Raw genomic sequence first — 52,909 nt, forward strand, 5'->3', positions numbered from 1 at the left:
GAGTGACTGATTTCAATTACCTCGCCACCTTCAAATACGCCTTGATACATAGGCGCTCCAACTATAATACTCATACCATTTGGAGATGACTGAGCAACATAGAATCGACCAAGCTTTGCAAGGTGGAAATCATTTGGTAATTTCATAAATTTCCTTATGTTTTGGTATTCAAGGCTTTTTGCGCAAAGCCAAAGAACACAGCGCAAGCAATCTCTTTATCGCTAGTATTCGATTTTCTTTGACTAGGCAGTTTCTTTCTCTGCTTTTTCATGATCAGACAGCGCCTTCAGCAACAGATTTTTTGTCTTGTTCTGCTTTTAAACGATATAGAGGCTTAATCATTTTTGTCGCTTCATTGATGATTTGGTTGCTCTCAATAATTTTACCTGAGACTACCTGCTCACAGTAGTTAATTACAGCCTCGTAAGTCCCCACAAGCTCAGTATTGGAACGAATACAGGCAGGAACAAGGGTGAATGTTAGATAGTGTTCACCTAAGTCCAAATCCTTTCTTGGCTTACATTGTTCAGCCCAACGATCCATGATTGAGCAAACTAAAAGCTTATCAGATTCAATCTGCTCTTTATGCGCCTGTTGATTGGCGTACTGAGCTTGCTTTTGAGGATTCCCAAACTTCTTTTTGATTTTTTGCTTCTTAGCCATTAGTAAACTCTTTATTAAATTGGATTGGATTCTTTAATTGTTATTACTATACACAAATAAATATTTGGGTCAATATTTCAATACTAAAAAGGCGCTCACCGAGCGCCATTCAATTAATAATCCCAAGATTTCGCGCTATCTAAAAAACGGCGCTCCTGCATAGTTAACTTATCGTTTTTACGGAAACTATGACGACGAGGATTTCCACAGCCAAAGCAGCTACAAACTGCCAAGTGGTCTTTTACCCTACTAGCGGATAGCTTTGCCGCTTTAATCGCTTCCTCTTTACCTTCTGTGCATGAAGGTAGATACCAGGTTCCGTATAACTTTTTAAATGCTTTATCTTTCATGCGATTTGCATGATGGATACGTAAACTTGCTTTCTTGTTTTTATGTAACATAGTGATTTCCTCTAACGCCAACACCACCGTGGTGCTGGCTATCTTCGGTTAATCACCTCACGATAAGATTTAGTCATATTACCTCTCAAATCAGTATGCATTCATTGCTTTGTGTTTTGAGTATCCGCTCTTCTCACGCTTCTTTCGATCAACGAAAACATGAGAAAGGTTGAAAGTTCTAGCGTGTTTTGCAACAGAATTGCAAACCTTGGCGCTATTTTTACTTTTAGCCATTTCTATTCCTCATAAGGATTAAAATTGTTAAGGGTCAGTTTTGATTGATCAAGAAACATGGCAGTGCCAATGTCACCAGTATTCATAGTCATAAAGCTGTGAGCTTTACACTTTGGACAGTCGGAACCGAGCTTGTGCTTGTCCCAAATAATAGTGCATCTGGGGCATAGTCGATTATGTTGAATTGTATTTTCATCATTCATGGATTCTTATTATACATAGTAAAAAAATCAAAGCAACAAAAATAATTTAATTAACGGCACTTTATTTACTTTTGATATGAAGACTGTATTATTAAAAACAAAGGAGAGGTTATGAAAACAGAAATTCTAAAGCAAGACTTCATTATGCTTGAGGGTGAAAATGTGTGTAAAGGTGATCCTGGTTACATTGAGCCAAGTAATGGAACCTTTAGTCTGCAAAGGAACTACCCTATTGAAAGACTGATTCATTTAATGGATAACTTGGAAGACTGGAAGATCTGGTTTAATGATGAGGTAAAGGACTTATCTGATATCAGAGGCGAAGACTACTTCGAAGATATGCTCAAAAACCCAATCAGAGAGCCTGTGTACATTTCTGAGATTGATGGGAAAGCTTATATCTGGGATGGTTGGCATAGAGTGGCAGCGTCAATCAAAGCAGGAAGGTTAACGCTACCAGCAACGGTAATGAAACATTGACAGTTCTCACCTATGGTGAGTTTATTTTGCTTCAGGGGCATAGCACTGTATGTAGCCAGCATTTCCATGAAGTGATTCCGAGTATGCAGACAACGCTTCTTGAAGTGTGCCTTTGGCTACATCAATAGAATGAGTCCATTCATTGCCAATCATGAAATACCTGATCATCGCATATGATTCTTGAGCATCTTTGAATACAACAGATACGGAGTCATCTTCAACAGATGTTTCTAAGATGGAATTAAGTTCGTTTTCCGTTCTTTCTCTAAGTTCTTTCAGGGCATTACTGAACTTCATTTCTATAATCATAAGACTTTCCTTTTTTATTATTTATTGCTCAATTATTGTACCAATAAATAAAAGGAAAGTCTCTTGATATTAAGCTTTAGCCTTATATAAATGATGCTCAAGATCTTTCAGGTACACGGCACGGTATGGAGACCATGTATAGCCTCTTTTCTCTAAATAATTAACTAAATCATGATTGTGAATGCATTCGAATTCAACTCCAGCATATTCAGAAAGGTTGCTTTCTACATAATCCAGGAAGCCAGTCATAATCCCCTTTCCTCTCATATGTTCACTAAGCTCAATGCTTGAAATGCAGAAGCAATGCGGCAGGGTAGGATGTAATAGCTTTCTTACATAAATGGAACCGTTATCGCTTCGCAGATATTTGTTTCTAAGTCCAAGTTGAGATGCTAATGATTCTTTTACGAATGAGTCATATTCTTTGATGAGAGTGTCTAGTTCTCTCTGAGATTCTTTATCCACTTACTTTACCTCAGTTAAGTTTCTTTGCTTCCGCATACATCATTGGCGGTTTCACTTCTGAATTACACGAATTGCAACATGATGCGCCATCTTCATGCACAGTGGCGGTTGTATCTTGCTTACAATATGGACAGCTAAAATCCATGATGACAAAATTGGGATCTTCGAAAAAACGCATGTTAATCTCCTAAGTGTCTTTAGATACTAGCATTTTTCCAATAAAACAAAAGCACCAGAACATGATTCTGATGCCTGTGTAACACAGGGGGTAAACCCCCTGATTATTCAATTGTTATGCTTTCTTGTTCAAGTAGCTCTTCAAGCTCTTCTTGACTTACTTTTCGGTAAGGTATTCCAAGCGTTTTCGCAGAGATTGCTAGGTGAGAAAGCTCATGACCAAATACAGAAATTATACCGCTAAATCGGTCTAGTTGTTTAACCCAATCAGAAGGGATTTCATCACCGATCAGAATTCGTTTCATCTCATCATCTGGGAGGCTTTTGTTCATGCTATTCCAAGGTTTGCCATGTATAGAACCTGAGACAATAATGCTATCTGTATTGTGCTGAGTTAAGGGATTATCCATTCTTCTTGAGTCAATAAGGGCTTCAGGATTAGATCCGTCCAACAATGTTTTAATTGATAAATTTTCAGGGATCATATCTGCGTTAATTGATGTTTTGATATGGAAATTTATTAAGTACGTGTTTAAAACAATTAGAGAATGGATGCCTTCTCGTACACAGTCTTCTTTCTTTGTTCTACAGTCGGTTAGTAGCTTATACCCATCGACCTCAAGCTCTGAGTTAGATGCTGCGGCAATTTCGAAATCACTTAGTGATACTGGTCGCTCTATTGTGTAACGGCAAAGTGATGCCTTGTACAGTGACTTGTAGATGTCAATGCACTCCTTTAACCGCTCAAGACTCCAAGATGGTGATGTTAAGCCAGAATTAAGCTCCTTACTTTCCACAAGTAATTCTTCAATTTTACCTTTCAGATTGTCGTACCCTTTTTCAGTAAAGACCAGTTTTGTAAGCTTTGGCTTTTTCTTAGAGTACAAAAATCCATCGATATATATGAAGTTTCCTTTCGTAGCCAGTTCGATCACTTCACCTGTTAGTGGTGAGCATTTGGCTAAATACGCCTCCCCTAGCTCATAATCATCGATACTTAATGGGAATAACTTGTTAACGCCATCCCTCTTGAGAATCCTAATTTGAAATAGTCGAAGCTCTTTGTCAGATAAACCAAATTCGATGGACACAGGTGCATTAAATGCCTTTTCGACACTAAATATGACATCACGTATCCGCTTCTCAAAGGCTTCTGAGTAATTTGATTTACTTCTGCTTATGATTCCACTAATAACGCCCTTTCGCCCTTCTGTGGCTGATTCAGGCTTTCCTAGCGCATAGTAAATCCCTTTCCCGTTAGACGAAATAGAACTCGAAACACCAGTTAGTTCGAATTCCTCATATTTTTGTATGTAGGCATGAGAACAGCCGTAGTCCGATAGCAACTTCAATTTATCGTAAGCATCATGAATGGAATTGCAAATGTAGGATTCGTAGAAGCCTCCTAGCTCTTGCTCCTTAGACTTTGAAGAGCAACTGCGAACGATCAGAACAGTGTTCTTTGGAAGCTTTCTAGATACCTCTTTCCAGCCTTTTTCTCCAATCGAAGTGTCTATTAGATATCCGTCTTGTTTTTTGTATTGATTCAGAATCTTCCATTTATCAGGGTAAGTAAACTTACTGAGAAGTAGCGCTTTATTTGTATAGCCAAGTCTCTCGGCATTACATGTTTTAATATACATGTAAAAGTACGGCATCTGCGTAGCTAGAGCCGCAATTTCACCCCCTAATAAAAATGAAGTCATAGGTTGTGGTATTCCATCCATATAACCAAATATATATAACCCAATCATTAGTGTGATGATTCCATAAGCAATCATCTTTCTTTTAGGGAATGAGATTAGGGATTGGATTGAAACCAGTGCTAAGAAAATCAGAACATAGACTTTTGAACCTTCTCTCTGTAGTTGACTCATCGTAGAGTGGCTGATTATTCCGTAATAACTGATCAAGTCATCAAGGTAAAAATAAGCCAGGATGATAAAGACTGGGATGGTCAAAGCGGTCAAAAGTACAAATGGGTTCTGCCTAGTCTGAAAATAATATGAGTTGTACACTAGTGATTGTAATGGGAAGCAAAAGAGACGCAAAACAACACCTGCCGCGAAGAAGCAAGAAAACCAACCAAGGCTTTTAATAACACTTGATATTTCACTTGTAACGTCTGCTACTGACCAGTGATTGTCACGATATTCTTGAAGTGAAGTGTTATAGGTATACTCTCTACCAATTTGGTGTCTTATCTCTTCGATTGAAAATCTTTCAAACATGGGAAGTTCGCCAATGTACTGGTGTCCAGAATTGGTTAGTACATACCCTGCTGTAATCGCCAAACCTGCTGTTTCCTGGTTGCTACTTAAAGCCACATAAAGGTAATCTTTTGGTATCGATTTAAGCTCTTCAAAAAATGCTTCCCTTCCAATATCACGGTATGACAGAGTGATCATCATATCTTTGGGTATGTTGTCCATACACAGAGGTTGCGCGAGACATAGAAATCTTACTTTGTCAGTTTCCTTTACTAGCTGAGTTATTTTAAAGGGATCGGCTACCCTCTGGTTATAGTAGTCAGGGGTAAGATTTCCACCTTCTTCAAAGTGTCGCTTCAATCCGCCTTGATAAAAGCTAAAATCACTCACTCCCGCATCTGCAAGAATATTGTTCATTGTTCTATATGTGTTGTCATAGTAATCGACAAATACTGCATTTTTGCCATCAAAAAGCTCTTTGATTTTCCAGTTTGGCAAAAGAAGCAAATCAGTAAGAGTGGTGATTTTTGCGTTGTAGACCGTATGGGTTTGACGAATATTGCCAGCACTTCTAAGGTCATACAAATTCATGTCAAAGATGCTTGAATCGGTGGCATACGGTATTGGTCTTGAAGAACTAAGGTTATTGAAGTGGCTTAGGATATCTGATTCTTTAATGATGCTAACTTTAAAGCCCGTTCTTTCGTAAACTTCTCTAGCGGCTCGTACACGGTCACTGAAGAAACCACCAGCGAAGATAGCGTTACCATTGATTGAGCTAACATAGGCAGCTAAATCGGAATATGCTTCCCTTTCGAATGAGGTAACAATGTGAGGTTGAAATGATACTGAACTTTCTTTGAAATCAATGTAAACAATCTCAGGAGAGTTTTCTTTTGGTAATTTCTTGTAATCAGTTATAGATATGACAGTATCACTAATGTTTTGAGATTCATAAAACTCAACATCTTCACGCAAAACTGGAGATTTAATGGACGATTCACGCTTCATCACATCCTTGTTTAGCTGGCTATCTGGTCTGGACTGCCTGACAATATCAAGCTCACTTTTCCTTAATGAAGTTTGATGATCAATAAAGTAAAAGGAACCAAGTAGCGAAACTGTAAGAAGGATGATTGCTGAGATCAGAGAGGTTGACGTTTTAGATTTTCTTAAGGAAGGAAAAATCCCTGCAATAACAGAACCTGTTACCCCGATAAGTGTAGAGAGCGCACTAACACCATCAACAAGTGGAAAGGCTAATGCTGGCATTGAAAAGGTTATTATGAAAAACGCAAATAATATCCGCCGTATCTTATTTATTTTCATTGTTAAATTTTCATTGGCTAAAATAGATAGTCAGAACAATGTTCTGACTATATGCTTACAGAGAATCACCACGGGTAGTTAATCGGGGCTTCGACATTAGATCTTTCATTGCCTGTGTCGGTGCTGGTGGATTCTCAAGGATGTTCGTTAACTTATCGAATGACTTATCACTAAGAACAGTGACATTTTCTTTAGAATTCATTGACGAAGTTGAATCATCCGTTTTTGGTTTAGGTTTTCCAAACGGGAAGCTCATAAAATTTACCCTTTAATTAATTCAATAAAAAACATTCTATGTAAAAAATAATCACTGTCAATATGCATAGCAATATCAATATAAAAGCCAGCTATTAGCTGGCTTTATGAGTGCTAGTTGGTTAGTTTGAAGTTTCAGACTCAAACTTATGCTTGATGACAGAGTAATCATACATATTGTCTTTTACAGCGCCAATTTTGTATGCGATTTCGCCAGCTAAGCGATTAAGCATACCTTTAAACTCTTTCTCTTTGCCTGTGATGTAGTCAATCAAAGCAGCTTTGTTGTAGTTGTTCATGTTTGCAAGACCGAATGTGTCTTCAACCCACTTGGCAGCTTTTTCATTTGAACCAATCGTATCTTCGATACGCTCATTTTTTTCTTGAGCAATCTTTTTGCGCTTCTCTTGGTTCTCAGCGTCTTTCAGTTCTTTTTTGGTTAGTTGCTTTGGAACGCAATCAGAAACCATTTCAGACAAATCACCATCACGCAGACGGAAGTTTGAGGAAGTAATAAGCAAGCCCGAACCTTGACGCTTAACGCTTAAGCTCGGTTCTTCTTTCTCAATCAGTGCTTGAATTTCATTGAGTTCCGAGTCAGTTAGCTTTTTACCAACAGTAGGTAGTAGCTTTAAAGAGTTCAGTGCTGATTGTCGCAAGTAATAAGAAAATTCTTTCATGGTGCTTTCCTTCTTAATTTGTTGTTATTAATTATACATAAGTTGAATAACAAGTCAATAGATTGAGAGTGAAAAAGCATTCCTATGACATTATCCAAACGGCTTTATATGTGAGGAAAGTGCTTGGATAAGTCATTGAGAAATAGATTTATAGATTAATGGATAGCTCTACAGGGCAGAAATCATCATCAAGATCACATTGCTCTCTTAGGTTAGTTAAAGCATCTTCAATGCTTTTTCCACTAGCGTAAGCTCCGCCCATTGAGTGGTCTTCCATTTCCCAAATATCACCATCGAAAGTAGCAGATACAGAATCCCAATAGTTCCCTTGCTTTGTGTCAAAACAGACATTTAAAGGAGCGCAGGGATTGTATTCAGAGCTTTCCACAAAACTAATTGCTTCTTCTTTGGTTGCAAAAAGACCGTCACCATCAGGTGCCAGTCGGTAGTTTGTATTGAAAATAAACTCAATAAGCTGTTTTGCTGCCGATACGCTTAATTGTTTTTCCATGATAATTAATTTCTGCCTTGTCACTCGTTAATTAAGATAAATCAAAGAGAGCCATTAAAGTACTAATTGATGGTTTCCCTTCTCTTTTGCACTCGTCATCCAGCTTTTCAAAGATATCGGCTTTGTTTTCGATTTTCTTTTCTGGAAAGAGTCTGTAAATATCCATTCTTATGATAATGTTTCCGATATCATTACCAAATTTGTCAAAAACCCAACTTGGAGAGCAATAGTTTAATAAATAATTTTGCACTTCCGCTGGTGTGCGAATGCGCATGATGAAGTCGATATCAATCGTCAGTGTTTGAGCTTTCTCATTCCAGGTTCGGTCTACAACTTTCATCAGGAAGTTGTCAAAAGGATACTGGTCAAATAGCCCTTCGGTTTCAATTTTATCGCCAATCATATAGCGATCATGATCTCGTTTTGCTTGAGAATTTAGCTCAAGACTTCGGATGTACACGCAAGTTTTTGACATGCTTTTTCCTTAAATAGACAAATGTCGCTCAATGAATGTTTTGCAGATCTTGCTGTTATCTGAAATTACCCATTCAAGATAAAAATCAAAATTGAGCTTAAGGAATTTGATTAAGTTCTCACGCTCTTTAATCGCTTGATTGTGCGGAAGAAGATATTCTAGTTGAGTTCTAGCTTTTTCAACGATCTCATCATCAAAAGAAAATGTAAGATCGGCACCTTCAAAATCTTCTGGTGTATTAAGAGAATCCACCTGACCAAAGAAAACATCCAGCTCTTCTTTTGACATAAGTAAGGGCTTCGTAAAGCTTCTAACTTGAGTATGCAAAAAGAATACTGCTCGTAGCAACTCAGGGTATTGCGTTAAATACCATACAAACTGAGGATAAGTTGCTTGCTTTAGCTGCTCATTGAGCTTTCCAAGCATTCTGTGTGCAATGGTTAGTGTCTCTTCATGAATCGTAACACCATTCTCAGGACATGAGTTCAGCCAAAGAGCCTCATTTACCCTTGCTTGATACATATCAGGGGTAATTTCATATTTTTGATAAACGCCTGTCATTTTGTAGGCTAATTTTTCATTAAATAAATCTCTAGCGTAAGTGTCTGAGATAGAATCAGTCTTACTCGAAAGATTTCCCTGCTTATATTCAAAATATAGGGAAGGAATTTCAACCAGCATTTCTTCAAGATCGGCGCGAAGTGTAGGATAAAATTTGTATAATGGATGGCTTTGTAAAGCCATGCTAACAAAATCATCTAGCATCTGATCAGTAATCAAGAACTCTACATCGTCAAATACTTCAGAACCCAAATCTTGAGGGATAAAATTGTCTTCAAGCAATTCCATCACTGTCTCGGTTGCAGCTAACAAATCATCCTTTTTATTCCGAAGGATGTAAAACTGAGCTGACATAAGCTCTTTTGCAAAGTAGTAATTGCTTTTGGTGATAAAAACAATGTTCTCTAATGTCAGGTCTTGAATGCTCTTATCAATACGAACTTTGTTGTAAATCTTGAAAAAAAACTCAACTGTTTCTTTTTTAATCACAATACTTTTAGTTTTTGCGCTCATGATATGCCTATCTGTAAGTTAAATTCGACAAATGATTTCGTTGATTTCTTCATCAATCAATGAAATGGTGTTGTCAGGGTATGTCTCAGTGTAAGACGATACATATTCTAGTTCTGAATTCTTCTTGAGTGGTGTAAACACCATCAAACACAAACGGTTCATGAAAGTGTTGTCGTTAGAAGCTAGGCAAAAGAATGTCTGCGGGTATTTTTCTGAGATTTTAATAATCTCTTCAGAGTATTCTTTAACTTTCTGATTAAACTGAGCTTCTGGTAGATAAAGGCAACCATCCTCTTCAACTTGCTCTTCTTTATCGAATGGAACATACATTGTTTCAGCTTCTGTCAGTACGCCCAACTCTCCTTTTCTAACAGCAAGGAAAATTGACTCATTGTTACTACCAGTGAAAGCATTTCTTGGGTCGCCAGGCTCCTTATATGGGTGCGATTCGGTGCCAGTGAATTCTCCAAACTTTTCAACAAGACCTGAAAGTAAAGCTTCGTTCTGTGCTAAGTAACTAATAGATGTACATGGGGCATAGAGCCATTCTAGCCATCTAGAAGTTACAATGAGAGGCATATCTTTGTCAGTATCATTAAGAATAAGTGGTACGGTGGTTGTCATATGGTGTCTCCTTTTATTGTTCTCAATTATACATAAATAACTATGGAAGTAAAGTTTGTTGTTTGATACAATGGAATTATCTAAAATTACTAAACGTTTAATATGAGTGAATCAAATTGTGCAAAATGCGGAATAACCTTTGTTGGCAAGGATATTTTCCAAACCTTCTTGGAACGGTACGGTTCTGTATGGAAAGCAGCAAGAACCGCGAGATGCTATGGATGGACAAGAAAAGAGCCTAAGAGTTTCGTAATAAATAGAGTGCTTGTTAAAAGCAAATCTGGCGATGTTCATAGATGCAATAATTGTGGAAATGTGGAGCCTGCGCATTATTGACGAACCATGTGTTATGAATTATGGTTAGTTTGTATGGATAATGGAGTAATATCATGAAAAAACAGGTTTTATTTGCGATTATTTTTGCTATTTCCTCGACTGGTGTTTTAGCTAATGATAATGGATCTGAGAGCAAAGTTGATGTCATTTCCATTCAAGAACCTAAGAGCGTAAGTAAGGTTACACCCGAGCTAATAAAAAGCCTGAACATTCAGGGGGCTAATGTCACTAAAAATATTGCTATGCAACTTAGTAAAAAGTTTGGTGGTAGAGCTAACGCGATAGAGTATGCTGAAGTTGTAGACTCACTTGTTGCAGATAAATACCCTAAGTAAAATTCCAGCGTTGATAGTTCTAAGGGCTGGTTTGCCAGCCTTTATCCATACAAAGAAAAAATTTATACATTAAAAGCAATTAATAAAAGACTCTATTTTTATGAATTCCACCGCATCGAAATTTAGCAAATTCCAAGCTTTTAAAGCTTCGGTAATGAAAGTAACTGATAGCACGAACAAAGAACTTAAAGTAACTTTTTTTTACTCTATTGTTACAGCATCATTGTTCATCATACCTTTGACTTTGTTTACCTTGTGGATTGCAGAGCTTGATTCTAGGGCTGAATTAATAATTGGTCTTATGAGCTTTTGTTTTTGGGTTTTATCAACCGTTAAAATTCATTCAAAAGTGGCGTCTAAAATCATGGAAAGAAATGAAATGCAGTTGAGGGAGATTATTAGTGGTTTCTCAAAGACTGAGCTAGCCTTTTTCTATAATCAAGATATCAATGAAAACTCCATAAATATCTCAGTTTTAGATATGATTCGAGCCTATGTGAGTAACAAACAATTCAGTTAGTAAAAAAGGCTTGATAAGATCAAGCCTTTTTGTTGTGGTTATCTTTTAGAATTATTTAAATAAAACATGGTAGTGACTATCATCAAGAACCCCTGCGCCACAAGCTGCCTCCACTACATCTTGGACATAGAAATAAGCCGTTTTGTCTGTGCTGATACTACAAATTTTTGAGAGTAATTGGCCTTTGTTAATATGGCTATCAACATCAACATTGCTGAAAAATCCAGACTCTCCTGTGTAATCATGTGGTTTGTCTGGCATCAAATAGATCTCTTTATCTTTTAGGTTATTAGATAAAAATTCGCACAGCCATTCTTGTAGTGAGCGACCATCAATACACTTTGGTTGCGAGATCTCAATATTGGTTAGACTCATGATGAATTCCTTAGCGAGATTGAATCTTTTGGCAATGCAAGGAAAGTAACTTGAAAAGATTCTTAAGATACTTACTCTCATCCGTGTATCCGACTAGACTTTCATCATCAATAATTGCCATCATCAAGTAGGCTAGATCAAGAAGGTCGTTTTCAGAGTCTTTAGCAAGCATGTATAGCGCTCGACGGTCTTTTGATAGATTACTTCCTTTATCATGGCTAAGATCCATCAAAATGCTGTGCTTTTTGCTTACCAGTGACTTATGCATTTCTTTCGCAAGCTTAACATTAGCTTTGGAAGTGTCTAGCTTAAAAATATCTCGCAAAGCAAAATCGAGCTTCTTACCTGTTAAAAGCATTGCGATGTGGTACAAAACCTTCTGTTTGTACTTTTCTTTTCTCTTTGTATTGAGTTTATCGAATTCGTGGTTTGATTTTACTTTATTAAGTAAGTCCTCTAGTTTTTTAAACTCTTCGCTACCAAAAGAATCAAAAAATTCATTGAGCATTACTGTTAGCTTTGCGCTTTCATTCTTTAGCTTATCAGTCAGGTGTGTTAGCGAAGTGTTATTGTAATGATCGCTAAGAGCCTTGTAGCCTGAAACGACTTCAACTGTTGAATCTCCAATGCGTAAGTCCATTTGTGAGTCAGTGTACGCATTGTCAAACTTTTTAGAAAGTTGATGTACTTGGTTTTTATGTTCACTGATTGCAAACCGCACACCAGAAACAATTCCGCTTTGCAAAATGATATTGAGCTTTTGGTTAGTTAATTCGATTTCACAACTCATGTTTTCACCTTAACTTAAATACTTTACTTTTAATCTTATGCATATATAATACTTGAAAAGCAATAGCATGTAAAGGTAAGAATATGCTGTTAAATTTAACAGATTTTGGAGTTATCAGTGAATAAATTAGCCCTATTTGGTCACTTGTTGCCAGATATTGACGAGTTGTATCTAGCACTACCAGAAAGCTCACCGTTGAAAGAGAAAATGAAGAAGTACATTGAGCTTCCGACAACTGTGTTGTCGGTTACGGTTTGCTCTGATGGTGATTTCAAGCTTGTAATTCCAGAGCATTTATCAAATGTTTCAGGTGTTATTTTGGTTAATGAATCAGATGAGGAAGATTACAAGTTCGGAATCCCCGTCTACAACTCTTATGATGCACCAGAAGTATTTTTGGACTTCATGAAGCAGGTTGAGATCATTTCCAGTCGCGAGTCTCGTGTTCATCAAGTTCAATTAATGATTCATGGTGCGTATGAAGCGATGAAAGAATCGCTTGAGGTAGAATATTGCTGCGGTAATTTTTCGCTTTATGTAGATTTGTTGAAAGATAAGGAAGTTAAATGAAAACCCAAAAGGTAAAACCAGTACATTTGTTTGCAAGCCAAATCCTTGATTACATTATTGGGGCAACAAACTACGGTATTCATCGAATCGAGGATTCTCAACTGGTTATCGAGGAAGGGACACTAGAGCATTATAATAACTGCGGTCTGTTTTCAGGGTATTCTTTCGATAAAACAGAGCTTTGCGTGTCAATCTATGACCACAACCCTAACCTAACAAAAGAAATCCTGGCTCTTTGCATGAAGCATGATGGTATTGAGGGTCAGCCTGAAACTACATGGATTGAGCAATTTTATGATGAAAACTTCGGTTTTTCATTCTGGATGCTTGATAATGATAAGAGCATTGAAGAGCTTGAAGATGAATCTATTCGCAAGGCTCGAACGATTCAATGTATGTTGTTCTATGTATTCTTTATTCTTAAAGATTGCATTATGAATACAGACTTCGAGTTTACAGAGTCATTCAAGAAAAACGGTTGGACATTTGTTGATGGTAAATCAACCTACTATAAAATGCAGCGATATGTACTAACGCCTGATTACGTAGCTGATTATGTGATTGAAAAGACTCAACAGTGGTTGTCAAACTCTTACGGTTCAGCAGGAGCTTTTAGTAGTGTTACCTCTACAGCTAAAGCCGCATATTCTGAGGCTGTGGCAAATACGTATGGATTCTCACGTTACGAAGTAACATCTGTTAAGCTAGACCTATCTGAATACACTCTGGAGGATTTTGTATGAGCAATAAAGAGGTGAATAGTGGTCAGTCCTACTGCCCGACTCTTAAGCTGGATGTTCAGGAGTACCTAGATGATCCCCTATTTCTCGCAACAGGTAGTTCCTGGCGACGAATTCTTCATCAAAGCGGTAAGGGCGCTGTAGTTCCTTGTAATCATCATATGGATAATCATGTCGATCTAGATGCCGATCACAAGCTTCTACAGCTTATGTCAGCCTCACCAGAGCTTTTCGAGTCAACAGCTATGCTTTTAAAAGTTGTTGAGAGGTTAATCCAGAATAAGCCCGTTAAGTGTCTGGATGAGACGATCTCATTTGCTCAAAAAGCAATTGAAAAGGCACAAGAAAGAACTTAGGTAGAATGATATGGATGGAGCGGCTTGATATTAAAGCCGCTTTTTTATTTATCTTATTAAATGCCAATTAACTGCTAAAAATCTTTCTCTTCACTTCTTTCTGACAAAAATCGAAAAATGATAGTGGTGAACTCAAAGTGAATATTTTATCTGACGGCTCTAAGGCGCGTAACTCACCAAACATATTTCTCTCAGCCATCCCCTTCTCTACCAGTCGTTCACATTCATCCTCAATAAACTCAATCGATACCTTAGCGTCTTTTGCCAACTTGTCTTTGGAGACAAATTTGTTCTTGTCCTGCTTGTATGAAAAGCACAAATGCATATATACGCTTGAAATCCCAACGATTAATGGGAAGCTGTTATTTTTGTAAGACATATCAATACGGCTATATTGTAATTTACCATAAGGCGATTTAGGCGCATATTTTATGGATGTATGCCAGTATGTCAATATGTCTTACATGGCATAAATATGTGAACCTACACCATCTGAACCGTTCCGATGATGCTGGTGTATTCATTCCCCAAATCTTCTAAATAACTGCCATCAAAATCAATGATGGTGAAGGCAAGGTCTTCAGGGTATGAGATTGGAACTGTGCTCATTAAAATGCTCATAGATTTGCTTCCAAGATCATGAGATATGTCAGAATCAAACGTGACTAAGTATTCACCAAGAGCTGACAGGTCTTCATGATGAACTTTTTCTTTAACAGTAGTAATTTTAATGTTGATCTGGTGTTTCATGGTAACTCCTTGTGTTTGGATTTATGGTCACTCTAGCAAACCCTATTGCTATTGGATGTGATGGATTGTCACAAAATCTTTTGTAATTATCAGACTTTTTATTTGACTTATTAATTATGTGCTGTATTATAGATTACAGAATCGAGTTGCGAGTTACTTGATTTAATAGCCATTAACTACCACTATAAATTTAGACCATTGCTTACTCTCTTTTTATAGTCAACAATTCAAAAGAGCCACTTTGTACGCGAGTGGCTCTTTTTTTATATGTTTTTTATGGTATTATTTATTAAAAATAATTCTTCTTGGTATTTTTATGTCCAAAATAAAAAACACTGTTCAAAATTTCTTTGTGAATTCAATCAGAGTGATATTGAAAGGGTTTATCAATGTTTGCTATAGAGTTAGAAAAGAAAACCTTGATGTTCCTAAAACGGGTAGGTTGTTGCTAGTTGGAAATCATGTTAGCTATCTAGATGCGGTTTTACTTTCCCTCAAGATAAAAAGACCTATTCGATTTATCGTATATTACAAGATATATAACAATTTTTTGCTAAATCGGTTCTTTAAGGCAATAAAGGCGATTCCTATTGCTGGTTATAAAGAAGATAAGCAAGTCTTTAGCAAAGCATTCGATCTCATTGCCGAAGCTCTTGAAAACGAAGAGGCTGTATTTATCTTTCCCGAAGGAATGATTACCTATAATGGAGAGATGAATGAGTTTAAATCTGGTATCGAGCACATTTTGAAAAGAACTCCAGCACCAGTCTACCCTATTGCTATTAAAGGTCTTTGGGGAAGTTATTTCAGCCGAAAGAAAAATAAACCGTTATTTGGAAAGCTATTTAGTAAAATCACTTTGAAAGGCGGAAAGGTGATCCCTGCTGACAAAGCGGACAGAAAATCTCTGTTCAATGCAGTATTTCAATTGGCAAAAAACTGATTGTATTGTAATCTATGCATAATAAATTATTGAATAAAACCCATGCTTTATCTCAAGTTATGGGTTTCTTTATGGTGTGTAAATGGGCTATACAATATCAAAGTCATTAGAGATTATTGGAAATCAAAATCAACTTCTTGACCTTTTAAGTGAAGAAATTTCTAAGGTATGCTGTTTATCAAAGGTTCCTGCTAACTTTGAAGGGAAACTTGTGATAAAAATTTCTGATTCTTACGGTTATTTTGACGGGTATGGTCACTTCATAAAGGTAATCTCTGAAATGCCAGCATACCTTTCACCATTGGGGTATGACCCATTAGACTTGGGTTCAATGTATTTCTTTGATAAGAATATTTCTGAGTCAAACGGAATTGAAAAATCAATAACTAAAAAATTAGATGAAATGTTCTCAGAACTGAATTTTAAGGTTGGAGAGCATAACTCTAGGATTCTTGCTCAGGTTCTGATGGCAAAATGGTCTCAAAGCGAAGATGTATTAATTCATAGAGGCTTAGAGATTAACAGAATGGAAGCGGAACGATTAAAGGTTGTTTAAAATGGAAAATCAGGAAAACGAATATTTGAAAAGTATCGGCACTATAGTAATCAGCTCTCTAAAGGATTCTCTGGCTTCTGTGTCAACACGAATTGATAGTGTACCTATAAACAGTGTTTCTTTTGTTAGGGTGGCTTCTTTTGATGTCTTTAATGGCGAAGTGGTACAATAAATGAACAATATGTCTTTTACATGTCAAAGGGCTATATCAGGATTCAAAGTATCTCCAAACCTGGAGGTTACTATTGATATCAATCCAAAATATCACTTATTTATACAAGTTCCTGAAGAGCAAGATACCGTCTATGTTTCTATTAATCACACAGAGCTTGATGAGAACATTCATAGGCTGAACTGCACACTCTATATTGAGGATGGAATGTTCAATTTTGAAGTTCACGGACACAAATACAGTAGCGACCTTTCTGCTGATAATTTGACCGATGAAGATGTGCAAAATCTGGATGATATTTATGAGTTTATTGAGCGAATTTTCTTTCAGAAAATCAAGAAACAGATCCTACATGCATCAAAGCTTTCATGTGAATCTACTCAAACGAGATTTGTATTCCTGAATACGCTAACGGGCTTCACAACTAGCTGGAAGCTTGGCGAGGCTGGATTTAATAATGTGAACGAATATCTTTTAGAGATGTCCGAAATAGACCCTAGAAGAAATGTATCAGAGTGGAAGCTTATAGAATATAAGTGTCACACAGATCATGAATTCGAATTTACCAAACATATGAAGCTAAGGTAAGAAGCCCTTTAACGGGCTTCACTATCGACGTTCCTGTCTCTTAGTATGAGTGGATAATTTGATATTTCGTTTGCCTCTTGCGAAATCAATGTTCTCAATGTGGTATTTGAATTGCTCAACAGTCCCTTCAAAATTAATCTGACCATCTTCATCCAAAGCATAAACTTCATCTTCAGAATTCATTTCATTCAGATCAGCAGACTCCAGAAGCAAAATAAACTCGTTATCCACGGGTTCATCATGAAAAACTGATAAAGCCTTTTCTAAATTAGATGTAGCCAGCAAATATCCGTTGGTATCAATGACAGCATATGTCAACAGAGGGGTGATAATGTCGCAATTTTGTGATCCCTGTCTAACTCTCTGATTTTTCATTAATCACATTCCTTTTAGAAATCAAAAACTCAATATTTTATTGAATATAAATAAGATATAGCAGAAGAATCGAAAGAAATCAATACAGCTATAACCGTAAGTGGTTAATTTTAAAGCTATTTATTTAAATTGTTAAATTACACATTATTTTTTAGAGTCTTTTCTATAAAAATAAATATTTTCAAATGTTGAAATTTGCTTACATTTCGCAGTGAAAATATGTCAGAAAAAAGTTGACTAGTTCGTTTGTAAATGTATTATTGTAACCATCAGGCGGGGTTATATATCCACCGCTAAAATATATATCAATACCAAATATAATGACTATAAGCTTTCAAAGGAAAATGTTCATGAAGAAGTCTTTTATTGCACTGGCTCTTGTAGCCGCATCTGTTACAGCTCCAATGGCTCATGCGGAAAACGAGAGTCTTACTCAGTTCGGTGATATCGCTCAAATCGGTGTTCCTATCACTGCTGGTGCAATCGCGCTATGGAAGGGTGATACAGAAGGCTTTTTCCAGCTAGCGGAAGGCGCACTTTACACAGCAGCAGCAACTCACGCTCTAAAGTGGGCGGTTGATGCAGAGCGTCCAGATGGCTCAGCAAACAACTCATTCCCTTCTGGTCATACATCGGCAGCAACTCAAGGTGCAGCGTTCCTACAGTTCCGTTACGGATGGGAATATGGTCTACCTGCATACGCTGTATCAGCAGTTGTTGGCTACTCTCGCGTACAAGCAGATAAGCACTACTGGCGCGATGTGGCAGCAGGAGCAGCACTAGCAACAGGTATCCAGTATGCCGTGACAAGTATGGGTTACTCAATGACCAATATCGCGTTCGCACCATACGTGAATGGTGACGAGGTAGGTCTGTACGCAAGTATGCGCTTTTAATAAATTAAATCGCCCTGCCGAAAGGCAGGGCGAGCCATTTGTTTCAATGGCGCATTGCGCCTTTCTTTATTCTGTTACTATAGCAATCCTTGCAGTTTTAACTTTACTCTTTTTTTATAATGAATATAATTTAACCTCATTAAATTAATAAAAATTAAAGGTTAATCGTGTTCTACTCTGCCCATGAAAAGTCCGTTTGGATACAATTTAAAACAGATATAAAAAACTACATAAATGTAAGTGGATTGGAAGCCGCATTGCTTTTGATTTCTTGCTTTTCCATTTCAGTTCTAAATCACCATTTTGAAAGATACAACTCTCTATTTTTGTCATTTAGCTTTTCAGTATTGCTGATTTACGCCACGGCTTGCCTTCTCAAGTCATTTGTAAAGTCCACCAGCGTTGATAAACACCTTTTCCATCATAAAGTTTCTCACTCTGAACCTTATAAGTTTCTTGTTAATAACTGGAAGTTGCTTTTCGGTATCCTGCTAGTCATTGATATTGTCTTGGTGATGTCTGGAGAAACTAGGATGTCACCAGAAATTGCGACTGAGCCACTATTCACCCCAGAAAACTATGAAAAGTTTGGTGGAATATCATCAATTTTATCGCTTGCTCTAGCTTCTTTGGTAATAGGTGGTTGTGTTTCATTATTCTCTGGAGCGATTTACACACCTCTTATATTGGTAGTCTTTACCATGTTAAGAAATGTGAGTTCAGACAAGATAGCTGATGCAATTCACGGCGGTGAGGAAGGAATGTCTAAGATATTGGAAGAGTTTTCTTTGATTTGTTATTCGATATGGTTTGGAATCAAGAAAAATGTTGTCACTTCTTTTCTGTTTATCTATTTGGTCACAGCGTGTGATTTATCTTTGATGCTTCAACTTGATCTCCAGATTGTCATTAACATAGCTATGATCGTTCAATCATTTCTAATTGCTTTTTATGGGTTTTACTTTTATGCGAGAACTCTGCAATGGCGAAGAAAAGGTTAGAAATTATTGCTTGTTTAATGAATCAAATGGTTGATAAAATCATTTCGCAATTAATTTGGTAAATATAAAATGAATGAACAAATAACAAACAAGTCAAAAGAACTCGAATCTGATGGGTACTGCTATCAGCTCAATGTTCTGGCTAATCAGGAGTTTAGCAGCTCTAATCCTAAGCAAGTGTTTCTTGTGAACTCAAAATCTCCACTAACAAAAGGTGATATGATCAGCTTGCCTATTGAACTGTCCGATGATGATATAGAGAAAAACGTAAGCAAGTACCGTTCATATTCGATCCTGAAGGCTACACACCACCTTGACAAGCCGTTTGCTGTATTGGAAATCCTTTCTCAAAAGAAAATTATTGTAGAGAAAGAAATATCGAACAGATTGGTTGAAATTGATCTGCCTCAGCCTGAGTGCAGTGGAGATGAAAAAGCATGAGTATGTTCCATTACCCTTTTGACAAGTCAATTGACGAAGACGTAAGAAATGGCTTAAAGAAAGCTATGTGGTTTTCAGGTATATCTTTGGTTGTTATTGCTTCTAGCATCTCTAGTGTCGTTTTTATGATGTAAGGATCGTGATGAAAGTTTTCCTGCAAAAAATGAATGATGATTCTAATCGTCTTGGTAGAGAGGAAAGTTCTATCTATCAATACTGTATTTTGAATGATATTCCAGTTGTTAGATTTGGACTCAATGAAACCCCTCTTGAGGTAGGCAGTAAAGACATTGTTGTAGGTAACATTCCTTGTATTCACAGAACGCTAAAATCTTTAGGTGTTGAGCCTGTTGATATTGACGATTATCCAAGCTGCCTTCGATACCTAATGTGTAGGGATGTTGAAGAATTGACGGTCTCTCAAGCAATGTACCGTATTGCTGTTTCAGGTGAACAGCTCTTTGCAAAGCCTAAACAAGCTAAGCTCTTCACAGGGCAAGAGTTCAGCCCTATGTCGGGGATGAGTATTCTTAGAGGTTTAAATGGGGATACAGAGCTGTATGTTAGCCCTATTGTAACCTGGCTGTGTGAATTCAGAGTTTATGTTAGCCAGGGTAAGATTCTCGCTTCTTGTAGGTACGACGACAATCCTGACGAAGATCTGTCAATTGACATGAGTGTTGTTGAGAATGCGGTTGACACTTTAACCAATAACGGATTTTTTCCTAATGGTTACAGTTTGGATTTTGGTTTGTTGGATACAGGTGAAACCGCGCTTATTGAGTTAAATGACGGTTATTCGCTTGGAAAATACAAGGGAATTAGTGATGCTGATTACTTTCATTTGATAAGTAATCGATGGTATCAATTAGCCGAGGGTTAAGGTTAACCCTCAGCTAACCCGATCATAGCTTATTGGCTAAGTTAAGAAGCATTTGCTTAAGCTCGATCTTATCAAAGTCATAGAACTCTTTTAGATCGCTTCGAGCGACACTAGCAGAGTTGAGCGTCCAAGTTCCAATACGGGTGAAATCGAGCAGAAATGATTTTAATTCAGAGTCAATTTCAGCATCATCAACATATGGTCTGATAGATGACATTGATGATACGAGTTCTGATAACTGATTCAGAGCAAGCAAAGTAAATTCCCTGTTTAAATCGAATGGCTTCTGACCCTGTGCAAAAAGAACAGCGCTTCCATTTGCTTTAGTGCCTACAGGAAATTCGTGATTTAGGACATCTTCAATTTCTTTAAAGTTCGATAGACGAACAATAGTTAAGGTTTCGTAATTCATATCGCTCTCCGTTATGCTGTAATTATACAAAAATAAACTTAAAAGTAAATAGGAAATAATATGTTATTAATTAATAAAATCCTTAGAGCAATGGGTTTTGATATAAAGCCATCTAAATCCGAAATGAAAAGAGCAATGCAAAATGGTTGGGTTACATTTTCAAAAGATGTGCTACAGGGTACTTATTCTCAACAGTATCTTGATACGTATTTTTTAGTCCTACACGCGCAAAGCAAAATCGATGAGGATGAGAGAAAAATGCTTATTGAGCTTGCTGAGCGTTCGATGATGACTATGTGTCGAAGTGGGGATCTGGACGTGAATCTATACGGGATTTCAGGTCTCAAACTGCTGAACTCGAAGCACACTCAGTCTTTTGCAGAAAAGATAGCCGCTAAGAATGAATTCGTTATTGTTTGTCCACCAGGTGCTCGTACTGGTAGATACATGCTTCCTAAAGAGGCGGTGCAAATCATACTAAATTCGGAGCTTCCAAAGCCAACGCGAGACGATTGGGAGCTTGCCAAGATTCCTATGATTTAATCGTAAGAGTTCTATGGTATGGAGAAAATAAAAACCCAGAACAATGTTCTGGGCTTTCTGTGCTAACTAAATACCTTTCTCTTCAGCAATCATGTTGGCGACTTTTCGGCGGTGAGACTCTGCTTGTGGTGTGCCACCAAAGTTAACGCGATAAAAGAACTTAAGAATTTGCAGTCGGCTTGGCTTACGAACTCCGTCTTCACGCAACTCATTGGATGGAAGAATCACATTAGTGAATGTACGTTGATCTACGACATCTAGATCGCGGTAGTATAGAAAGTTTCCATACTCATCAATATATGGGAATTCATTATCTACGAACTTCAGGATTGTAGTTAAGCGTTGCTTGCCATCAACCACCTCAAGATACTTATCACTTGATTTAGGATCTACAACTACCGAAATTCCACCCAAGGGAATGCGATGAAAGATAGATTCAAGCAAACATTGCTGCTGATCGCGAGTCCAAACGTATTCACGCTGATAGTCGGCATCCAGATATAAATGACCTTCTTTTTTCATTGAGACGAAGTGACCAATAGTAGTGTTCTGTGACGTAACCATCAGCTCGTTGCTAAACATACCCATAGTTACTCTCCCATCTCAAAGATTTCAAGAATTTCATTGTTAAAGCGTTCACGTAGAATGCTGTAGATGTTGTCAATGGAGAGTAACTGATCATTAGAGTATTCATCAGTAACTTCGTTTAGAAGTTCAGAAAACAGGGTTTCATTAAGTGCAGAATAATCAGCCTCACCTTCACCACTCTCACCAAATGCTTTTTGTGGATATTTAGCTTCGAATTTACTTAATACATCGTTATTGAAGTGCTCACGTAGAATTGAATGGCACTCACCACAGTCGGTAACAATATTGAAGCCTTCATTGGCTAATACCTGCAATAGGTAAGAGCGTTCTTCCTCTTGGGTCATTTGGCTATAATCAACAGTCATGGTGTGCTCCTAAACGAATATTTAATTTCTTTATTTGTCTTAATTATACAGAAAAAGAGCACAGAGTCAATAGCTAATGTAAGAGAAGAAAAAAAGCACATCGAGAGTGGTTGCGAAGCAACTTAAATGGATTTTAGCGCTTTAAATTGCCTTCCTGGTCTTCCGTTTTTATCAGTGTAGCTAACCACTTCACAATCTCGAATAAGCCTGCTAGTTACCGAAGTAAGCAAGATATCGTAGCCTATTTCGCTTAAAAACTGCTTAACCTCAGTAGCAATAAAGGTTCTGTCTCCAAACGAGTGAATCACGGCTAGCCAGTGTTTTCTTGGGATGGTTTCTACTAAAGATTTTGTCTCAAGCTGATCTTCAATGGTGAAATCGAACGGTTTGTTTAATGAATTAGGAGTGACCCCAAGGATTGTTTTTGAACGGTCTGAGTTAATAAAACCATACTCAATATCAATCCTCTCCAACCAATATGTTAGATTAAGATTATATCTGGATTCCTCTAAACCAACTTCAAAGCCGTAACTTACAGCTTTTCTATACCAGTCGCCTTTTAGCATCCAGTAGATCCCCATAGCGTACTCAAGTGCCACATCTTCAATCTCTGAATTATGACGAATAAGTCTTGCTACGTAATTCGCAGACCATAAGAATAGGCTTCTATAGTCATGGATATTTTTTCTGCACTTAAGTTTTTCATCCTTTAAGTTAACGTTATTCAACTCAAGTGTTGGGAATCGGTTAGTGCTTTTTAAATTACTGAATGTAACACCTGTAGGTACAGCGTTCTTAACCCATCTAGGATAGAACCTTACAGCTTTCAACCCGCCTTTTAAAGACTTGGACTTGTTAATGATCTCGGAATGTACACGCTCGAAGAACTCTTCAGTACCTACATATTTCAATGCAGCCTCAAGCTCTTCCTTTAGTGTGTCTGAATCATGTATTCCGTGGAATTTTAGGTGTGTTTTGTACGCTATCTTTACTGCGATTCTGAAATCGGAAGCCCAGTATTTATCGTTGAAATAGAAAGTCTGATTGTGTACAGATTTCGTTTTCTTACCCCTGACTTGAATTTCATTTTTGGCTCTATGACAAACAAGATTTGGATAGTAAGCTCGTTCAGAATCACTCAATGTAACTGAGTCGAACTGAATAATCAGCCCTCGAATTCCAAGACCTTGAATCGCAGGATTGAAAAACCATAATGGGTCATTTTGTTTCATAGTGGTTAGCGATAACGTCCAATAAATTAAGTGTTTAATGTGCCATTATCACTAACCAGTGGAGAACGTCAAGACCGTGACTCAAATGCTGGGAAAAAAATCAGTGATAGTATCTATCCGCTTCAGGATTTCGCTCAATGTACCATTTAGAAAAATGCCCTGCATTGTTATTCCTCAATCTTTCAGAAAACAAGTCAGGCTCTAAGCCTAAACAGTCATTAACCATCAAGCTTGTAAATTCACTTAGGCAGCTAGAATCAAACGGCTTGCTATGCATTTTGGATTTCACCGTTTCAATGTTTGATTCGAAAAATCCCTCAAGAAGCTCGCGGCTCAACGTTTTAATGTTGGAATCAATACATTTGTCATAGAAGCTATAGGATTCACATAAAATACTTAGTGCTTCAGCAGTATTAAAACAATACCTATCTTCCTCATTTAACAATGCTGCAAGCTTATCTCTGGAAAGCTCTGGATTGTTATGACTTGGCTTTGAGATATGGTCGCCAAGATTCGGAAAATCATAGGATACTGGAATTACAAGCGCATCGATAGCATCAAGAGAAAATGAGCAGTGACTATCATTCCATAGCTCTTTTGCTGCGGTCTTTGAGTATGAAATCCAAAATTTATTGTGAGCTAGGAACATTGTTCCTGTGCCAAGCCTTTCAAAAAGATGAACTCTTACATTGTTTTTCACTTTATTGTTCCTCCACACTAAGAAGCGATAATTAGCTTGTAATTTGGATTTAAATCTTTCAGTCGATCCATTGCCGATTTAGCACGTTCAAATCGCTCATGGAAAGTCATTAACACTTTGATACCAGCTTTTTCTGAGAGCATATTGTTGCTTTTCAAATTGGAGATCATTTCATTATGAAAAGCTTCGCGGTTAGGGAGTAAAGACATCATGTCTGAAACGAAATTGTACATCTCAATCAGTAAGACTTTAGATAGTTCGGTTTTGTCGAATTTGTTTTTGTAATGACGCAAATCTTGATAACTCAAGCCTTCAGAATAATGATACGGCAACGCGACCCCATTTCCTACTTCGAAGGTGAATTGTTTGCCTACAACTGATTTTAAGTGATGATTTCGAATATCATACCCCAATGAGTATGGAATGCTCATTCTCCCATCCTCATCGGTTACATGGCGAAAAATGTACTCAATTTCCCTATAGATAACTTTAACTAAGTTTTGAGTCTCAGCCTGGATTGAGATTGCACCTTCAGAAGATAGCGCTACAATTTTCAGGAAGTCTTGAAATTTACTCGGCATTGACTTCAGTAAACTTAGATGATTTCGATAAACTTGGTACAAATGAATCCCGTTTGACGACTGCTTTTTGATTTTGGCTTTAATGCGGCTTTCTTCTTCTAGCTTATCGTCTAAACATAGGTAGTACTGCTCACTTGAATAAAGTGAGTAGTGAAATCTCAATGACTCAAGCTCACGGTTCAAAGTATCAACAAACATGGGGCAGTTGTGTTTATGTGATTTGTATTCTTGCTTTGCTGCAATCACCGACTCGATTTGAGTCGATTTTAAGTCACTATATAGCTTTGAATTTAAGAGCTTAAGGGCAAGATAGGTAGAAAGATCTACGTAACTATCATGACAGATGTATCTCATAACTTAATCCATCTTACTTTTTAGAAATTCAATCTCTGCAACCGCTTGTTTCACAATAGCTACAGAAAACCCTCCCCCATCAAAATGATTTTCATATGCTGATTTTACATCTTCGATAATCAAAATTGCGTCTTCGATAGAGATACCCTCTTTACTAATTTCATCGCTGATTCGATTGACATCAAAAAAGTGAGAATACATAAAGGTTGTTCCTGTACCGATCAGGGTAACTTGATTGTCATTAACCTCGACAAGTCTCTTTCGTGAGTTAGGGTATGTTTGTGTCAAAGCAAGCATGGCGCGTATCCCTTGTTAGAAAGTCCTTTGGACTTTCAAGCTTCAATTGTGTATTTGTTTTCGATGAGCATCTTTTCTGTGAAGCTCAGTGAAATCGGATTGGCAGAGTTCTTGCCAGTGCGACTAAAATCCGTCTCAAACATCTGAATTGCAGGAGCTGACAGTTTAGCGTGAATATCAGGGAATCGACGTTTAAATTCTTCGTCGTGCTCGAAGCTAACATAAACATTAAAAAGTTGGCGACCAATGGTTTTTGCCATGATTCGGTTGCCTTTATCCGTATACTCATTCGTCCCTACGCTAACATCAATGCCTGAGACTTGGTAGTACACAGAACCTTGGATTTCTACTCGGTACAGGAAGCCTTTATCAGCCAATTCAGATAGAATTTTTACTTTATCAACGCTAGAGTAATATCGGTTCCATAGAAGATAACGGATCAATGTCTTAGTGTCTGCGTCATTGGCAAGCATTGATTTGTTGTACTTGGTCATCGCTTTAGTGAAAATGATGTAATAGTCGCTAAATTTTGACAACAGCTCATCAACTGATAGCTTTGATGACTCCTGCATCGCGCTAGTAATACCACCAGCACCCTGCATGATTAATGCGTCCAATCGGTTTCTAAGAGTTCGTACAAAACCATAATCTTCTTCTGAATTGATCACAATGCTTTTCGGAAGGTTGTCAATCTCAGAACAGATAACAATGTTTGCTTCTAGGTTTAAAGTCTTTACATCATCAGGGCTTTTTCCATCAAGCGTATTGCTACATGGCAAAGCCAGAAGAATGTTCTTAAATTTTGTGTTTAATAAACTCATAGTGGCGGTATCCTTTTTCTTTTCTCTTATTATACATATATAAATTAAACGGTCAAGTCTGAACTTATGGTCTGATTGACGGCTAATCATTGATAAATATCTTGAAAACTCAGTCAATTTATATACAATAATAAACATAATATAAAAGGTTTAATTTATGAATAAATTATTAATTATTGCTGGCAGAACAGCTTCAGGAAAAGACGCACTGGCAACCAGGCTTATTCAAGAATTCGGTTTCCAAAAATGTATTACCACTACAACTAGAGAGCCTAGACCTTATGAAAAAGACGGTGTTCACTATCATTTTTTAAGTAAGCACGAGTTTTTGTACAAAGTTGAATCTGGTGAGTTTCTAGAGCATGAAGTAAATAAGGGTAACTATTACGGATCTACATTAAGCGCTGTGATTGAATCACTAAAACAGGCGAATACCTGTTTAATTCTAGATCCTCGTGGTGCGGTAAATGCAAAAGCAAAACTCAAAGAGAACGGAATTTCCTCGGTAGTGCTTTATGTGAATGAAAGCATTGATACCTGTAAGTCACGATTACTTGGAAGAACTGAGTCAGAATCGGCAATTCAGGAAGGTATGAGATCTCTTGAAAGCGACGAGAAAGATTGGGATACGGCTTTTTCATATGACATTGTTACTAAACCTCTAGATACAATTGATAACAATGCAAAACTGGCTTTGAGCGTAATTTAAATAGGTGAATAAATGAATAATCAAGTAAAGTGTTTCAAGAATGACAAATGGGAGATTGTTGATGCTACCACTTTGGTAGCTGATGATATGATATTCCTAAGAGATAGAACCTATATCGTCACTGATAAACCATACGAATTAGAAGGTAAAACTCACATTCCAGCTAAAATTTATGATCCAGGGGTTATCACAATCGCTCTTGGTGAGAAAGGGTTTGATTACCTTCACATGGCTATGGACTACACAATGAGTAGTCTCACAGACTTTAAAGATGGCACATTCATGATCTGTGACCTCTTTGATAATGCGTTTGTGTATTCGCCAAGATTACCAAAATATGAGCTAAACGAATTTTGCAAAAAGCATATCGATAAGTATGAAGCATTCTTTAGAAAGAATGGTTACGATAAATACCCAGACTCGAAAATCAAGCAAGTTGAAATTGAGAAATTCTGGTAAGTTTAGTACAAAGAGAAGCCTAGAAAACAAACTGTGTTCTAGGCTTTAATTTTAGAACTTAAATTGATAAAGGTAGTCTTCAGCACCAAGCTCTAGGAATTGTGCTCTTTCAGATGGGTCATCTAGAAGCACTGCGCCAACTCGCTTCATGTCTTTATCCCATTTGATGTTTGACTTTTTATCCTTAAGTCTTTTCTCGCGAACCTTTTTGATTAATTCACGCTGATTTTCAAAGAGAATGAACTGATATAGACCTTCACACCCTTCCTGAACGATCTCAACCTCAAATCCGTATTCCGCAGTGTTGTGATTCATCGTAGGATCGCCAACTGAAAGTCGAGTAGCCGCAAGAATGTTAACGATCCTATTATCTGGAAGAACACACAAATCAAGAATCTCTAGGTCACGGTTTGTGTCTATTTTCATGCCTAAAGCATCGATTGGCATTTCATACGTGTATTCAGTTTTAAATTCAATCATGACTTGTAACCCGCAATATCTCTTGCTGTTTTGTGAAGGTGATGCCCTACAGGGCTAGAAGTCCAGATATAGCAGGAGATAAAGATTTCGATTTTGCTACGTAATGAGCTAAAAGCATCTTGTGGAGAGAAGTCTGATTTCTCATCGTACTTAATCATCTCCAAAATCTTTTCAAGCATAATATGTTCTGAAATGGATTTAAGAAACTCTTTAGCAGCTTCTCGTTCGGGATTTCCGTGACGCTCATATTGAATGCGGTGAGCTGGCATTGAGATCTTAAAAAGCACTTTGAATAAATGACGAGTCTCGTAAAAATCGTCTTGATAGCCAAAGATGGTTAAAAGCTCTTCGCAGCGCTCTTTAAATTCCTCAATCGTTGGTTGCTCTTTGAATTTAGGGTCTGCAATATCATGCTCAGACTCTAAAGAATTGATTAGCTTCAAGCAGGCACTATCAGACATGTCTTTTTTGTAATTTAGCGCGACAGATAGCGTGATTCGAGGATCATCTAGAGGTGTTACAACGATATCCGCAAACGCCTTATACAGAGTATCCTGAAGGGGCATATCAACACTTTGTTCAGATGTGAATGGGTCTCTTAAAGATTTGTAACCAAACCTCGAAGCGAATTCATCACGGAACTGATTTAGCGTTGGTTTGCCTTTCATAAAATAGGTGTGAATGGCTTGGGTTAGCTTTTTAGCTTGCTCATGTGTTTCGATGCGAATCATTTCATTTTCCTTACTTTAGCATCTGGCGTTTCAAATTGCGGATAGTTTGCTCGCTTAACCTTTCAAATTGACGCTGATGCTCAATAAAGAAAGTGAATTGTGATTTCATGTCTTTTGCCTTTGCGAGCGGCTGGTAGACAAACCATTTGATTTAGCTCCGACTTTAGCTTGTTTTAAGTATATATAACTGTACGTACCTGTCAATAATTTTATTCTTTTATCAGGGTTTTTTAACCATTAAAACATGATATAATTATTAAAAATAAAAAGAGAATGTATAATGCAAAAATTTATTAAAGCAGGTTTAGGTAATCCAAATAACGGTATTACTATTTCAATGCCAGAAGAATCAAACCCTGAGTCATTTCGTTTTCACATGAGTAAATTTCAGGGGGAAAGTGAGAAAGGGATGTGCGGATATATTGAGATGCTTGGTATTCGCGATGCCATTACAGAAACCATTTCTTATATGTACGAGAATCACAAGGATTTTGTAATCAAAGCTTTCACTGAATACAATCTCGGAATGATCGAAGGTATCAAAACACCAAGAAATCTATTCTCTAATGATGATCCTGAAGATTACGATGCCTTTATGACTATTGAAGCGAAAAACACTTCAATTAAAGGAGAGTTTGACTCGGTGAAGGTTTCTCACGGAGGTAGGGTTCAATTTAAAGACGGTAAAGTAATTTATCCAGAGAGAGCTATTGATAACTTAAACATCAAGATTAGCAAATGGCAGGGTGATTCAGAATATGGAACTCAAGGGTTCATTAGATTGAATGCGCTAAAAAATGCAATTGAGAGAACTTGTTCTACATTAAATCTTACTTTTAAAGATATGCATAAAAAAGCTGAAATCGAAGCTGGTATCAATGTTCCAAAAGACAAAGATTCATCATTATCTCTTTAAATAAATTAAAGCCCATAAAATGGGCTTTCTTATTGGTTTAAAGTTTAAAGTGATGGATAACTATTATAAATTTCAGAGTACTTACGAGAGCTGTTACTTTCTGAAATCTCTTTGATATAGCTTTCTAAGGCAATAACCTCTGGGCTAGATATACTTACCTTTTCTGATCTCGATATTAATTGGTTTGTATTTGAAAAAACTTTAGATATGTTTTCTGCTTTCTCATATAGCTCGTAACCGCTTAATTTTGAGGCATCATTTATCGCATTTATATAATTTTTATATATTCCAACATCACTTGGAAAATAGTTCGCTGCATACGAATCTGTTGATAATTCTCTTCTGGTCTGCATTTCATGGATATCGCTGATAACCATTGTTGAAGTTAAGTTGTCAATTTCATTTTTTTCTTCATGCGAAATGGAACTATTCATACTTGTGCTCAATTTGACACTTACGTTAGTCAATTGATTAATATCCATGTTCTTAATTTCGCCGTATAAGGAAGGGTTCCTTTCAATTGCTGACTGAAGCATGTTGAAACCTTGGCTTGTATAATGAGATAAATCTAAATATGCAATAGCCGCTCGCTCTCTTTCTTCTTTTTGGTCATTAATTAATTGATTAAATTGAGTATATGATAAGTTTTCAATTTTAGCATAGAGTAGCGTTCCAAGATTGTCTGCTGCAACTTCATTAACCAATTCTTTTGTATAGTCACCATATCCACCAGGGATATGTCTTTTAGTTAGGAAGTGACCAAACTCATGAAGAGCTACCATTTTATCTGCTTCTTTATCGCTTTTGATAAACGCGGTGTCTACATTTAATTCTTCTAGTCGAGGGATTGATTTGCCTGTTTCTACATTGATAAAGTGAGCTTCAGATCTTGCGCTTTTTATAGCGTAAGGTTCATCATCAGAAACACCTTCCTTATATGCAGATCGAGATTCCATTTTTTCAAGGATGTGTTTTGGGATTGAATTTTCTAAAGCGATTCTCTGTGAATGTGTGTAATTTTCGCCTTCATCATAATTTGAAATGAATACTATTTCACCGAATTGATCTCTAAAGACGCCACTTTTACCATCAGCAATATCTCGAAGGGATTGCTCATTAATATCAGTGATCTGGGAAGGGTGATCTTGAGAGAATTCTTTAAGGTTTGAAGTGTATTCACTCTCAAAAAAATTACATCCTGATAAAGTCATTGCGGAAACCATTACCAAAGTGCTTTTTGTTATGTTGCCAGTTGTTATGTATTGGTTGGTTTTTGCAAAATCATCAGTAAAGCCTCTCTTAAATTCTTCATATTTTTCTTTTAGGCTCATACATTTATTCTCTTTATTATTCAAAGCTCGGGTAAGGGTTTTTATCAGTTTCAATTTTGATTTTGAACTTCTCTAATTGCTCGATATATCCTTCAATAATTTCAATTTTAGATATAGCAAAGTCTGTACAAAATGGTTTTCCATTCTCTAGTTTATAGACTAGCTCTGATATGAAAACTTTCATGGCAGTTAACTGCTCAATCAAATCCATCATTGATATCTCTATTGAATCTTCAAAATCTGACTTAGATAACAAATCAATTTTTAACAGTAACTTGTATAACTTATCAACTTTTACTTTTTTCATATTTACAAATTGGTTGTGCATTATTTTTAAATATTACCTTAGTATTTATATCAATGCTAACTCGATTGAGGAATCGTAAATAAAAAAGCCCTTAATGCATATTAAGGGCTTTCAATATATCTTTACACGTCTACTTATTTACCTTTTCCTTTGAAAGATAAACCTCTGAAAATCGCACATTTCCTGAAAATGTCGTAGTCAATCTCAACATTTCTCTGTGATTTGTATCGAGCAGCTAGCTTAAGTAACTCTTTAACATCGCGCCCTACCATATTTTCAATACTATCGATTAGTTTGTTAATCAGTTCATTGCTCATTTCAATCTTGTAGTGATTGCTAAGAACAGTCCAGATCCTAAATAGTTCATCGTCACTAGGCAATTCGTATTTGAGGATTGCTGAGCATCGACTCGCAATAGCCTCATCCACATCATTTTCTCGGTTTGTTGTCATGAACAAAATGCCATTGTACCTTTCAATCTTTCTAAGGAATGCAGCTACAATTGCAGAATGACTCATATCATTATCGCGGCGACGAATATAAACATCAGCTTCATCTAGTAGAAGGATCGCTTTCCATTTCTCAGCGTTATCTAAGATTTTTTCAAGCCTGTTTTCGATTTCCTCTGGTTTGATGCCAAGTTGTCCCGCATGAACTGAATATAGGGGTTTTTGGACGCGCTCAGCATACACCTCAGCAGTCAGAGTCTTACCTAAACCAGCAGCCCCTTTTGATAAAATTGCTGTCCCGCCAGACTTATTGCCAACAATATCATCAAGAACAATGTCCGCATCGTTGATTAAGATGTCGATAAGGTCTTTATGATCCTCTGGAAGTACAAGTTTATCGCTTAAATCGCTAGTGTATTCATACGGTACAATCTCGTCAGCTAACATCCAGACACACTCATGATGTGCCAGGCTGAACATCTTAATGAAAGGATGATACGGAATTCGATGAACCATTACTTTGAAATCGTCACTTTCGGTAATGTTATCATCACCGAAGTAACCAAGATCCATTCTTGAGCCATTATTAAGCGCTGTACGTGTCGTCTGGTTAAACTCATTAGGACGATTTGGCTCTTCATCAACAACCAATTTATCGTTCATAATTTTACGGTATGTTCGCGAGTCCATAGACTCACTATTACCATTTCCGATAAACTGAGCGCCAATTTGTTTAGAATATTGCTCATACAAAGCAATTTGATTGTTGTATCTAGATTGGAGTTCCTTTGTTTCTTTAAAAAGCCCTTTTTTAGCCAAGATTGTGGTTAAGGTATACCCATGAATATCTTTTAAATAAAAAATGAAGAACTCTTTTCTGCTTCCATGACGTGAACTGAACCTTGGAGAGTTGTAATCATAATATACTTTCACCGAAGCCTGTTCACCAGTTGTAGGATTCGATGGTGAGTGAAGAATATTTGAAACAAGAAAAGGGATAAAGATATTGTTCTCAGTTAGCCTATAAAGCCATCCATCCAAGTGATCTTTAAGTAAGTACTCTTCTAACGACTTACGAAAAGTTTTCAGAGACTTAATGATGGTGGTGTCATTTTGATCGATCAGCATCTTGAGTTTTTCGCACTCTCTCAAGCCAACGATATCATTCAGTTCTTTTGAGATTTCAATTAGGGCATTAATCAATTCATTTGAAATTGTCCCATTAAACTCAAAGTCAATCTTGTCGTTTTCACGACCAAATCTAACCTGATCAAAAATCTTGGATTCATCTTCGAACCCCTTAGAATGAAGCATTTTCTTGTAATGCTCAGCATTCTTTTTCAAGATAACAATATTCATAATCACCCCTATAATTTTTCCTAATTATACATTACTGAAAATCAAAAGTAAAGTTTATTGCAAGTTAATCAAATTATTGTATAATTAGGATAAAATAGAGAGGTCTAATGAAAAATTTAATCATTGCGATGTTGAAGTTTGTATTCAGAAAATCATGCGCATCTATCGAAAAGTCAGCTTATAACATCGGTTACAGAAAAGCTAAGCAAGACTCAATCGATGAACGTGAAAAGTTTAAAAACGTTGTGTTTGAAGTGAACCACCCCATTGGAGAATTCATCATTGCTGTTCCCAATGAGCACCAGGACATCATTATCGGTCAAATTGTGGCGCATGATACGATTGGTAAATCGAACAGTCCAGTTGCTTGGGTTAGAGACTATGTTCGTGGTGAGGATGTCATGCTTTGGCAGAAGGCATATCCATACAATGAATCTCTTGCCGAAGTTGTTTCAGATCTCCATCCTTTCAACAGGCACGTACTCTTCTATGGTACTGAAAAGAAATTTGCCACTGTTGATGAAAATACCATTATTGGATGGGGAGAAATGAAAGACAGATTAGCACACAATGGATTTTTTAAGGCTTACGAAGAGAGCAAAGAACCAATTGAAGATTGAGCCGATAAGTCGGCTCTTTTAAGTGACAGGCATTTACAATTAATTTATCATATAAAAAACATGAATTTGAAGTAATTGAAATGCTAGAAATTATCAATAAATTGGATGCAAACATACCTTTTGAGTTCACATTATTTTCAGTGGGTTTCCTTATAGCTATTGGTGCAACGCTCATATTCACCAAGAAGATCAATAAGTGGTCTCTTGGGTTTTCTATATTATTTGGTGCTCTTTATCATGAAATCAATAGCCTGATCTATAGTCTGTATAGTACTTATAATGGAAACAACCAAGTATCAACTGTTGCATTCCTTGTTGTGATCCCATCAATTTTAGGTGTGCTTCTATTTTTTAAAAAACAAAGAAGCATGGATAGAGTTTTTACTTTTGGGATCATGACAGCAGTGAATCTCTTATGGTTTGTTATTCATGTATCCATGATAAGCATAAATCTTATTGACTCTATTGATAGGGATGTGTCAGTTCATGAAAAGGCAATCGCTATATTCTTAAAACACGATCAGAAGGATGTGTATTACGACTATTGTCATGAACAACGCCTAGTATGTAATTGGTCATCAGACAAAAAAGATAATGGAGAGTTTTACAAGGCATATAAGTCTGTTTCTGAGAATGAGAATTCAGAAATTCACAGGGTAAAGTACAATCCAAACACATTCCCTATTGCGTCTGATGATATAGTAAGTAAGCACTATCGGGACTTAGGAAGTAATCAAAATGAACACACTTTCATGCTTGTTTACAATAAAAAAACAAACGTGGTTGCTAGCACGTTCAACTTTACATCGGTACAAGAGATTCATGGTAAAACCAAGCTGTATTTTTACACATGGTTTTCTTTAGCCTTAGTTGTTTGGGTGTATGGTGGCTTCTCACTTTTGATTTTTCATAAGTATAGATTTAGAAGTGGGATTAAAAAATAAGCGTTGAAAAACAAATTTAAACTTTCTTTTGTATGAATAAAGGATGAGCTGAAACTCATCCTTTAACAATTCTAATAATGCCTTATATAGCTTTCACGTAATCGGCTGGAAGTTCTCTTTGACTTTAATTCTTGAAGGGAATTTTTCATCAAGGAATTCTTCAATCTCTTTATCTGGTACGCCTCTGTTTTTCATCAATGTTCTATGAAATCGCTCAGCTTGGATTTGTTGAATTTCCTCGTCAGTTTTACCTTCTTCTTTCCAGGCAATGTTCTGATCAAGTTCAGCAAGGTATGAATCAAGTCCAGAAATGCCTGGGTTGTTTTTGTTTTGATTCTCGTAGTGATTTCTATACGCTTTAGCGTAAGTTAGGCTATCCGCAGTCTCACCAACCTCTTGTTTTGCTGCGTGTTGAGCACTTGCGATAGCCATAGTGTCAGGGTGACATCCCCATCCCATAAAAACTCCTTTATTATACAATTTAAATAAGTCGATAGACTGTAGTGGAATTATCGGTATACCCAGCTCATTTTTTTACAAACATCTTTTCTAATCTCAGGAATTGCTAAAAGAACAAATCGAATACCGATAAAAACACCAAATGTCTGCACTATTAAATTAGCAGCCATACCGTTAGGGATTTGGGATTTAACTAACGCTCCAATTACAATGAAGAGAACAATCATAATTGAAGTCAAAAGTTTGCTTTGTGCTCCATACATGGTAGCAAAGCACACATAGTGGAAAACCTTACTGTTGCTAATTTTGTTGCTCATTAGTATAGCCTGTCTAGAATATCAGCGTAATCATACGCTTTAAGTACACCTTTTGAATTAAAACCTACCTGCCCCATGTCGATCTCATAGATCCAATCTGGAACTGAACCTAGCCTTGATTCAATATCTTCAATTTCAGCTCGCTCAATGATTTCCATTGCAATTACATCAATACCCATTGGCTTAGCTAATCGAGTATGCCCATAAACAGCCCCTCCTTCAATATTTGAAGACAATAGGCTCAACTCAAAGTCATTGTACTTAAAGCCGTCTTGAGAAATTGGAACTTTAAATACAACCTTCTTTGATACGTAAGAAACTCGCGATGTTCCCAGTTTTGGCATTCCGTATTTATCAATCATCTTGCTATGAAGATCTAATAATAGCCCCTCTCCAATAAATGGGAGAATGGCTGCTAAGAAATCTTCCTTGTTGCTGTAGTGATTTTGAGAATAGGCTCTCAACATAAACTCTTCTTGCACGGGATTTTCCTGACTTAAGCAATGCCTTGCATTGCAGTTTTCAATTTCGTTTATTTTATCTGGTTTTAAATGATTGGTCAAAATATTTATTGACTCTATATGCAATTGACATATACTAAAAAACATAAATAGAAAGATACTTCTTCAAGGAACTAGCTATGACAACCATTAGTAAGATTGAAACACCAAGAGATCTACCTGATTCTGGCGTTGCAGAGGGTGGAATTCAATACGCAAACTATGTTTATACCAAAGATGGTCGTATTGGTATTGCGCGAGAAAAGTTAGAAAAAGAAGGTGGTGTCGTATACGGTGTTGATTTTTACTGTTCAAATGAAATCGTAGAGGTTTCTGAATCAAAAATTTCTCACATTCCTACTCATCCAATCTTTGATGCATACATTCAAAGCTTGCTTATTATGGACATGGTTGATAAGAACGGCAACTTCAATCAAGATGAGCGTGTTAGCCATGTTATCGAAAACTACGAAACTGATTATGTGGTTGGAGTAAGTGAGGATGTTATCTGCTATTGCCCGTTTTCAGGTACTCACTTTGAATTGAACTCAAAAACAGGCTATTACAAATGTGTTACGGGTATTGAATCCGTTCATACTAAGTCACTACATGAGGGTGCGAAGCTGGCATTTGAATGGGCTTGGTCTGAAAATGGGCTGTTAGACCCTAACAGTGAGTTTTTGAAAAATTTAGCCTCAAAATATAAGGTGAAAGGTCTAAATCAGAATGTGCTAGACAAGGTGGTTGAAAACCTAACGAGCTACTTTGAAGTGACTGTTTCTGAAACATCTGGCGCTGAATTTCATCAAGCTGGTGAGTTTACTTCTAAGGCGGTGCAATCTGTATACATTGAGTCTGCGGAAGGTAATAGCGTAAAACATGTTTTAACTGTAGATGTAGATCCAAAAACACTTTTGATTTCAATTGATTTTAAAGGTGAGATTTTCAGAGTTGAGCCTGTCGATAGCTATTACAGAAGTGATGTCTTCTCATCTCAGCTTCAAATGATCGCTTTGTTCGAGATGCTGAAGGACTTAGAGGTTAACTAATCAGCTATTAATAATTAAAGAGGTCTCTATGACAGATTTAAACCGTGAAAACTATTCGAAGGAAAGCTTGTGGCTTGCTGCTGAAATCACACTGACTGAGCGAGCCGATGTTATTCAAGCGGCAAAAAACAATGCTGGTGTTTCAGTGTCGATTGATGATGTACATGGCTGGTGTATTGAAAAATACTTCTCTTTGTCACTATCAGGTCATTCTTTTACAGATTCAGAGCTAAAGGCGTATCATGTTATTAATGACCGCCTACAAAAGCTTAAAGAGCTTGGCTACTACTCTGTTGGTAGTCGCTCACTGTCACAAGAGATTGAGCAATGCTAGGGAAACAAGAGTTCATACCTTGCAAGTACCCACAACTGCTTCATTTTTATGTTTACTCATCGAAATCTTTTCCTCAAGACAATACCGATAAAGAGGTTTATGATGAGTTCATTAAATTCATGGAAAGTCTTGGTATTGTAGTAGAGCAAGGTAGAGAGAATGCCCCTTACCTATGCTTCACCGACAATGTTACCTATCATTATGATCAGCCGAACAAGTACTGGGTGAAATGCCTGGCTGGTGTTGGTTACAGAAGCGAAGGTAAGTTTATACAGACAAGGGAAGATTTAGAAAATTTCAAGAACCTTGTTCTCTAGAATGATTAAAAAGCCTCAAGATATTCAAATCTGAGGCTTTTTTATTATGATCTATTAAATGGCAAGTTCAGATTCCTTGACTTCTACCCTTTTAACTCTTAGGTTTTCTGGAAACTTATGATCGTTATATTTCACAAATGAACCATCAACCATAACACTCCATCTCTCAGGGTTTCCGTAAATCTGCTTAATTTTTGCATGGTCATTTTTATCTTCCAAGTCGAAGACGGACTGTTGCTCACTGCCTGTGTACAGGCTAACCCAAAAATCAACAATGTACCGATTATCAATGACACAGAAATCATGACCAAATGCACTAGTAACTTCTTTATGAGTGCATTCAGGATTGTCCTCACAATAGAAACCGTATACTTCAGAACGTCCAGGGTATTGTTCTGCTACATACAATGCGCAGTTTGTGCATCTTCCCATTTCTTCATCGTTTGGAAGGAATGCATAAATATCAGTTTTCTCTTTCTCTTCTTCGCTAAACTGGTCAGCAGGAATCATAGAGCCGTATTCGGCATAATGAATGCCTATAGCCTGCTCAGATCTAAACTTGCTTTCAAGTTCTTCTTTAATACTGAGTACCTTTACTTGATTATCTGAAGATAGTCCATTGAAGAAGCAATTTATGTCTTTTCCATGTTCAGTGGTTAACTCCCAGTTAACGTTTTGCAGTTGGCTTGCAGGTTCGCTGAATGGCTTTGCGCAGGTATATAAATTGAAGCGCTTCAATCCCCAGCTTGCCATTGCTTCACCTTCATCTAAAAGTACGAATGTCTTACTAGGATTGCCTAACTCATGTACGTACAGTCTTCCATTACCAGAATCAAGATTACGCTTTAGTCCAGCTAGCTTTATTGTTGTGCTCATAGTTTTTTCTTTTTTGAGTATTTTTAATTATTTTATCATTAATAATTAACTAGAAACAAATTATTATGCGATTCGTTCTTATTGAAATAATTCTTAATTTATGTATAATAAAGACATTAGCCCAGAACAGTGTTCTGCCCTAATGATGGCTGTCGAGCCTGCCTCGCTCACTTTGGCATGTACGAACTTAAAACAAACTTACTGAGTCTGATATTTCTTTCTTTAATTCGGACACAGGTAATGAGCGAGCCTTTAAAAATGTCCGACCATTAGAAGGTATATATCATGCTTAAAATGACCCTAAACAGTAGTGAAGCACTACTTGAAGAACGTAAACGTATTGAAGAAGTTTTAATGTCTGAGCTTGGCAGAGCGCCGAAGGGATGCAAGCTTGATCAGTTGGTTGCAAAAATTTGGAAGCAGCCAAACTTTGAAACTGCATTAGCTTTGTCTAAGAGAAGTGATGATTCAGATCGTGTAACTGTTGCGGTAAGCGCAGCGTTGAATTTGTTAGAGTTATCCGACTTATCCAGAGATATTGTGGATAAAATCATCAATGAGATCAAAAATTCAAAGGCACCTATCTTTGTTGATAATCACGAAGAAACCATGCATAAAATCTGCCTGATCTGTATCTATCATGTGGTTAGTTCGCGTTACTCTCATCTAAGCTTTAGTAAAGATTGTACATATCAACAATTTTGGATTGATAATGATTGTTTGAAAGCTGCCACTCGATGGGCTGGATACGAATTCTATAATCACATTGCAACATTTGTTGATCATTGGTATCGAACATCTAGTGCTTGGTATACACACGGTGGAGCGGCACATCCAGACTGTAAACTAGTGGCTCGTGTCACCTATGACACAATGATTTTATTGAAAAAGGCACTATCAAACCATTCTTTAGTATCAAAGATTGAGATTTTTGAGCGTAATAGCGCTAAGCAAATTTACTCACTGTTTTTCATGAATGGATTTCATGAGGTTGCAAATAAAATTTTCAGTGAGGGTCGAAATAAGCCTCTTCTGCTGAATGGTTTAGCTAAGCATGTTAACTCAGTAGCTCCTTTAATCGGAATCAAAGATCTAAAGGTAAAGCATTTAAAAGATGATAGCGTCACTTTTATCAGATTATCTGACTACGAGGGATTTGTCTTCACTGACACATTTGTTTTAACACTTAAACCAAATGGACTACAGATTCGCTATACATTAACCAAGAGCAAGGGAAATAAGGTTTTAAAGGTCGCTGGTGATTACAAGGGAGAGTTCAGAGATGTGTCAATGTTGGATGAAGTATTCTCTGCTCATTACCACGGTTTTAATAGAATGAGACACCTTAAAAACTCACTAGTTGCAGGAATTGATTTCGCAATTCTATGATTACAAAAACAAGAAGTCATACTCTGGCTTCTTGTTTACTTTTGCCTTCATTTACGTATAATCAAGAAAAACCAATTAAAGATGAATTATGCAAATTATTGATACCCTATCGAAAAAACAATTGCGTCAATTAGTGACTCAGAATCGAGGATTCTCTGTGACTTATGATGATGGAAGCAAAAATGGCGCAGGCGCTTGGTATAAGCATGGCACTACTACTTTTTACGATGAAAATGGAAAAGTTGAAGCTGAGTATGCTTATGTAGAAGATCAGTGTGATTATCTGTCCTCTAAAGGTTTTGAACCTGGCAGTATGGGCTTTGATCGACAAAAAGCATGTATCAAGCAAAACAAAAAGCTTAAGCTAAAGAATGATATTGATCTGTGTCGGTTCTTCACTCTTGATAAGGGGTTCTATAGCTTAAGAGCACTGTATGAAGACAAATTAAAATCTTTGAAAACACCTTCTGAAAGACTGGAAAGTATTCATCGAAAAGTAAGCGGTAGCCCTTATGCTAATGGGAAGGTAGAGCGATGGTGTAAAAGCCAAGCTTGTGCTTGTTTAGGTTGTGCAAATGGACTTCTTTCATGGGACTATGCAGAGTATTGTGATTACATTGTGTATAGACGCGCCAAAGCGCTAGGGATTATTTAGGAGAAGTTATGGAAAACATCCAGCAGATCCATCCTGAGAATATCTAAAGTTCTTGAGAATTGATTGCTAAGCCTGAATGGAAACATTCAGGTTTTTTTGTGTGTTCGAGAGAAATCGTTCCTTGTTTACAAGCAGATATTGGTCTATTTCTGAGATGCAAACCAACTCCCCTCGAACAGGCATTACTATACCTTAGTGGTATCAATTAGCAATAATTTAATTATTAATATTATCAATATAATAGCGTTTAGAGCAAAAACTCGCCTATTATGTAAGCAAAATTTGCCTTTGATCTAATTGTCTGATATTAAAGCTTTAAATTTATTTCTATGACTTGAAACATGATTAGATGGATGTATAATCGTAAAAAACAAAAGGATTCTTTATGATTAATGTGAATTTAAAGCTGTTGATAATGGCTTACATAGCAGGAATGAGTTGTTCATTCGCAGTAGCTAGCGCGGTCTACTACTTCAAACCTTTTGAGATAACAAAAAGCCTCGTGTTTACAATCCTATTCGCTGGTGGAGCCGCTATGACTCTTTTAGCGTTAAAAGGATTGAAAAAAGATAAGCATCTAGGACTAGCCAAACAAGAAAATAAATAATAGACTAAAAGCAGGTATATACCTGCTTTTTTATTAATAAATTAAAAATTTCGGAATAAAAGATGAATAAGAAAACATTACTTGGCGTATGCATGGGTACGCTAGCTGTTTGTGGTGCAGCAAAATCGGGAATTGCAAATGCAGAAGAAATTAGCCCACAAATAAAAACGAATAGTGTCTATGTTGTAACTGTTTCTGAATCAATCAAAGACAAGTCAAACATTATTCTCGAAAAACAAATCCTGTTGAGCAACAATAACCCATACCATACAGTTTCAAAATTTAGTGAAAATTACTTTCTGAAAGATGCTGAAGGTGATTTTGTACTCACTAAGGAAGGAGATCCTATCATTGAGTACGGCGTGGAGCTTGAATTTAAGGGATATTCTCTTATCAACGGCAACTATGCCAGCATGAAAATCAATACGCAAACTTTGGTGAACACAGATGATTATCTAAATTCATACAAAGTAAGTAAGCACGATAAGCAAGGCTTTATGATTAAAGACACTATCCTGCCAGAAATCTCATCAACATTCACTGCTACAAATATCGAACTACCAGAAATTGGTAAAGATCTTGTTGTTTCAAAAGGAAGCTTCAAAGATTCAGATAAGCAAACGTTAGTAACAATAAAAAGAGTCGAGTAATCGACTAATGGCAGGTCATCCTGCCTTTTATTAGGAATCTATAATGAAAAAATCAGTAATTATCGGTTTAGTGTCGGTATTGGCATTAGCAGGATGCTCTAGTATTGATAAAGCAGAACAAGCTCCAGATGGGCAAGAGAAGATTGAACTCAGCAAAAATCTTTCTACATACCAGGTTTCTTTGAGAGAGCATTCTCCGTCTCGATTTATGATGCCTGATGATATTTTTTCTGTTCTGGTGTCTATCCCAAAGGATTCAAGCTTTGATGGGTTTAGATATAGCGGTTCAAGTGATGATGATGGAAGTCTATCAGAAGAAGATAAGAAGACTCTCTTAACCAATCACTATTTAAATCGAAATGACAATCTAGAGATTATAATTGACGATGTAAACTATGATGAAAGTGGTAGCCCAACGGACGCATACATTTCTGTAAGCGGTAAAATTCTATCAAGTATAGAAATGGTTATGATGGGTGAAAATGATAGAATTCAGTTGCCAGTAGTTACTAAATTTGGCACCGATGGTAGATTTGCACTTCCATTAGTATCAGATAAAGAAATTACCGTAATGCATTTTCAAGATAACGCGAATACGTACACATTGACAATTAAAAAGCACTAGGCTGAAATAGCAATACTTAAAGGGTTTGATACAAGTATCAAACCCTTTTCTGTTGGAGATTATTGGATAATAGGAACTTCAATGACATCGATTCTATCAAAATGATCACCGCCGTTTGATGCGGGGTTTTGCAGTTCTTTTAATATCACTTCTTTGTTATCAAGTTCAATGGGGATTTTTACCTTAATAGGTCGTTTCTGCTTATGAGCGCTTACTTGTTCTTGAAACGCCAGCATAGCTTTTTCTGCAATACTCTTACTTGTATAAGTCCAGATAAGCTCGCCTTTTCCGCTATTACTTCCAAATGAGTCAATCTCTGAATATCTCAATACAAGAGCATATACGGTACGTTCAGTATCAATAGATAACTTATACTGTTCCATTTGATGACCAGGCTTTACAAGCTCAGGTTTTTTTATATATGCCCCAGACAATGAGTAATCTGTAATTGTTCCCCAATTATCCCAGTATACTTCCTTAGCGACTACATCCCTTGTTACTTCTTCAGTCAAAATGTACAAATTCATCTTTTAATTATTCTTGATTGGTATTTATTTGACCAAAATAATACAAGAGAAATCTGTCACTAACAATGATTCTAAACAACTAGAAAACAATTAAATCATCGATTGCTTTGTTTTCGGTTTAACATCGCTAATGGCATTCCTGATGTTACTAGAAAGTCCTTGAAGCTCAAGAAGTTCCTCAATAGTCGCTCGTTCCGTTCTTTTTGACCAGTCAGAAAGAGACATTTCCGTATTGATACCAAACTCGATACAGTTACCTTGATAACTACCAAGCAATCCAGAGAGAAGATGTTTGGAATGTGAAATTACAATCATCATTTTATTGTCTGAAAAGCCATTCAGCTTTTGTCCGATATGTTCACCTAATGCTGGAGAGTAATAGTCAGACAAACCCACGTCTGGCTCATCTAAAACAACAAGAGCTGTTTTTTCATCTTTGATTGCGCTTTCTAGACATCTAAGGGTGGCGCTAATTGAGCATACCCCTGTAGATTTAAATGACTCATTACCAAAGAACATCTTTCCATATGAAGCTGTTCTTTGAGCCATTGATACGATATACGGATGAATACCTGTATCATGCAATGCCTCTGTTGCCATAAGCTTTGCAAAGAAACTTTTCCCACTGCTATTGTCGCCGTAAATTACAATCAGTTTACTTTGCGATTCTGGGATCGAGACATTAATGTTGGAAAAGACTGGCGAGCATCCTGTTAGAGTCGCATTATAAATCCAATGATCCCCTCTTTGGATTGATTCGATAAAGCGCAAAAGAGGAAGCCACTTATTGTCTTTATTAACGGTATTCGATTGTTGCAACATAGTTACCTCTTGATCGACTTGCTTTTAAACCACCGCGATACAATTTCATGATGTCTGAATCTTCATGGAAGTCATTCTTACTTACTTCACTTTTGATGAATGACATTACTTCATCATTCAGTAGTGTTAGTTCTTCATCTAGGATGCTTTCTAAGAATTTTACCTGTTCTTTTGAGTTAGCGTCATAAGCATAGAGATCAAAACTGCCGTTTTTAATATCACCATACTCATCAAATAGATCTTCCTTTTTATAAAGATATCCATTTGATAGTTTTGCTTTGCGCAGCAAACCAAAGGCAATTTCAGCGCTATATTCGTCGGCGCATCGAACTAACACATCACCATTAGTCAGATTGATAGTTTCTGGAAGCTCTGTTGCAGGGATAATCTCAGGGAAGGCGATGTTATACCCAATATGGTCAGAGACCTCAGCAAAGAAATCGTTAATCAGATCTGATTTTACAAGGAAGGATTTATGATCTCCCAGACCCATTGCAATGATGTGATGCATTATTTTTTCCTTAATTGATTGTTTTAAATTATACATATATTAGGATTATAGTCAAACAAATTTTAGCTTTTAAAATGATTGACATTCATGTATCTTAGTACGGTTTTTCGAATGGTAAATAAATAATGAAAAGAAAAGTAATTGAGCACATTCCTGGTTCGCTCGGAAAGCGTAATGCAGCATTTGTTGGCTTTCACTTCAAATCGGAAGCATGGCGTGGTTTTGAATCTTTGCCTGTAGAAGCTAGAAATAAAGAGATCTTGCAAGTAGCCTTAAACCTACGCTGGGATTCAAGGTTCGGTTTTCCAGGGGGTTTAGTTGAAGAGGGTGAATCTCTTAAACATGGCGCAGTTAGAGAGGTTCGTGAAGAGCTTAATTTTAGTATTGACGAATCCAAGCTAGAATTGCTTTGTACACATCAAGTTAAAGATGATCTAAATGCGCATTTCTTTACTTATGAGATTACAGAAGAAGAAAAAAGATTGATGTATAAAAACCTTCTTGATGCTCCGCATTTTGGTTTTGAGATTTCAGGTCTTATCTTCCTGCAATGCGTAAATCATGAGTCAGGTAAAGGGGTAGATAGCTTCTTAGAAAATACCTCTCTAGCCCCTGCTGTAGACATCGAAATCAAGAAATTGATGGAGAAATATGCCTGATATTAGAAAGCCCCACATATCGCTATGTAGGGCTTTTAATTAGTATGGGATCTCGACTGATACTGGGTTGATAAATAGCACTTGGTTTACCCTATCCAGTTGTTTACCTAGAAGGTTTAGACCTACCCAATTTTTTGGATTCAAAATCTTAGGGTTCTTTTCATCCAAACCTACGCCCCAATTTAAGTCATTTTTTGCAGCTTCAACAAATTGTTTTGTTCCTACTGTAGCCATTGACTCACTACACACCTTGTTTTGCTGGAATTTTAATACATTACCGTAGAATACAACATCTTCACGGTTTTCTTTCCACACTTCTTCTGAGTAAGGCTTAACATCTCGACCAAGCATTTTAGCTGCTTGTGGTGTCTTGGCATCAAGGATTTTTCTGAACAGGCATTTCGGATGCATACGCATAAATTCGAATACATCTTTCATGGTTGAGCTTGCGCCCAAAACCATAATTCTAGCCTTGTGAAACATCATCCAATGCTCTGCTGACTTGAATTTAAATCCTTTGTATGTAAATCCATGCTTACTCTGCTGAGAGTAAACCTCTGACTTATCATAAAAGAACACAAAGTTTTCTGTAATTAACATTTTTTATTCCACTTTTAAATATTAAAAATCGGGCTAATGCCCGATATGTAACGATACTTTGGCTTTTACTGATTGGCTGTTTGAGGAATAGGATCAGCTATAAGCGCTTTTGTTTCGTTATACGTATGGATATCCATAATGTAGGCAACGGGTTCATTATTCATTTTTAAAACTGCTGTTTTCCCCGTCGAAGATACTTCTTCAAGAACTGAATCTAAGTTTGACTCAAAATCTTTACTTTCTATCTCTACTTCCAACATTATTTATTTCCTATATTAATGATTCATGTTCTGAGGCTTGCAAGTCTGACAACGATTTAAAAAGGCGTTCCAGTTTTCTTTCAGTTTTTGTTTGTTTGAATCAGTCATTGAATTCAGTGATGTGATGTTTTCATTAAGCCACTGAACTGCTTTAGTTTCAACTGTTTTAATTGGTGTATCGCGAAAAGATAAAGTCATACGATGACCATCTTTTGAAACGATGATGTTGCCACGACCATGACGCGACTGAAACGAAGTGTTGTCTGGTAAAACTCGACTACCTTTTGCGCGTACCACTGGTGCTGGTGCAAAAACGCCAGTAACGTTTTTAGCTTTCAGTCCCATATCGAACCAACCACGGCTCATTGTTAGAAAGTCAACAAGAGTAGCATTAACGTAGTTTTGCTTAATGTAGTTAAACGAATCTTTCACTTCTTGATAAGTCACTGTACCGTTTGCCGCTGCGTGTTTTACAGTTTTTGCCCATGCATCAACAATTTCAACACTGATTTTTTCTGAATCGAAAGTGCCAAGAAAAGCGCTTTTACCAGAGTTGTCAGCAAACGACATAACAATCTTAACCTCGGTTGAGATTTTGTTCTTGCGCTCAATAGCTCGCATGTAGATGCCACCTTGTGAACGCTTCTTTGTTACCGCTTTAGTGTTTTGACCACGATCTTCGAAAATCGTAAATTTTGCGTCAGCGTATGATTCGTTTAGTGAATCAAGGCAGTCAAAACGGAAAGTCTTAGTTGTCTTTGTGCTAAGAGTAACGACAAACGAACCGTAGTTTTTACATCTCTTTACGTAAAGATATTTAACACCATTAGCCATTTCCTCCGCTTTCGCAATTAGGCTGTCTAAATTTACATCTTGAGCGAGTATTTCTTGGGATACATTCGCCTCTAAACCTCTGATTTGCATTCTGATTGTTTCCTCTATTACAGCCAATTAATTTGAACTTTAATTTATTTGTTATTCTGTTCAGTTCGTTCGATTATACCTAGATAAAGCTAAAAGTAAAGTTTATTTTTGCCTTTTTTAACACCCTTGCTTGCGACATAGTTGCATAAGCAACAATAAACACACTACTTGCCTCTAAGTTGTTGATTTTATTGCTGGTAAAATTTTAGTTCATACATTTAATTTGCGGCTTACTGGTGCGTTATAGGTTGGTTTCCTAATTATTTCGCCTATGTTCATATGATACCACGATTGAACTTATGACAAAACGGTATGCTGGTTATTTTTTAATTAGTTTGATGAATAAATCTTGCGCAGACTTCTTCTTGAGACGCGCTGAAACACAATGAGACAGAGTGAGCCAATCGACTCATCACAGGTTTACCTGTGTTACGTATTAGTTGACTTACAAAGATTTCATCTCCAGAAAAATAAGTGTCGTATTCCAAAGATCGGATGATTGACCATACTCACTCGAAATGACCATACTCGCTTGGTTTGACCATACTTGCTCTAAAAGACCATACTCGCTCTAAATGACCATACTTGGTATTTTTGACCAAACTCGCTTGATTTGATTGAGTTTGGTGCTATCATCCTGTTCAGAATATATTTTTTCGAATATCACTAACCTTGGGGAAGGCGGATATCATGACAAATCTTCGTGCAGAGAATATACAAGCGCTTAAGCGTCAACGCACAGCTCTAGAAAAACACCGTAAAGTAAAGAGCATGACTTCAGGTAAAGTAGAAGTTAAAGAAGAGCTAATTGAGCAGTTTTACTCTAAAAAGCAGCTTGTAGGCGCTTTAAATATCAGCGATGCTCAGTTTGAAGAGGTCAAAAAAGGTATGATTGAGGACGGTTATATCTTCAATCAGAATAATAGTAATCAATATCAGCTTGATAGGGTTCAAGCGATTGAGTTTGTAAAGCGGTGCGGTGTTAAGTCTTTCAAGGAAATAAGGAAAGAGAAAAATATCAGCCCTAGTGTTGTCGTAGTTCAAACAGCTAAGGGTGGTGTTGGTAAAAGCACAACTGCCCAAGGTGTTGCTATTGAAGCTGCTTTAGACCCTATTAGAAATATGCGTGTTTGCCTAGTCGATTTCGATCCTCAAGGTACTCAAAGAGTATTTCTTTCGAAAGAAGCCGTGGACGCTAAGGATGACAACTACATTTCTTTTGTAGACAAGTTCCAAGACTGGATGGATGACGATCTAGAAACACGCAAAGAAAAGCGTGAATTCTATCGTAATGAATTACTAGAGGATGTCATTATTCCTACTAGCGTTCCTGCGCTAAAACTAATCCCTTCTGTTCTGACTGACCTTTCATTCCAGCTCTATTCATCAGCGAAGCTACTTGAGGAAGGTAAGCAATTCTCTATGTCATATGTTAGGGATATGATTATCGAGCCTCTTAAAGATGATTTTGACCTGTTTGTATTCGACTTGGGTCCAAGTCCAGACATGTTCTTAATGAATGCGCTGTACGCTGCTACAGACCTTCTAATGCCTGCTACGGGTAAACCTATCGACTTTAGAGCTTATGAGAAGCATCTTGTTAACCTTGAATATGTTTTCAAGGAAATGCTGCCTGAAGATTGGAAGGGTTTGAACTCTATTAAAACAATTATCAATAGAGCAACAAAGGCTGATAAAGTAGTTTGGAAAAATGTAAGCACAATACTAAGCGTTTCTGATTGTTTGCCAGAAATCATACAGGAGTCTGTGGCGTTCTCTCAATCGGCAGAGGACTACAAGCCAATCCAACTATACAAAACAAGAAAAGCTAGCGTCAGAGAGGCGCAGAACTCCATGAATAGGCTTTATCAGTCATACATCGACGTTGTATCTGAAAGGTTTCTTTAGGAGGGTGAGATATGAATGATCGTTTCGTTTCCCCAAGCAAAAAAAAGAAGGCTACCTCTACAGGAGGAAGCTTCAACCACCAGGCAAATGCTGAGGCGTTAGGTAAGTCTGTAAAAGTGGTGGCTCAAGCAATTAACTCCCACATTGAAGAGTTAAATAGAGTAGATATCAATCAGTTTTTAGGCGAGCTGACAAAAGAGTTAGAGGTTGACCTGTCTGGCTTTAGCGGTTTGGTCAACGTTAATTCATCTGGCACGTTTTATTTAACTAGCCCACTTTATGGTGAGACTGAGTTAAGACCAATGGAGCTTCGCACTTACAAGTACGACGAAATTGAGTCAAAAACTGTTGTCAATACGAGATCAAATGCCCGTATTCAAGAACTTCTTAACTCTCTATCTTTACAAGATATTTTAGGTACTCTTCAGGAGTCTGGTCAAAGCCTGCCAGCTATCGGTGTTGAAATCGATGATGGTAATGGTGGTAAAGTAGTCGAGATTATTGACGGTAGTCGTCGTAGACGAAGCTGTATTATTGCAGAGAAAGATTATTACGTCTTTGTTCTGAAGGGTAATGTAACAGCCATTCAAAGAAAATTTCTTCGAGAAACATTCAAGGCTACTAAAGAGCACTCGTTCTTAGAGGAATGTATTGCAATAGCTGCGGATCTTCATGAGTATAAAACTGAGAATCCTAAAGCGAGTATCGAAGAGTTTTCGAATATTGATTCAAAATATAGTTCGAGTAAAGTAAAGAGAATGGTGTCTTTTACAAAGATTCCACTTTCAATTATCAAGCATTTTTCAGATATCACTCTGAGATACAATTTTTTCGATAAGAGCTTATACCCTCTGTACACGAAATTTAATGCGTTAAACATGCTTGATGTTCTCGATGCGAACTTAAAGAATGAAGTTAGAGTGTTTGAAGAGCATGTTGATGATGATAACGATCTATCAGATGTAAACTTTAACGTTATTCCTGATCCATATGCAAAATCGGTGATCGATAAACTTGATGGGCTTGCTGAGCAATTATCTGAAATTTCGGAAGATATGTTTCTTTATGTGCCAAGAGAAGCAATAACCGAACGGTTTGTGTCACATTTAGCTTACCCTCTCTATATCAAAGCCAATGATCTAGGTATATTAGATGAAATTGTTGTTGAGCTTAAAAATCATAGAGTAGCCATAGAAGCCACTGATGATGCGCCAGAAACCGTATCTGAGCACATACCACTGGAAAGGCTGGAAAGTGCATTTAAAACAATCCTAGATGGACTAAGCAGCTATCAAGATGATAACAAAGGAAGATCTGGTATTGATGGTCAGGTTGAAGCCCCTGAGAATGTTGTGCCTGCACCCAAAAAAGCTCGAACAGTTTATCATTGGGGATCTTTGAAAAGCAAAAAGTACATCAGATCAACTCAAAAAGAGTCTGGTGAGTTAATGATTAGCTTCAAAGGTGCTAGCGATGAAGTTAAAGAAAAGACGTTAGAATACCTCAATAAGCTAATGCAAGAAGAAGACTAGAAAACTGATATTGGGGGCTTAGCCCCCTTTTGTTAGTAATCATAACCAAGCTCAAAATCATTATATGGGTTCACTTCTACGATTTTGGCAGACTCTAATAATTGCTCATCAATGATTACAATCTCTTTTTCTCCAGGCTTTCCATACATTGCTTCGGCTGTATATCCAGATATTTTGAGATTCTTACATAGGAATTCATTAGCCATTTTTGCACATTCAATCTCTGTAAGATCAGGATTAAGGTTTGATATGGCGTGATTTAAAGCTGAATGAATATCCCCAAAAGAGAAGTCCTCATGGTGAAAATCAGGTGTGTTTTTGATTAAAGACTGAAACGCGGCATGAAATTTTTGACTAAGGTTATCGAAATCCTCTTGGAATCCATCATCGAAGTCATAGTCATCAAAAGCTCTGTGTATACATATGTCTTTTAGATCTGTACTGCAAGTTGCAGAAGGATATATTCCATCATCATCAGGATCTACGTCATAAGTCTCGTCAAACCCCTTATCAAGCAAGTTCTCAATAATTGATTCAAAATCAGTATCTTCATCTATAAAGACACCCGCATCAGCCAAATATCTCAAAGTTTCGGGGTCGAAATCTTGTGGGTTTACATGCTTGTTACAAAAGTCGATATAGATATCTATTAGATCATCTGATTCATACAGAGTTTCACTCCAGTCCTTCAAATCAGAAATATCTATGTGTGGGATTGAGACCTGATACAGCACACCTCTATGAGGGCAAGAGTATGCTTTGCCATTACCATTATTGGTTAGTACGTTCAAAAACTTTATATGTTCAGACATGCCAGAGAAGTGGTCAATTGCTTGATCAAATCCTTTCGACTCAATTACCTCTATAACCTCATACGGTATGGTTTCAGGTTCGATTATTTTAGATTTATACATGTATGTAGGATCTGCACCATCATATGTTTTGTATGTTGATAGATAATCTTTGGCTAAGTCAGGACTTCCAAAATAAAACCCAAAACCGTGCCTTGCTAAACCAGTACCAGTACCTATTTTATTGAAGTCAAACTTGTCGAATCTTTTTGGGGTGGCTGTAAAAGTGGTTATCATTTCAAATTCTCTTAGTTATTTTAATAATTATATCATTCATAAGCAGGAACTTGAATTGAAGCAAGTCCTAAAACTGCGTATAATTAATATTAAAATAAAAATAGAGAAAACTACAATGAAAATGGAAGTTGAAAGGTACGGATTTTTTGTTTGTGCTCAAAATGATGATATCACTCTTGCTGGTGGTTTAAGATCTGGTAATAGTCGTGCTCATGAAACCCGATTGAAATACATCATTATGGATAACCATAGAATCAAGTCTTTAATGAAAGAAGGCATTGATCAAGTAGAGGCACAAAGGCTTTCTGAAGTTGGGCATGTGGAATTATTTGTCGAAGATGGTACTCTTTTCGATGTAAATGGCTTGGTTAATATCGTTATCAAAAATGAAAAGAATTTCAAAGAGAGAAGACAGGGGTATGCAACAAAAGTAATTCAATCGATTGTTGCAACCACTGGAAAAGATCTTGAGATTATGGACATTCAACCAGGCAATGCAGCTCGATTTTGGAAATCTCTAGGAACAGTATTCCACAATGGACATGGAAAGGAAATTACTAACGCCATAACCAAAAAGTCAGGGATTGTTCATGGTACTGTTTCAAAAGAAAAAGTCCTGTCAATCTCAAAAGAAAAGAATAAGGAATCTTCCTTCGATATCTAAAAAGACAACCCCAGCGACCCTGCTGGGGTTTGATGCTCAAGGTTTGTAGAAGCATAGTTCGTTTATAAACTCCAAACTACTTTTGGTTTCAAGCATCATATTATTTCTTCTTATAAGGTTAATTTCTTCGGGGTCTGTGTTTATTCTAATCCCAATTGCATCAGGGATATCCATTAAAATAGAGCTATGCTGCATTCTAAGCCTACCAACTGATTGTCCAGCTCCGAATTCAAGTACAGTCACATTTAAATCATCATGTCGAAAAATATTGTAATACCATTGGTTGAACAACTTAGCCTGAATATCTGTCCTATCACTTTTAAATTCAAAATCTCCAAACATAAGAATGTTGGGTCTAGCGATTGATTCACATTTAGGACAGTAAACTTTATGTTCAGGAACAAGGTTATTATCCACTTCAATTTTTTCATTAATGGGAAAAATTGGTGAATCGCAACTGTACTTTCCGCATTGCCAGTGATTTATTGAACCGTGAACCTCGTAGATTTTATCCTTGGAATAGCCAGCTTTTTCAAAGTGTTCGTCCACATTTGTTGTTAAAACAAAGTAGTCGATATTATTTTCATTAATAAAATCTAAAAGCTTTTTGTATCCAATATGAGGATTAGTTGAATCATAAAGATTTTTTCTATGGATATAAAACCCTTGAAAGAGATCTTCGTTTTCATAAAGCATCTCTGGCGAGGATACCTGAGTAAAC

At 36.9% G+C, this 52,909-nt stretch carries 75 protein-coding genes (2 of these 75 running past the window's edge); 32 read left to right on the forward strand and 43 right to left on the reverse strand.

Annotated features, from left to right (window positions below):
• The 3 genes from R7P80_RS18530 to R7P80_RS18540 form a co-directional block, all read right to left on the reverse strand.
• On the reverse strand, positions 1-146 hold the 5' end (the start) of the coding sequence (locus R7P80_RS18530; protein WP_318096769.1) for a hypothetical protein. It extends 376 nt beyond the left edge of the window; the window shows 146 of its 522 coding nt (coding positions 1-146); its start codon is at positions 144-146; the stop codon falls past the left edge of the window.
• A gap of 127 nt (positions 147-273) precedes the next feature.
• Positions 274-663 carry a hypothetical protein gene (locus R7P80_RS18535; RefSeq protein WP_021486183.1) on the reverse strand — a complete coding sequence of 130 codons (390 nt, stop codon included), beginning with the start codon at positions 661-663 and terminating at the stop codon, positions 274-276.
• Positions 664-776: 113 nt separating this feature from the next.
• A complete protein-coding gene (locus tag R7P80_RS18540; protein WP_021486327.1) occupies positions 777-1,064 on the reverse strand; it encodes a hypothetical protein in 288 nt (95 codons plus the stop codon).
• A gap of 548 nt (positions 1,065-1,612) precedes the next feature.
• Between R7P80_RS18540 and R7P80_RS18545 the strand changes: the two genes are divergently transcribed.
• Complete coding sequence (locus R7P80_RS18545) at positions 1,613-1,981, forward strand: hypothetical protein (RefSeq protein WP_318096770.1); 369 nt, start codon at positions 1,613-1,615, stop codon at positions 1,979-1,981.
• Between the two features lie 21 nt (positions 1,982-2,002).
• On the opposite strand, the gene R7P80_RS18550 is transcribed toward R7P80_RS18545, so the two are convergent.
• From R7P80_RS18550 to R7P80_RS18595, 10 genes are all read right to left on the reverse strand, one after another.
• On the reverse strand, positions 2,003-2,290 hold the full coding sequence (locus R7P80_RS18550; protein WP_053318941.1) for a hypothetical protein: 288 nt from the start codon (positions 2,288-2,290) through the stop codon (positions 2,003-2,005).
• Between the two features lie 69 nt (positions 2,291-2,359).
• Positions 2,360-2,755, reverse strand: coding sequence for a hypothetical protein (locus tag R7P80_RS18555; RefSeq protein ID WP_318096771.1), 396 nt, complete (start codon positions 2,753-2,755; stop codon positions 2,360-2,362).
• Positions 2,756-2,765: 10 nt separating this feature from the next.
• Complete coding sequence (locus R7P80_RS18560) at positions 2,766-2,933, reverse strand: hypothetical protein (RefSeq protein ID WP_318096772.1); 168 nt, start codon at positions 2,931-2,933, stop codon at positions 2,766-2,768.
• 103 nt (positions 2,934-3,036) lie between these two features.
• Positions 3,037-6,471 (reverse strand): PEP-utilizing enzyme, encoded by a 3,435-nt coding sequence (locus R7P80_RS18565; protein ID WP_318096773.1) that lies wholly within the window; start codon positions 6,469-6,471, stop codon positions 3,037-3,039.
• Positions 6,472-6,526: 55 nt separating this feature from the next.
• Positions 6,527-6,727: a DUF1778 domain-containing protein gene (locus tag R7P80_RS18570; protein ID WP_021485745.1), complete on the reverse strand. Its 201-nt coding sequence runs from the start codon at positions 6,725-6,727 to the stop codon at positions 6,527-6,529.
• Positions 6,728-6,848: 121 nt separating this feature from the next.
• Positions 6,849-7,406, reverse strand: a complete 558-nt coding sequence (locus R7P80_RS18575; RefSeq protein WP_021486056.1) for a hypothetical protein — start codon at positions 7,404-7,406, stop codon at positions 6,849-6,851.
• 148 nt (positions 7,407-7,554) lie between these two features.
• On the reverse strand, positions 7,555-7,917 hold the full coding sequence (locus R7P80_RS18580) for a hypothetical protein (protein ID WP_021485642.1): 363 nt from the start codon (positions 7,915-7,917) through the stop codon (positions 7,555-7,557).
• A gap of 31 nt (positions 7,918-7,948) precedes the next feature.
• Positions 7,949-8,392, reverse strand: coding sequence for a hypothetical protein (locus R7P80_RS18585; RefSeq protein WP_021485503.1), 444 nt, complete (start codon positions 8,390-8,392; stop codon positions 7,949-7,951).
• Positions 8,393-8,401: 9 nt separating this feature from the next.
• Positions 8,402-9,466, reverse strand: coding sequence for a hypothetical protein (locus tag R7P80_RS18590; RefSeq protein ID WP_318096774.1), 1,065 nt, complete (start codon positions 9,464-9,466; stop codon positions 8,402-8,404).
• Positions 9,467-9,484: 18 nt separating this feature from the next.
• A complete protein-coding gene (locus tag R7P80_RS18595) occupies positions 9,485-10,090 on the reverse strand; it encodes a hypothetical protein (protein ID WP_318096775.1) in 606 nt (201 codons plus the stop codon).
• Positions 10,091-10,479: 389 nt separating this feature from the next.
• Here R7P80_RS18595 and R7P80_RS18600 point away from each other — a divergent pair, with 389 nt between their 5' ends.
• Positions 10,480-10,761, forward strand: a complete 282-nt coding sequence (locus tag R7P80_RS18600; RefSeq protein ID WP_318096776.1) for a hypothetical protein — start codon at positions 10,480-10,482, stop codon at positions 10,759-10,761.
• 100 nt (positions 10,762-10,861) lie between these two features.
• Positions 10,862-11,281, forward strand: coding sequence for a hypothetical protein (locus R7P80_RS18605; protein WP_045591926.1), 420 nt, complete (start codon positions 10,862-10,864; stop codon positions 11,279-11,281).
• Between the two features lie 51 nt (positions 11,282-11,332).
• Here R7P80_RS18605 and R7P80_RS18610 read toward each other — a convergent pair whose 3' ends face one another.
• Together R7P80_RS18610 and R7P80_RS18615 are read right to left on the reverse strand one after the other, a co-directional pair.
• Positions 11,333-11,656 (reverse strand): hypothetical protein, encoded by a 324-nt coding sequence (locus R7P80_RS18610; RefSeq protein WP_045591924.1) that lies wholly within the window; start codon positions 11,654-11,656, stop codon positions 11,333-11,335.
• A gap of 10 nt (positions 11,657-11,666) precedes the next feature.
• A complete protein-coding gene (locus R7P80_RS18615; protein ID WP_053318949.1) occupies positions 11,667-12,446 on the reverse strand; it encodes a hypothetical protein in 780 nt (259 codons plus the stop codon).
• A gap of 117 nt (positions 12,447-12,563) precedes the next feature.
• On the opposite strand from R7P80_RS18615, the gene R7P80_RS18620 reads away from it, so the two are divergent.
• From R7P80_RS18620 to R7P80_RS18630, 3 genes are read left to right on the forward strand one after another with little or no spacing between them, the layout of a single operon-like run.
• Positions 12,564-13,016 (forward strand): hypothetical protein, encoded by a 453-nt coding sequence (locus tag R7P80_RS18620; protein WP_045591920.1) that lies wholly within the window; start codon positions 12,564-12,566, stop codon positions 13,014-13,016.
• The gene (locus R7P80_RS18625) at positions 13,013-13,759 is read left to right on the forward strand and encodes a hypothetical protein (protein WP_052697511.1); all 747 of its coding nucleotides are present in this window, start codon (positions 13,013-13,015) and stop codon (positions 13,757-13,759) included. Before R7P80_RS18620 ends, R7P80_RS18625 begins: the two co-directional genes overlap by 4 nt.
• Entirely contained in the window at positions 13,756-14,112 is a 357-nt protein-coding gene (locus R7P80_RS18630) for a hypothetical protein (RefSeq protein ID WP_053318952.1), read from the forward strand. The genes R7P80_RS18625 and R7P80_RS18630 overlap by 4 nt, the downstream gene beginning before the upstream one ends.
• A 67-nt stretch (positions 14,113-14,179) precedes the next feature.
• On the opposite strand, the gene R7P80_RS18635 is transcribed toward R7P80_RS18630, so the two are convergent.
• Positions 14,180-14,491, reverse strand: coding sequence for a hypothetical protein (locus R7P80_RS18635; RefSeq protein WP_318096777.1), 312 nt, complete (start codon positions 14,489-14,491; stop codon positions 14,180-14,182).
• 104 nt (positions 14,492-14,595) lie between these two features.
• Positions 14,596-14,862 carry a hypothetical protein gene (locus R7P80_RS18640; RefSeq protein ID WP_318096778.1) on the reverse strand — a complete coding sequence of 89 codons (267 nt, stop codon included), beginning with the start codon at positions 14,860-14,862 and terminating at the stop codon, positions 14,596-14,598.
• 316 nt (positions 14,863-15,178) lie between these two features.
• Here R7P80_RS18640 and R7P80_RS18645 point away from each other — a divergent pair, with 316 nt between their 5' ends.
• From R7P80_RS18645 to R7P80_RS18660, 4 genes are all read left to right on the forward strand, one after another.
• Positions 15,179-15,805 carry a 1-acyl-sn-glycerol-3-phosphate acyltransferase gene (locus R7P80_RS18645; protein WP_172668422.1) on the forward strand — a complete coding sequence of 209 codons (627 nt, stop codon included), beginning with the start codon at positions 15,179-15,181 and terminating at the stop codon, positions 15,803-15,805.
• A gap of 82 nt (positions 15,806-15,887) precedes the next feature.
• The gene (locus tag R7P80_RS18650; protein ID WP_053318955.1) at positions 15,888-16,361 is read left to right on the forward strand and encodes a hypothetical protein; all 474 of its coding nucleotides are present in this window, start codon (positions 15,888-15,890) and stop codon (positions 16,359-16,361) included.
• Between the two features lies 1 nt (position 16,362).
• On the forward strand, positions 16,363-16,533 hold the full coding sequence (locus tag R7P80_RS18655) for a hypothetical protein (protein WP_318096779.1): 171 nt from the start codon (positions 16,363-16,365) through the stop codon (positions 16,531-16,533).
• The gene (locus R7P80_RS18660) at positions 16,534-17,121 is read left to right on the forward strand and encodes a hypothetical protein (RefSeq protein ID WP_045591906.1); all 588 of its coding nucleotides are present in this window, start codon (positions 16,534-16,536) and stop codon (positions 17,119-17,121) included.
• Between the two features lie 21 nt (positions 17,122-17,142).
• Here the strand turns inward: R7P80_RS18660 and R7P80_RS18665 are convergent, their stop codons facing one another.
• Positions 17,143-17,496: a hypothetical protein gene (locus tag R7P80_RS18665; RefSeq protein ID WP_045591904.1), complete on the reverse strand. Its 354-nt coding sequence runs from the start codon at positions 17,494-17,496 to the stop codon at positions 17,143-17,145.
• 350 nt (positions 17,497-17,846) lie between these two features.
• On the opposite strand from R7P80_RS18665, the gene R7P80_RS18670 reads away from it, so the two are divergent.
• The 4 genes from R7P80_RS18670 (at position 17,847) to R7P80_RS18685 (ending at position 20,717) form a co-directional block, all read left to right on the forward strand.
• Positions 17,847-18,392: a phosphatase PAP2 family protein gene (locus R7P80_RS18670; protein WP_045591902.1), complete on the forward strand. Its 546-nt coding sequence runs from the start codon at positions 17,847-17,849 to the stop codon at positions 18,390-18,392.
• A 167-nt stretch (positions 18,393-18,559) separates the two neighbouring features.
• A complete protein-coding gene (locus R7P80_RS18675; protein ID WP_318096780.1) occupies positions 18,560-19,393 on the forward strand; it encodes a hypothetical protein in 834 nt (277 codons plus the stop codon).
• Positions 19,394-19,462: 69 nt separating this feature from the next.
• Positions 19,463-19,834 (forward strand): hypothetical protein, encoded by a 372-nt coding sequence (locus R7P80_RS18680; protein ID WP_116920996.1) that lies wholly within the window; start codon positions 19,463-19,465, stop codon positions 19,832-19,834.
• Between the two features lie 142 nt (positions 19,835-19,976).
• Positions 19,977-20,717, forward strand: coding sequence for an ATP-grasp domain-containing protein (locus tag R7P80_RS18685; RefSeq protein WP_045591898.1), 741 nt, complete (start codon positions 19,977-19,979; stop codon positions 20,715-20,717).
• A 22-nt stretch (positions 20,718-20,739) separates the two neighbouring features.
• On the opposite strand, the gene R7P80_RS18690 is transcribed toward R7P80_RS18685, so the two are convergent.
• Positions 20,740-21,129: a hypothetical protein gene (locus tag R7P80_RS18690; protein ID WP_048516260.1), complete on the reverse strand. Its 390-nt coding sequence runs from the start codon at positions 21,127-21,129 to the stop codon at positions 20,740-20,742.
• 60 nt (positions 21,130-21,189) lie between these two features.
• On the opposite strand from R7P80_RS18690, the gene R7P80_RS18695 reads away from it, so the two are divergent.
• On the forward strand, positions 21,190-21,672 hold the full coding sequence (locus R7P80_RS18695) for a hypothetical protein (RefSeq protein WP_053318958.1): 483 nt from the start codon (positions 21,190-21,192) through the stop codon (positions 21,670-21,672).
• Between the two features lie 66 nt (positions 21,673-21,738).
• Here the strand turns inward: R7P80_RS18695 and R7P80_RS18700 are convergent, their stop codons facing one another.
• From R7P80_RS18700 to R7P80_RS18730, 7 genes are all read right to left on the reverse strand, one after another.
• A complete protein-coding gene (locus R7P80_RS18700) occupies positions 21,739-22,260 on the reverse strand; it encodes a DUF262 domain-containing protein (RefSeq protein WP_048516257.1) in 522 nt (173 codons plus the stop codon).
• Positions 22,261-22,262: 2 nt separating this feature from the next.
• Entirely contained in the window at positions 22,263-22,625 is a 363-nt protein-coding gene (locus R7P80_RS18705) for a hypothetical protein (RefSeq protein ID WP_045591892.1), read from the reverse strand.
• Positions 22,626-22,747: 122 nt separating this feature from the next.
• The gene (locus tag R7P80_RS18710; RefSeq protein WP_318096781.1) at positions 22,748-23,857 is read right to left on the reverse strand and encodes a hypothetical protein; all 1,110 of its coding nucleotides are present in this window, start codon (positions 23,855-23,857) and stop codon (positions 22,748-22,750) included.
• 100 nt (positions 23,858-23,957) lie between these two features.
• Positions 23,958-24,557, reverse strand: coding sequence for a hypothetical protein (locus tag R7P80_RS18715; RefSeq protein WP_318096782.1), 600 nt, complete (start codon positions 24,555-24,557; stop codon positions 23,958-23,960).
• Between the two features lie 17 nt (positions 24,558-24,574).
• Positions 24,575-25,492, reverse strand: a complete 918-nt coding sequence (locus R7P80_RS18720) for a hypothetical protein (RefSeq protein ID WP_318096783.1) — start codon at positions 25,490-25,492, stop codon at positions 24,575-24,577.
• A 3-nt stretch (positions 25,493-25,495) separates the two neighbouring features.
• Complete coding sequence (locus R7P80_RS18725) at positions 25,496-25,789, reverse strand: hypothetical protein (protein ID WP_133297295.1); 294 nt, start codon at positions 25,787-25,789, stop codon at positions 25,496-25,498.
• Between the two features lie 35 nt (positions 25,790-25,824).
• Entirely contained in the window at positions 25,825-26,610 is a 786-nt protein-coding gene (locus tag R7P80_RS18730) for a hypothetical protein (protein WP_318096784.1), read from the reverse strand.
• 157 nt (positions 26,611-26,767) lie between these two features.
• Here R7P80_RS18730 and R7P80_RS18735 point away from each other — a divergent pair, with 157 nt between their 5' ends.
• Together R7P80_RS18735 and R7P80_RS18740 are read left to right on the forward strand one after the other, a co-directional pair.
• Positions 26,768-27,319 carry a guanylate kinase gene (locus R7P80_RS18735; RefSeq protein WP_118894790.1) on the forward strand — a complete coding sequence of 184 codons (552 nt, stop codon included), beginning with the start codon at positions 26,768-26,770 and terminating at the stop codon, positions 27,317-27,319.
• A 12-nt stretch (positions 27,320-27,331) separates the two neighbouring features.
• Entirely contained in the window at positions 27,332-27,778 is a 447-nt protein-coding gene (locus R7P80_RS18740) for a hypothetical protein (protein WP_318096785.1), read from the forward strand.
• A 51-nt stretch (positions 27,779-27,829) separates the two neighbouring features.
• Here R7P80_RS18740 and R7P80_RS18745 read toward each other — a convergent pair whose 3' ends face one another.
• Positions 27,830-28,258, reverse strand: coding sequence for a hypothetical protein (locus R7P80_RS18745; protein WP_045591883.1), 429 nt, complete (start codon positions 28,256-28,258; stop codon positions 27,830-27,832).
• On the reverse strand, positions 28,255-28,989 hold the full coding sequence (locus R7P80_RS18750; RefSeq protein ID WP_318096786.1) for a hypothetical protein: 735 nt from the start codon (positions 28,987-28,989) through the stop codon (positions 28,255-28,257). Before R7P80_RS18750 ends, R7P80_RS18745 begins: the two co-directional genes overlap by 4 nt.
• Before the next feature lie 280 nt (positions 28,990-29,269).
• On the opposite strand from R7P80_RS18750, the gene R7P80_RS18755 reads away from it, so the two are divergent.
• Entirely contained in the window at positions 29,270-29,905 is a 636-nt protein-coding gene (locus R7P80_RS18755; protein ID WP_318096787.1) for a hypothetical protein, read from the forward strand.
• A gap of 44 nt (positions 29,906-29,949) precedes the next feature.
• Here R7P80_RS18755 and R7P80_RS18760 read toward each other — a convergent pair whose 3' ends face one another.
• The 3 genes from R7P80_RS18760 to R7P80_RS18770 form a co-directional block, all read right to left on the reverse strand.
• A complete protein-coding gene (locus R7P80_RS18760; RefSeq protein ID WP_318096788.1) occupies positions 29,950-31,236 on the reverse strand; it encodes a hypothetical protein in 1,287 nt (428 codons plus the stop codon).
• Positions 31,237-31,252: 16 nt separating this feature from the next.
• Entirely contained in the window at positions 31,253-31,543 is a 291-nt protein-coding gene (locus R7P80_RS18765) for a hypothetical protein (RefSeq protein WP_133297294.1), read from the reverse strand.
• 134 nt (positions 31,544-31,677) lie between these two features.
• Positions 31,678-33,351 (reverse strand): AAA family ATPase, encoded by a 1,674-nt coding sequence (locus tag R7P80_RS18770; protein WP_052697510.1) that lies wholly within the window; start codon positions 33,349-33,351, stop codon positions 31,678-31,680.
• Positions 33,352-33,458: 107 nt separating this feature from the next.
• On the opposite strand from R7P80_RS18770, the gene R7P80_RS18775 reads away from it, so the two are divergent.
• Both R7P80_RS18775 and R7P80_RS18780 read left to right on the forward strand, forming a co-directional pair.
• Positions 33,459-33,971 (forward strand): hypothetical protein, encoded by a 513-nt coding sequence (locus tag R7P80_RS18775; protein WP_045591878.1) that lies wholly within the window; start codon positions 33,459-33,461, stop codon positions 33,969-33,971.
• An 80-nt stretch (positions 33,972-34,051) separates the two neighbouring features.
• A complete protein-coding gene (locus tag R7P80_RS18780) occupies positions 34,052-34,915 on the forward strand; it encodes a TMEM14 family protein (RefSeq protein ID WP_318096789.1) in 864 nt (287 codons plus the stop codon).
• Positions 34,916-35,008: 93 nt separating this feature from the next.
• Here the strand turns inward: R7P80_RS18780 and R7P80_RS18785 are convergent, their stop codons facing one another.
• The 3 genes from R7P80_RS18785 to R7P80_RS18795 are packed head-to-tail and all read right to left on the reverse strand — an operon-like array spanning position 35,009 to position 36,158.
• Positions 35,009-35,374, reverse strand: coding sequence for a hypothetical protein (locus R7P80_RS18785; protein WP_052697509.1), 366 nt, complete (start codon positions 35,372-35,374; stop codon positions 35,009-35,011).
• Between the two features lie 50 nt (positions 35,375-35,424).
• Positions 35,425-35,691 (reverse strand): hypothetical protein, encoded by a 267-nt coding sequence (locus R7P80_RS18790; protein WP_318096790.1) that lies wholly within the window; start codon positions 35,689-35,691, stop codon positions 35,425-35,427.
• Positions 35,691-36,158, reverse strand: a complete 468-nt coding sequence (locus R7P80_RS18795; protein ID WP_318096791.1) for a hypothetical protein — start codon at positions 36,156-36,158, stop codon at positions 35,691-35,693. The genes R7P80_RS18790 and R7P80_RS18795 overlap by 1 nt, the downstream gene beginning before the upstream one ends.
• 173 nt (positions 36,159-36,331) lie before the next feature.
• Between R7P80_RS18795 and R7P80_RS18800 the strand changes: the two genes are divergently transcribed.
• Genes R7P80_RS18800 through R7P80_RS18810 form a run of 3 tightly spaced genes read left to right on the forward strand, consistent with a single transcriptional unit; the run spans position 36,332 to position 37,891 of the window.
• Positions 36,332-37,240, forward strand: a complete 909-nt coding sequence (locus tag R7P80_RS18800; RefSeq protein WP_318096792.1) for a hypothetical protein — start codon at positions 36,332-36,334, stop codon at positions 37,238-37,240.
• Between the two features lie 28 nt (positions 37,241-37,268).
• A complete protein-coding gene (locus tag R7P80_RS18805; RefSeq protein WP_045591873.1) occupies positions 37,269-37,574 on the forward strand; it encodes a hypothetical protein in 306 nt (101 codons plus the stop codon).
• Positions 37,568-37,891, forward strand: a complete 324-nt coding sequence (locus R7P80_RS18810) for a hypothetical protein (RefSeq protein WP_318096793.1) — start codon at positions 37,568-37,570, stop codon at positions 37,889-37,891. Before R7P80_RS18805 ends, R7P80_RS18810 begins: the two co-directional genes overlap by 7 nt.
• Positions 37,892-37,945: 54 nt before the next feature.
• On the opposite strand, the gene R7P80_RS18815 is transcribed toward R7P80_RS18810, so the two are convergent.
• Entirely contained in the window at positions 37,946-38,767 is an 822-nt protein-coding gene (locus tag R7P80_RS18815; RefSeq protein WP_318096794.1) for a hypothetical protein, read from the reverse strand.
• A 285-nt stretch (positions 38,768-39,052) separates the two neighbouring features.
• On the opposite strand from R7P80_RS18815, the gene R7P80_RS18820 reads away from it, so the two are divergent.
• The 5 genes from R7P80_RS18820 (at position 39,053) to R7P80_RS18840 (ending at position 42,693) form a co-directional block, all read left to right on the forward strand.
• A complete protein-coding gene (locus R7P80_RS18820; RefSeq protein ID WP_048516237.1) occupies positions 39,053-40,156 on the forward strand; it encodes a hypothetical protein in 1,104 nt (367 codons plus the stop codon).
• Positions 40,157-40,244: 88 nt separating this feature from the next.
• Complete coding sequence (locus R7P80_RS18825) at positions 40,245-40,811, forward strand: hypothetical protein (protein WP_229624134.1); 567 nt, start codon at positions 40,245-40,247, stop codon at positions 40,809-40,811.
• Between the two features lie 385 nt (positions 40,812-41,196).
• A complete protein-coding gene (locus tag R7P80_RS18830) occupies positions 41,197-41,418 on the forward strand; it encodes a hypothetical protein (protein ID WP_038129908.1) in 222 nt (73 codons plus the stop codon).
• 62 nt (positions 41,419-41,480) lie between these two features.
• A complete protein-coding gene (locus tag R7P80_RS18835) occupies positions 41,481-42,068 on the forward strand; it encodes a hypothetical protein (protein ID WP_318096795.1) in 588 nt (195 codons plus the stop codon).
• Between the two features lie 43 nt (positions 42,069-42,111).
• Positions 42,112-42,693, forward strand: coding sequence for a lipoprotein (locus R7P80_RS18840; protein ID WP_053318679.1), 582 nt, complete (start codon positions 42,112-42,114; stop codon positions 42,691-42,693).
• 59 nt (positions 42,694-42,752) lie between these two features.
• Here the strand turns inward: R7P80_RS18840 and R7P80_RS18845 are convergent, their stop codons facing one another.
• The 3 genes from R7P80_RS18845 to R7P80_RS18855 all read right to left on the reverse strand — a co-directional run bounded on the left by R7P80_RS18845 (position 42,753) and on the right by R7P80_RS18855 (position 44,553).
• Entirely contained in the window at positions 42,753-43,220 is a 468-nt protein-coding gene (locus tag R7P80_RS18845; RefSeq protein ID WP_318096796.1) for a hypothetical protein, read from the reverse strand.
• A gap of 90 nt (positions 43,221-43,310) precedes the next feature.
• Positions 43,311-44,042 (reverse strand): hypothetical protein, encoded by a 732-nt coding sequence (locus R7P80_RS18850; protein WP_045591854.1) that lies wholly within the window; start codon positions 44,040-44,042, stop codon positions 43,311-43,313.
• Entirely contained in the window at positions 44,017-44,553 is a 537-nt protein-coding gene (locus R7P80_RS18855; protein ID WP_229624144.1) for a hypothetical protein, read from the reverse strand. The genes R7P80_RS18850 and R7P80_RS18855 overlap by 26 nt, the downstream gene beginning before the upstream one ends.
• A gap of 125 nt (positions 44,554-44,678) precedes the next feature.
• Between R7P80_RS18855 and R7P80_RS18860 the strand changes: the two genes are divergently transcribed.
• A complete protein-coding gene (locus R7P80_RS18860) occupies positions 44,679-45,212 on the forward strand; it encodes an NUDIX domain-containing protein (RefSeq protein ID WP_020332299.1) in 534 nt (177 codons plus the stop codon).
• Between the two features lie 39 nt (positions 45,213-45,251).
• Here R7P80_RS18860 and R7P80_RS18865 read toward each other — a convergent pair whose 3' ends face one another.
• The 3 genes from R7P80_RS18865 to R7P80_RS18875 form a co-directional block, all read right to left on the reverse strand.
• On the reverse strand, positions 45,252-45,812 hold the full coding sequence (locus R7P80_RS18865; RefSeq protein WP_318096797.1) for an NADAR family protein: 561 nt from the start codon (positions 45,810-45,812) through the stop codon (positions 45,252-45,254).
• 65 nt (positions 45,813-45,877) lie between these two features.
• Positions 45,878-46,072 carry a type II toxin-antitoxin system Phd/YefM family antitoxin gene (locus tag R7P80_RS18870; RefSeq protein WP_118894826.1) on the reverse strand — a complete coding sequence of 65 codons (195 nt, stop codon included), beginning with the start codon at positions 46,070-46,072 and terminating at the stop codon, positions 45,878-45,880.
• A gap of 15 nt (positions 46,073-46,087) precedes the next feature.
• Positions 46,088-46,996, reverse strand: a complete 909-nt coding sequence (locus tag R7P80_RS18875) for a hypothetical protein (protein ID WP_241620949.1) — start codon at positions 46,994-46,996, stop codon at positions 46,088-46,090.
• A gap of 690 nt (positions 46,997-47,686) precedes the next feature.
• Here R7P80_RS18875 and R7P80_RS18880 point away from each other — a divergent pair.
• The gene (locus R7P80_RS18880) at positions 47,687-48,904 is read left to right on the forward strand and encodes a ParA family protein (RefSeq protein ID WP_045591848.1); all 1,218 of its coding nucleotides are present in this window, start codon (positions 47,687-47,689) and stop codon (positions 48,902-48,904) included.
• An 11-nt stretch (positions 48,905-48,915) separates the two neighbouring features.
• Positions 48,916-50,436, forward strand: coding sequence for a ParB N-terminal domain-containing protein (locus tag R7P80_RS18885; protein WP_048516230.1), 1,521 nt, complete (start codon positions 48,916-48,918; stop codon positions 50,434-50,436).
• A 32-nt stretch (positions 50,437-50,468) separates the two neighbouring features.
• On the opposite strand, the gene R7P80_RS18890 is transcribed toward R7P80_RS18885, so the two are convergent.
• Positions 50,469-51,524 (reverse strand): hypothetical protein, encoded by a 1,056-nt coding sequence (locus tag R7P80_RS18890; protein ID WP_318096798.1) that lies wholly within the window; start codon positions 51,522-51,524, stop codon positions 50,469-50,471.
• A 55-nt stretch (positions 51,525-51,579) separates the two neighbouring features.
• On the opposite strand from R7P80_RS18890, the gene R7P80_RS18895 reads away from it, so the two are divergent.
• On the forward strand, positions 51,580-52,188 hold the full coding sequence (locus R7P80_RS18895) for a hypothetical protein (protein ID WP_318096799.1): 609 nt from the start codon (positions 51,580-51,582) through the stop codon (positions 52,186-52,188).
• Positions 52,189-52,224: 36 nt separating this feature from the next.
• Here R7P80_RS18895 and R7P80_RS18900 read toward each other — a convergent pair whose 3' ends face one another.
• Positions 52,225-52,909, reverse strand: the 3' portion of a protein-coding gene (locus tag R7P80_RS18900; protein ID WP_053319101.1) for an SIR2 family NAD-dependent protein deacylase. Its footprint extends 143 nt past the window's final position; only the last 685 of its 828 coding nucleotides appear in the window; the start codon falls outside the window, past its right edge; its stop codon occupies positions 52,225-52,227.

Source organism: Vibrio sp. 2092, from assembly GCF_033339635.1.
Lineage (GTDB): Bacteria > Pseudomonadota > Gammaproteobacteria > Enterobacterales > Vibrionaceae > Vibrio > Vibrio alginolyticus.

Bases quoted from the DNA above. Each gene is read 5' to 3' on its own strand.
- R7P80_RS18590 (WP_318096774.1), bottom strand. From the start codon at position 9,466: ATGAGCGCAAAAACTAAAAGTATTGTGATTAAAAAAGAAACAGTTGAG.
- R7P80_RS18540 (WP_021486327.1), bottom strand. From the start codon at position 1,064: ATGTTACATAAAAACAAGAAAGCAAGTTTACGTATCCATCATGCAAAT.
- R7P80_RS18775 (WP_045591878.1), top strand. From the start codon at position 33,459: ATGAAAAATTTAATCATTGCGATGTTGAAGTTTGTATTCAGAAAATCA.
- R7P80_RS18630 (WP_053318952.1), top strand. From the start codon at position 13,756: ATGAGCAATAAAGAGGTGAATAGTGGTCAGTCCTACTGCCCGACTCTT.
- R7P80_RS18805 (WP_045591873.1), top strand. From the start codon at position 37,269: ATGACAGATTTAAACCGTGAAAACTATTCGAAGGAAAGCTTGTGGCTT.
- R7P80_RS18880 (WP_045591848.1), top strand. From the start codon at position 47,687: ATGACAAATCTTCGTGCAGAGAATATACAAGCGCTTAAGCGTCAACGC.
- R7P80_RS18635 (WP_318096777.1), bottom strand. From the start codon at position 14,491: ATGTCTTACAAAAATAACAGCTTCCCATTAATCGTTGGGATTTCAAGC.
- R7P80_RS18560 (WP_318096772.1), bottom strand. From the start codon at position 2,933: ATGCGTTTTTTCGAAGATCCCAATTTTGTCATCATGGATTTTAGCTGT.
- R7P80_RS18690 (WP_048516260.1), bottom strand. From the start codon at position 21,129: ATGAATTACGAAACCTTAACTATTGTTCGTCTATCGAACTTTAAAGAA.
- R7P80_RS18855 (WP_229624144.1), bottom strand. From the start codon at position 44,553: ATGCATCACATCATTGCAATGGGTCTGGGAGATCATAAATCCTTCCTT.
- R7P80_RS18770 (WP_052697510.1), bottom strand. From the start codon at position 33,351: ATGAATATTGTTATCTTGAAAAAGAATGCTGAGCATTACAAGAAAATG.
- R7P80_RS18550 (WP_053318941.1), bottom strand. From the start codon at position 2,290: ATGATTATAGAAATGAAGTTCAGTAATGCCCTGAAAGAACTTAGAGAA.
- R7P80_RS18640 (WP_318096778.1), bottom strand. From the start codon at position 14,862: ATGAAACACCAGATCAACATTAAAATTACTACTGTTAAAGAAAAAGTT.
- R7P80_RS18870 (WP_118894826.1), bottom strand. From the start codon at position 46,072: ATGTTGGAAGTAGAGATAGAAAGTAAAGATTTTGAGTCAAACTTAGAT.
- R7P80_RS18585 (WP_021485503.1), bottom strand. From the start codon at position 8,392: ATGTCAAAAACTTGCGTGTACATCCGAAGTCTTGAGCTAAATTCTCAA.
- R7P80_RS18605 (WP_045591926.1), top strand. From the start codon at position 10,862: ATGAATTCCACCGCATCGAAATTTAGCAAATTCCAAGCTTTTAAAGCT.
- R7P80_RS18885 (WP_048516230.1), top strand. From the start codon at position 48,916: ATGAATGATCGTTTCGTTTCCCCAAGCAAAAAAAAGAAGGCTACCTCT.
- R7P80_RS18825 (WP_229624134.1), top strand. From the start codon at position 40,245: ATGCAAATTATTGATACCCTATCGAAAAAACAATTGCGTCAATTAGTG.
- R7P80_RS18660 (WP_045591906.1), top strand. From the start codon at position 16,534: ATGAACAATATGTCTTTTACATGTCAAAGGGCTATATCAGGATTCAAA.
- R7P80_RS18740 (WP_318096785.1), top strand. From the start codon at position 27,332: ATGAATAATCAAGTAAAGTGTTTCAAGAATGACAAATGGGAGATTGTT.
- R7P80_RS18725 (WP_133297295.1), bottom strand. From the start codon at position 25,789: ATGCTTGCTTTGACACAAACATACCCTAACTCACGAAAGAGACTTGTC.
- R7P80_RS18700 (WP_048516257.1), bottom strand. From the start codon at position 22,260: ATGGGTATGTTTAGCAACGAGCTGATGGTTACGTCACAGAACACTACT.
- R7P80_RS18780 (WP_318096789.1), top strand. From the start codon at position 34,052: ATGCTAGAAATTATCAATAAATTGGATGCAAACATACCTTTTGAGTTC.
- R7P80_RS18865 (WP_318096797.1), bottom strand. From the start codon at position 45,812: ATGTTAATTACAGAAAACTTTGTGTTCTTTTATGATAAGTCAGAGGTT.
- R7P80_RS18680 (WP_116920996.1), top strand. From the start codon at position 19,463: ATGAATGAACAAATAACAAACAAGTCAAAAGAACTCGAATCTGATGGG.
- R7P80_RS18785 (WP_052697509.1), bottom strand. From the start codon at position 35,374: ATGGGATGGGGATGTCACCCTGACACTATGGCTATCGCAAGTGCTCAA.
- R7P80_RS18595 (WP_318096775.1), bottom strand. From the start codon at position 10,090: ATGACAACCACCGTACCACTTATTCTTAATGATACTGACAAAGATATG.
- R7P80_RS18830 (WP_038129908.1), top strand. From the start codon at position 41,197: ATGATTAATGTGAATTTAAAGCTGTTGATAATGGCTTACATAGCAGGA.
- R7P80_RS18860 (WP_020332299.1), top strand. From the start codon at position 44,679: ATGAAAAGAAAAGTAATTGAGCACATTCCTGGTTCGCTCGGAAAGCGT.
- R7P80_RS18615 (WP_053318949.1), bottom strand. From the start codon at position 12,446: ATGAGTTGTGAAATCGAATTAACTAACCAAAAGCTCAATATCATTTTG.
- R7P80_RS18735 (WP_118894790.1), top strand. From the start codon at position 26,768: ATGAATAAATTATTAATTATTGCTGGCAGAACAGCTTCAGGAAAAGAC.
- R7P80_RS18720 (WP_318096783.1), bottom strand. From the start codon at position 25,492: ATGAGATACATCTGTCATGATAGTTACGTAGATCTTTCTACCTATCTT.
- R7P80_RS18850 (WP_045591854.1), bottom strand. From the start codon at position 44,042: ATGTTGCAACAATCGAATACCGTTAATAAAGACAATAAGTGGCTTCCT.
- R7P80_RS18610 (WP_045591924.1), bottom strand. From the start codon at position 11,656: ATGAGTCTAACCAATATTGAGATCTCGCAACCAAAGTGTATTGATGGT.
- R7P80_RS18750 (WP_318096786.1), bottom strand. From the start codon at position 28,989: ATGATTCGCATCGAAACACATGAGCAAGCTAAAAAGCTAACCCAAGCC.
- R7P80_RS18695 (WP_053318958.1), top strand. From the start codon at position 21,190: ATGTTATTAATTAATAAAATCCTTAGAGCAATGGGTTTTGATATAAAG.
- R7P80_RS18625 (WP_052697511.1), top strand. From the start codon at position 13,013: ATGAAAACCCAAAAGGTAAAACCAGTACATTTGTTTGCAAGCCAAATC.
- R7P80_RS18840 (WP_053318679.1), top strand. From the start codon at position 42,112: ATGAAAAAATCAGTAATTATCGGTTTAGTGTCGGTATTGGCATTAGCA.
- R7P80_RS18645 (WP_172668422.1), top strand. From the start codon at position 15,179: ATGTCCAAAATAAAAAACACTGTTCAAAATTTCTTTGTGAATTCAATC.
- R7P80_RS18705 (WP_045591892.1), bottom strand. From the start codon at position 22,625: ATGACTGTTGATTATAGCCAAATGACCCAAGAGGAAGAACGCTCTTAC.
- R7P80_RS18795 (WP_318096791.1), bottom strand. From the start codon at position 36,158: ATGTTGAGAGCCTATTCTCAAAATCACTACAGCAACAAGGAAGATTTC.
- R7P80_RS18810 (WP_318096793.1), top strand. From the start codon at position 37,568: ATGCTAGGGAAACAAGAGTTCATACCTTGCAAGTACCCACAACTGCTT.
- R7P80_RS18710 (WP_318096781.1), bottom strand. From the start codon at position 23,857: ATGAAACAAAATGACCCATTATGGTTTTTCAATCCTGCGATTCAAGGT.
- R7P80_RS18890 (WP_318096798.1), bottom strand. From the start codon at position 51,524: ATGATAACCACTTTTACAGCCACCCCAAAAAGATTCGACAAGTTTGAC.
- R7P80_RS18875 (WP_241620949.1), bottom strand. From the start codon at position 46,996: ATGCAAATCAGAGGTTTAGAGGCGAATGTATCCCAAGAAATACTCGCT.
- R7P80_RS18820 (WP_048516237.1), top strand. From the start codon at position 39,053: ATGCTTAAAATGACCCTAAACAGTAGTGAAGCACTACTTGAAGAACGT.
- R7P80_RS18570 (WP_021485745.1), bottom strand. From the start codon at position 6,727: ATGAGCTTCCCGTTTGGAAAACCTAAACCAAAAACGGATGATTCAACT.
- R7P80_RS18760 (WP_318096788.1), bottom strand. From the start codon at position 31,236: ATGAGCCTAAAAGAAAAATATGAAGAATTTAAGAGAGGCTTTACTGAT.
- R7P80_RS18685 (WP_045591898.1), top strand. From the start codon at position 19,977: ATGAAAGTTTTCCTGCAAAAAATGAATGATGATTCTAATCGTCTTGGT.
- R7P80_RS18800 (WP_318096792.1), top strand. From the start codon at position 36,332: ATGACAACCATTAGTAAGATTGAAACACCAAGAGATCTACCTGATTCT.
- R7P80_RS18575 (WP_021486056.1), bottom strand. From the start codon at position 7,406: ATGAAAGAATTTTCTTATTACTTGCGACAATCAGCACTGAACTCTTTA.
- R7P80_RS18565 (WP_318096773.1), bottom strand. From the start codon at position 6,471: ATGAAAATAAATAAGATACGGCGGATATTATTTGCGTTTTTCATAATA.
- R7P80_RS18600 (WP_318096776.1), top strand. From the start codon at position 10,480: ATGAAAAAACAGGTTTTATTTGCGATTATTTTTGCTATTTCCTCGACT.
- R7P80_RS18815 (WP_318096794.1), bottom strand. From the start codon at position 38,767: ATGAGCACAACAATAAAGCTAGCTGGACTAAAGCGTAATCTTGATTCT.
- R7P80_RS18790 (WP_318096790.1), bottom strand. From the start codon at position 35,691: ATGAGCAACAAAATTAGCAACAGTAAGGTTTTCCACTATGTGTGCTTT.
- R7P80_RS18665 (WP_045591904.1), bottom strand. From the start codon at position 17,496: ATGAAAAATCAGAGAGTTAGACAGGGATCACAAAATTGCGACATTATC.
- R7P80_RS18655 (WP_318096779.1), top strand. From the start codon at position 16,363: ATGGAAAATCAGGAAAACGAATATTTGAAAAGTATCGGCACTATAGTA.
- R7P80_RS18535 (WP_021486183.1), bottom strand. From the start codon at position 663: ATGGCTAAGAAGCAAAAAATCAAAAAGAAGTTTGGGAATCCTCAAAAG.
- R7P80_RS18755 (WP_318096787.1), top strand. From the start codon at position 29,270: ATGCAAAAATTTATTAAAGCAGGTTTAGGTAATCCAAATAACGGTATT.
- R7P80_RS18745 (WP_045591883.1), bottom strand. From the start codon at position 28,258: ATGATTGAATTTAAAACTGAATACACGTATGAAATGCCAATCGATGCT.
- R7P80_RS18835 (WP_318096795.1), top strand. From the start codon at position 41,481: ATGAATAAGAAAACATTACTTGGCGTATGCATGGGTACGCTAGCTGTT.
- R7P80_RS18580 (WP_021485642.1), bottom strand. From the start codon at position 7,917: ATGGAAAAACAATTAAGCGTATCGGCAGCAAAACAGCTTATTGAGTTT.
- R7P80_RS18670 (WP_045591902.1), top strand. From the start codon at position 17,847: ATGAAGAAGTCTTTTATTGCACTGGCTCTTGTAGCCGCATCTGTTACA.
- R7P80_RS18765 (WP_133297294.1), bottom strand. From the start codon at position 31,543: ATGAAAAAAGTAAAAGTTGATAAGTTATACAAGTTACTGTTAAAAATT.
- R7P80_RS18845 (WP_318096796.1), bottom strand. From the start codon at position 43,220: ATGAATTTGTACATTTTGACTGAAGAAGTAACAAGGGATGTAGTCGCT.
- R7P80_RS18545 (WP_318096770.1), top strand. From the start codon at position 1,613: ATGAAAACAGAAATTCTAAAGCAAGACTTCATTATGCTTGAGGGTGAA.
- R7P80_RS18730 (WP_318096784.1), bottom strand. From the start codon at position 26,610: ATGAGTTTATTAAACACAAAATTTAAGAACATTCTTCTGGCTTTGCCA.
- R7P80_RS18650 (WP_053318955.1), top strand. From the start codon at position 15,888: ATGGGCTATACAATATCAAAGTCATTAGAGATTATTGGAAATCAAAAT.